The sequence below is a fragment of the Ruegeria sp. AA3 genome, assembly GCF_056542905.1.
On sequence record NZ_JBQGAQ010000008.1, the window covers coordinates 57,672 to 113,676 of the forward strand.

The following is a 56,005-nucleotide window of genomic DNA, read 5'->3' on the forward strand; positions in this document are numbered from 1 at the left end:
CGCCACCCAGGCCTCGCAGGCCCGAGGACAGAACGTCTTCCTGCACTTTCTCCCAGTCACCGCCGTCGCGGAGCTCATTCAGCTTGGCGTAGCCGCCATTAGCTTCATAAGCGGCAAAGGCTTCGTAGTCGGGCAGATGCGCATGCGTGTCTTCGGCCGCAATCGCCGCCTGTACTTTTTCAGGGGTCGCATGATCGATATGATTGTGACCGATCTCAAGAACAGGCGCGGTGTCACAACGGCCCATACAAGGTGCGCGAACAACGCGGACCTCTGCCGGGTCAAGACCATCTTCAAGCGCCTTTTGAAGTTGCTGGGCACCGGCCATTTCACACGAAAGAGAATCACAGACCCGGATCGTCAGCGCGGGCGGAGGCGTCTCGCCTTCCTTCACCACGTCGAAATGCGCATAGAAGGTGGCCGTCTCATAAATCTCAGCCTGCCCGATCCGCATCTCAACCGCCAAGGCGGCAATGTGGTCGGCGCTGATATGGCCGTGTTCGTCCTGAATCAAATGCAGAAATTCGATCAACAGGTCGCGGCGACGCGGGCGGTCACCCAGCAGACGCGTGATTTCAGCCTGCGCCTCATCCGTGAACTGACGGCCTTTAGGCGTGTGTCGCCCTTTGCCTTTACCTGACTTCCAGACGCCCTTGGGTGCGCCTGATGGCTTGGTATCTAATGGTGCCATGATGCCCTCCGATTAAGGCTCCGTGTCTCATCAGACCAGCATATCGTCAAATCGCATATCTCAATCGTACGATAACGACAGATTATCACCGTAAAGACGCCACCACATCACGTAATGCGCCGACCGTGGGCAATTCCGGGTCGCGAGTCAGGGTCGCCAGACAAATCGGCTTGCTGACCACCGGGTCGACCAAAGGCAGCACTTTGGTATCTTTCAAATCCCCCAGCGCCCGCACCAACACGCGCGGGATCACAGTGGCAGCCAGCCCCTCGCGCGCCATAACCATCGAGGCAGTGAACCCACTGGTCTCGGCCACAATATCCGGGTGCAAGCCCTGTTCGGCGAATATCCGGTCCAGAATTCGCCGGTTCTGCATCTGAGGCTCCAACAGGCTGAGCGGGAACTCGGCCACGCGCGCCCATGGGATCGGGCCTGTCTCATCGGTCATATGCGAAGGAACCAACAGGACGTAGGTTTCTTCGTAAAGCGGCTGCACCTGCCGCAAGTCGGTGCCGATGCTGTCGCCATAGGTAATACCCGCGTCCAGGCTGCCTTCGTCCAACCGGTGTTGGATCGCGGTCGCGGACATGGTCTCGATCCGGGTCACGATACGCGGGTGGGCGTCGCGCAACCGCTTGGTCAGACGCCCGGTGAAGGCAATCGCCGTAGGGATCACGCCCAGAATAAGCGTGCCGGTGATCTCACCCTTGGCAGCCAACACCTGCTGTTCCAAAGCCTTGGTGTCATCGAGAATGCGTCGCGCCCGCTGAACGATCATCTCGCCCTCTTCGGTCAGGCCCTGAAACCGATTGGCGCGCCGGACAATAGAGACACCCAATCGATCCTCGAGATTACGGATGCGCATTGAGAACGCAGGCTGGGAAATGCCACACTCCTCAGCCGCTTTTGCGAAATGACGATGCCGCGCCAATGCGCTCAGCAGTTGCAGGTCGCGGATTTCGATCATTTGACACTTTCCTGGACGGCAAGTTGAACCCCACACATATGCGGTTTGCTCAATAGAGAACAGAATTTACGGCGCTCGCACAGGAACTATTAATCGGACTCGCCCCACTCAGCAAAGCTCTATAGCCTCGCTCAAAGGCATTTGAATGAGGTCTTCATGTTTGAAACTTTACTCGTCATTTTCATCGGGCTCGTCGGCGGCATTGCCGTCGGTCTTCAAGCGCAAATAGCCGGCTCAATGGGGGGCCGTATCGGTGGTGCCGCGGGCAGCCTCATCGTTCACTTGGGAGGAGCAATCGCTTCGCTAGCACTGTTGATATTTCGCGGCGGCGAAAACATTAGTGAATGGCGGCATCTGCCTTGGTACATGTTGGGAAGCGGCGTATTGGGCCTAATACTCTATCTGACCCTCAGTCAAACCATACCGAAGCTGGGCGCCACATCAGCGATAACTCTCGTCGTCGTCGGCCAGCTTGCAGTTGGCATGGTCATCGATCATTTTGGTCTATTCGAAGCCGACGTTCGGTCGATTGATTTTCAGCGAATTGGCGCAGTGGCCATGCTTATGGTCGGGGCCTATCTATTGCTTCGCTAATTCGCAATTGTGGCGACAACGATATGAGTGTTTGAGGCGCATCGGCGAAAGATCTGGCTAAGTTTCCTTCCTCTTGGTGATACCACTCCAAAACCGCCTTTAAGTGTTGAACAAGAAGTGCATCACATCGCCGTCCTTGACGATGTAGCCTTTACCTTCGGCTCGCATCTTGCCCGCTTCTTTCGCGCCCTGTTCCCCATTGGCGGCGATATAGTCATCATAAGCGATGGTCTCGGCGCGGATGAAGCCTTTCTCGAAATCGCCGTGGATCACGCCAGCCGCCTGTGGTGCGGCGGTGCCGGTGCGGATGGTCCAGGCGCGGGCCTCTTTCGGGCCTACGGTGAAATAGGTTTCCAGCTTGAGCAGATCGTAACCAGCGCGGATCAGGCGGTCGAGGCCGGGTTCTTCTAGCCCCATTTCCTCAAGGAACATCTGCGCTTCCTCGTCTTCCAGCAGGCTGATCTCTTCTTCGATCTTAGCACTGATGATGACATGAGCATTGCCCTGCGCAGCTGCCATCTCGGCAACCTTGGCGGAATATTCATTGCCCTCAGCGGCTTCTTCCTCGGACACGTTGCAGACATAGAGCACCGGTTTGGTGGTCAGCAGCTGCAGCATCTTCCAGGCTTTGGCGTCTTCGTCCGAGACTTCGACCAATCGCGCGGGCTTGCCGTTTTCCAGCATCAACTGTGCCTCGGCCAGCAGGCGATCCTGCTGCTGCGCCTCTTTGTCGTTCCCCTTCAGCTTGCGCACCAGATTGGCACGGCGCTTTTCAATACTTTCCAGATCGGCCAGCATAAGCTCGGTTTCGATCGTGTCCGCATCCGCCACGGGATCGACACGACCATCCACATGGGTCACATCACCATCCTCAAAACAGCGCAGAACATGAGCAATCGCATCGGTCTCACGGATATTTGCCAGGAATTGGTTGCCAAGTCCTTCGCCCTTTGATGCGCCTTTTACCAGACCGGCGATATCTACAAAGGTCATGCGCGTTGGAATGATCTGTTTAGAACTGGCGATCGCCGCCAATTTGTCCAGGCGATCATCAGGAACAGCAACATCACCCACGTTGGGTTCGATGGTACAGAATGGGAAATTCGCCGCCTGGGCTGCCGCAGTTTTTGTCAGCGCATTGAAGAGGGTCGACTTGCCCACATTCGGCAAACCCACGATTCCCATTTTAAAGCCCATGACGGCCTCCTGATACCATTCGAGCGCCGCTTCTAGGCAGGTCTAGCGCAATGCGCAAGGCGTAGCACTCCCTCCCACCTCCGAGTCTGATCTGCCACATCACGAAATTGGCATGACATTGTGTTCTTGCCCTCATTGAATTCATGCACATACAGTCCCCAATAAAACTAATACCAACGAACGACGGACATAGTAGGTACGATGAAACCCCTTGTTATTCTGGCCTTCGCGATGGCGGCGGCAACTTCTGCGCAGGCACAATCCATCATTTTCGGCGCTGGCTACGCAGATTACTCCCACAGCGACGGAGACGATCAGGCCATTTTTTCGCTTGAGTATCAGCATCGCCCGTTTCACGAGGCAACTCGGTTCAGCGCAACATGGGGTGGGGCTCTCTCGGTTGATACAGACGGCGACACGCATATTGGTGCCGGATTGATCGGAGTATATAGCTTTGCCGACCGATGGTTTATCGAAGGCAGCGTCATGCCCGGCTACTATAGCGAAGGAAGCGACCAGAATGATTTGGGAGGCAGTTTTCAGATTCGCAGCCTGTTGGGTCTTGGTTATACGCTTGAAAGTGGGAACAAACTGTCGGTTGCCATCACGCACAAATCCAATGCTAGTACGCAGGCCGATAACCCCGGTGTGAACTCACTACTGCTGCGGTATCATTACTCGTTCTGATCTCTAGTCCACCAAGCGGGATTGATTTTCAGCGAAAGTTTCTGCACATCAGGTCCAAACCCGAGTGCAAGGACTTCCGATGACCCGTATCGACGCCAAATTCGCCGCTCTGAAAGAACAGGGCAAAAAGGCATTTGTAGCTTATGTCATGGCCGGGGATCCCGACTATGAAACGTCGCTGGAGGTCGTAAAGGGTTTGCCCGGCGCAGGCGTCGATGTGATCGAACTGGGCCTGCCCTTTACCGACCCGATGGCGGATGGCCCCACTATCCAGGCCGCTGGTCAACGGGCGTTGGATGGCGGGATGACATTGCAACGCACGCTGGATTTAGCGCGCGCTTTCCGCGAAACCGATGATACCACGCCGATTGTGCTGATGGGATACTACAACCCGATCTACAGTCGAGGAGTTGAGACCTTTCTGGCGGATGCAAAGTCTGCCGGAATTGACGGGCTGATCGTCGTCGACCTGCCACCTGAAGAAGACGAAGAGCTTTGCCTGCCAGCACAGGCTGCCGGGTTGAACTTTATCAGGCTGGCAACACCGACAACTGACGATAACCGCCTACCTCGCGTGCTGCAGAACACGTCTGGCTTTGTTTATTACGTGTCGATTACCGGCATCACCGGCGCTGCTGAGGCGCAGGCGACCGATGTCGGACCCGAGGTTGCACGGATCAAAGCCGCAACCGATTTACCGGTCATTGTCGGGTTCGGGATCAATACGCCAGAGAAGTCACGCAACATTGCCAGCGTGTCAGATGGCGCCGTTGTCGGGTCCGCGATTGTCAGCCAAATCGGGTCTGGAAAACCAGTGACTGAGGTGTTGGACTTCGTCAAATCACTTGCTGACGGCGCGCACACCGCCTGATAACTCATGATATTTCAAATCGGTATCCACCGCAGCAGGCGTTCAACTTGCTGCGGTATTTTTCGTTTTTAACCACGCGGCAACCAACCGCAGTTGATCGCCATTGCAGGGCGATGGAAAAATTGGTAAAGAAACTTAACCAATCCTGCGGAAGCCAGATCCATGCCGACAATAACCAATATCGAAGATCTCAAACGGATCTATGAACGCCGGGTTCCACGCATGTTTTTTGACTACGCGGAAAGCGGCAGTTGGACGGAACAAACATTCCGCGAGAACACCTCGGATTTCGAAGACATCCGCCTGCGTCAGCGGGTGGCCGTAGATATGACCGGGCGCTCGACCGCGTCGCAGATGATCGGACAGGATGTGTCGATGCCGGTGGCACTGGCTCCGGTAGGTCTCACAGGCATGCAACACGCAGATGGTGAGATCAAAGCGGCCAAAGCTGCCGAGGCCTTTGGCGTGCCCTTCACCCTTTCGACGATGTCAATCAACTCGATCGAAGATGTTGCTGAAAACACGACCGCTCCGTTCTGGTTCCAACTCTATACAATGAAGGATCAAGACTACGTCGGGCGACTGATCCAGCGCGCGAAGGATGCGAAATGCTCAGCCTTGGTGATCACGCTCGACCTGCAAATCCTCGGTCAGCGACACAAGGACTTGAAGAATGGCCTCTCCGCCCCTCCAAAGCTGACCCCCAAAACCATTGCCAACCTGATGACAAAATGGGCCTGGGGTATCGAAATGCTGGGCGCCAAGCGCCGGGAATTCGGTAACATCGTCGGTCATGTCGACAGCATCACCGATACCCGCTCACTGGGAACATGGACTGCTGAACAGTTCGATCCCAGCCTCGACTGGGGCAAGGTTGAGAAGCTGATGGAACAGTGGGGCGGCAAAGTAATCCTCAAGGGTATATTGGACGCCGAAGACGCAAAGATGGCCGCCAAGCTGGGTGCGAACGCCATCGTCGTATCAAATCACGGCGGGCGACAGCTGGACGGTGCGCTCAGTTCAATCCGGGTTCTGCCTGAGATCATGGATGCCGTTGGCAATGATGTCGAAGTGCATCTGGATAGCGGCATTCGTTCGGGGCAAGACGTGCTAAAGGCTCTGGCGCTTGGGGCCAAAGGAACCTTCATAGGCCGCGCCTTTGTTTATGGGCTGGGTGCGATGGGTCAGAAAGGCGTGACGACGGCTTTGGAGGTAATCCAGAAAGAGCTCGATACAACGATGGCACTTTGCGGTGAGCGCAACGTGGCTGATCTGGGGCGCCACAATCTTCTGGTCCCGGAAGACTTCGGCGGCCGCTGGCAGGCCTGATCCTCGAATAAATAAAAAAGAGGGACACTGCCCCCGCCGCCCTTTGGGCGTCTCCCCCGAGATAATTGCAGCCAGATGAAGAAGTGGATCCCATCTTCATCTGGCCCTATATATCCCGGAGCGCGAGGCAGAGCCTCGCAAAATTCCTCAGGCCACAAAAAGCCCTTTCCAAACCAATTGAATCAAGCTAAGGACGCGGCTTCACGCGGGCATACAGCCTTGGAGGATGCCCGCCCTAACATTGGAGAATTATCATGGCTGGAGAGATTCCTGATCTCGTAGCTCTGGAACGGACGGGGACAGGCAAGGGCGCCGCTCGTCAAGCACGCCGCGACGGCATGGTTCCGGGCATTGTGTTTGGTGGCGACAAAGACCCGCTGCCGATCCAAATCCCGTTCAACGTCCTGTTCAAGCGACTGAAAGCAGGCCGGTTCAAGTCGACCCTGTGGAACCTGAAGGTTGAAGGCCACGAAGACGTTCGCGTCATCTGCCGCGACGTTCAGCGTGACGTGGTCAAAGACCTGCCGACCCACCTGGACCTGATGCGCCTGCGTCGGACCACAAAGATCGCGCTGTTCATACCTGTTGAATTCGTCAACGAAGAAGCGGCCCCCGGCATCAAGAAGGGTGGCGTTCTGACGGTTGTGCGCCCGGAAGTTGAACTGTTGTGCACCGCGGGTGACATTCCTGAGAAGATCACCGTTGATCTGACAGGCATGGAAATCAACGACGTTGTCACCATTTCTTCGGTTGATCTGCCTGCTGGCACCAAACCAACCATCGATCGTGACTTCGTGATCGCCAACGTCTCGGCACCCACCGGTCTGTCGACAAGCGACGATGAAGAGGCTGAAGAGGGCGAAGTTGCAGCTGATGAAGTTGAAGTCATCGGCCAGGACGAAGCTGAAGAATAAGTTCGGATCTTATCCGAATAGTGTAACGGGGCTCGTTTGTAGCCCCGTTTTTTTATGCAGATGTTGGGCTGGAAACGAGACGGTAAGATGTGGCATCAACCGCTGAGATTACGCTGTTAAGGACGATGCGATGAAACTGTTTGTCGGCTTAGGAAATCCCGGGCAGAAATACGCCCGTAACCGGCACAATATCGGGTTTATGGCATTGGAGCGGATCGCCGAAGACCATGGCTTTGGCCCGTGGAAATCTAAGTTTCAGGCTGAGATCGCCGAAGGTCGCTTGGGTGGGCAGAAAGTGCTGCTGGTCAAACCTCAGACATTTATGAACCGTTCGGGCCAGTCCGTGGGCGAGGCAATGCGGTTCTACAAACTCGATTCGACCGATGTGACCGTCTTCCATGATGAGCTTGATTTGGCCCCGGGCAAGGTACGTGTGAAAGCTGGCGGCGGACATGCGGGACATAACGGGTTGCGGTCGATCCACGAACATATCAGCCCGGCCTATGATCGCGTGCGGCTGGGCATTGGGCATCCGGGCCGTAAGGAAATGGTCTCACCCTATGTTCTGAGTGATTTTGCCAAAGCCGATGCAGACTGGCTGGATAGCGTCCTGCGCGGGGTTTCGGATGGTGCGGATTATCTTGCCGATGACGAAAGCGGCAAGTTCATGAATGCTGTTGCTTTGCGAACCGCTCCGCCAAGATCGTCGAAGCAGTCTGGCAAACCTGAAAGCCTCCCTAAAACGAGCGCCGAGGCCGCATCTGTGCCAGATGAGCGTTCAGCCATGCAGAAGCTGTTGGACAAATTTAGGTAATGCTTCCGCAACGTAGTAATTGCGTAATGGAACTGACCGGGGTCCACTGTTAGGTGTAATGGGAGACTTCGGATGAGATCTGCTTTTAAGTGGCTGCTACGTCTTGTGTTGGCTCTGGCGTTAGCTGCGTTGGTGGTCGGCTTTTGGAAACGCGAAGAGATTCAACGCCTGATGGCCGTGAACTCTTTGTTTTCAGAAGAAAAGATCGTGTATAATTTTTCGCACATGGACGAGGCGTTTCTGACCACCGATTTGCCGCGCGGTGACGGCCCGACCTGGGAACTGCCTTATGGCCCCGGTTTCGATCTGCCCGATGGAACTGACCAGTGGATCGAAGATCGCGCGGTAACTTCTTTGCTTGTGATGCAAGACGGAGCGATCCGGTTTGAGGAATATTATCTGGGCACCGGACCCGATGACCGGAGGATTTCGTGGTCAGTTGCAAAAAGCTATTTGTCGGCCCTGTTCGGTATTCTGATGGCAGAGGGCGCAATTTCATCGCTGGATGACCCGGTTGTACAATACGCCCCAGATCTCAAGGAAAGCGCATATGAGACTGCGACGATCCGCAATGTGCTGAACATGGCCAGCGGTGTGACCTTCGACGAAGACTATCTGGACTACAATTCTGATATAAACCGAATGGGGCGCGTCGTTGCCTTGGGGGGTGAGTTGGATGATTTTGCAGCCTCATTGCAAGACAGCTTCGTCGCGCCGGGCGAAACTTGGCAATATGTGTCCATAGACACCCATGTAATCGGAATGGTTATCCGGGGCGCGACAGGGCGCAGCGTCGCAGAGCTGCTGACCGAGAAAGTGATCGAGCCGCTCGGGTTGGAGCGGGACGGCTACTACATCACCGATGGCGCAGGCGTTGCATTTGTTTTAGGCGGTCTCAACTTCACAACGCGCGATTTTGCACGGTTCGGGCTGTTGATTTTGCAGGGTGGCGAACGCGATGGCCGGCAGATTGTACCTGCGGATTGGATCGACACATCTACTTGGCCTAGCGCCCCGACAGACCCCGGCGAGATCGGTTATGGCTATCAGTGGTGGATACCTGTTGGGGCGCATGAGGGTGAGTTCATGGCGCGCGGCATCTATGGCCAGTATATCTATTTCGACCAGCCACGCGGGGTCTTGATCGTGACAACTGGCGCTGACCGAAAGTTCCGCGATCCCGGCGTCAACGAGCTGAATGTCGAAATGTTCCGCAAAATTGCGCAAAGCCTGTAAGATGGAGCCATGCAAAAGCTAGACAGCATCAATGTTCTGGGAGGCGTACTCGCCCCTTGCTCTCGCGATCCTCTGACCGGGTTCTTTCGTGACGGCGTGTGCAACACCTGCTCGGAAGACCAGGGCAGCCACACGGTTTGCGCAGTAATGACCGCTGAGTTTTTGGCGTACTCGAAATATGTCGGCAATGACCTGAGCACGCCTCGACCTGAATTCGATTTCCCAGGTCTCAAACCCGGCGATAGCTGGTGCCTATGTGCGTCGCGCTTCTTGCAAGCCTATGACGAGGGCTGTGCACCCTTGGTCCACCTTGAAGCCACCCATCAGAGAGCGTTGGATATCGTTCCCCTGCATATCCTGCAGGCGCAGCGTTCCGAAGACGAGACCTAGATCGCGGTAGCCCGATATCCACGTGACGTGCGCGAAGGAGGCCCGGTAGGAAAGCTGTGTTCAGCTTGCAGGTCCCAACCTGAGCGGGACAACATTTCCACCACCGTCTCTGGCCAGTAGGTCCGGTGCCGCCACTGAAACCAGATGATCGCATTGCACCAATGCGGTTTGCTCACGACCAGCCAGAGCGTCGCACCGGGTTCGGCAAGATCGCGCATTTGGCGCAGAGCCTCAGTAGGGTCGGCGCAATGTTCCAGAACGTGCGCGGCCAGTAGGCAGTCAAATCGGGCCTCTGGTTTAAAATCGTCCAATCGGGATTGAATGAGCGTCGCATCGAATCCGCGGCGCTGCAAAGCTGAATGCGCCAAGTGCAGCATCCGGGCAGAAGGCTCGAGCAGCGCGATGTTACCTTCGGGCCGGATGACTGTGCGTGCTTCGGCGAAAGCACCCGTCCCACACCCGATATCCAGCGCATTACGCCCCAAGTCTGCAAGCGGATCTGACGACAGAAATCCTAGGTAGGCATCAAAATACCCTAGCAGCCGCATCTTATCCGACCAGCCGGGGGCTGCCTGATCGTATTTTTGGTCAAGCCGATTAAGTTCAGCCTTTGAGGACGCGCCGCTCATGATTAGCAAACTGGCACAGTTCCTCAAAGGCGCAAAGCCTGTTTTGGGTGATCAGTCTGCTGTACGGCCTTCGGTGTCGGACATGTCGAAGTTCAGGTAGTTCGCAACCGTCTGCACATCCTTGTCGCCGCGTCCGCACATGTTCATGCAGATCAGGTGATCTTTGGGCAAATCTGGTGCGATCTTCATCACATGCGCCAGCGCATGACTGGGCTCGAGCGCCGGGATGATGCCCTCGGTCGCACAGCACAGCTGAAATGCCTCCAGCGCCTCTTTGTCGGTGATTGAGACATAGTTGGCACGACCGATATCGTTCAGCCAGGAATGCTCAGGCCCGATCCCCGGATAATCCAGACCCGCCGAGATGGAATAGCCTTCCAGTATCTGCCCATCGTCATCCTGCAACAGATAAGTGCGATTACCGTGCAGCACGCCGGGGCGACCGCCGGTCAACGAGGCACAATGTTCCATCTTTTCATTCACGCCCTTGCCGCCTGCTTCGACGCCGATGATGTTGACCTCTTTGTCATCAAGGAACGGATAGAACAGGCCCATCGCATTCGATCCACCGCCAATAGCTGCGATGATGGTGTCGGGTAGACGACCTTCGGCCTCGTGCATCTGCTCTTTGGCTTCCTTACCGATGATCGACTGGAAATCGCGTACCATCGCCGGGTACGGGTGCGGACCGGCCACTGTGCCGATGCAATAGAAGGTGTCGCGCACATTGGTCACCCAGTCGCGCAGCGCGTCGTTCATCGCGTCTTTCAGCGTACCCCGACCGCTTGTCACCGGAATCACCTCAGCCCCAAGCAGGCGCATACGGAATACATTCGGGGCCTGACGCTGTACGTCATGCGCGCCCATATAGACGATGCATTTCAGGCCGAACTTGGCACAGACGGTAGCGGTGGCTACGCCGTGCTGCCCTGCCCCGGTTTCCGCGATGATCCGGGTCTTACCCATGCGGCGCGCAAGAATGATCTGGCCCAGCACGTTATTAATCTTATGCGCACCAGTGTGGTTCAGTTCATCGCGCTTCAGATAGATTTTGGCCCCGCCCAGATGCTCGGTCAGGCGTTCCGCGTAATACAGCGGCGAGGGGCGGCCCACATAGTTGGCCCACAGATCATCCATCTCGGCCCAGAAAGTAGGGTCATCCTTGGCTTTGTTATATTCCTCTTCCAGCGACAGGATCAGCGGCATCAGCGTTTCGCTGACGAACCGTCCACCGAAGATGCCGAAACGGCCCTGCTCATCCGGGCCGGACATGAAGGAATTAAAAAGATCGTTGGCCATGGGTGTCTCCACTCGTCGTACGCGACTTTCATAGGTGGTAGCGGCAGGATTTGCCATGGCAAAACGCATCATTGCTGATCCTGGACGCATTGCGCCCAGACCTTCAAAGCCTGATCCCTGCTAGGGACAGCAATGCAGGGAAAATGGTGGAATTCATAGGTTTTGGCCAAGCGCGAAGCCGCATCCACCACACATCGATGCGGGCCCGATTGGGCAAATGTCAGCATAGCCTCTATGTCTTCCCAAACACTGAGTGAAAAAAACATGCCCTGATGTAAAAAGACCTGTGCTTCCAGGCACAATGGATCGCCGCGCGCTTGAAGCAACGCCTGACGCGCCCGCCAGAACAGCTCCGGCCCATAGTACCATCGTCTTAACGAAACACCGCCAATTGCCGCAAGCATTGTCTCCTCCCCTTTTCCAGAGATACGCAGCAGACAATTGTTCAGATCACCGTGTGGCGGCGATGAATGCGCTGATCAAGGCCTCATCCTTGATACCCGGGGCACTTTCAACACCCGAAGCGACGTCCACTTGCCGGGCTCCCGTGGTACGAATGGCCTCCGCCACGTTGTCGGGAGTTAGACCACCCGCCAACATCCACGGCTTGCGCCAATACTTCCGCCCGGCCAAAAGCCGCCAATCGAACGCCAAGCCATTGCCACCCGGTAGAACCGCATTTTTTGGTGGTTTGGCATCGATCAAAATCTGGTCGGCGACGTCGCTAAACGCATCAATCGCAGCGAGGTCTTCCGCATCGGCCACTCCAATGACCTTCATAACCGGCAACCCATAGCGCGATTTGATTTTCGAAACCCGTTCGACGTTTTCACCACCGTGTAACTGCAGCATATCGAACGGTGCAGTTTCGGTAATCTGATCCAAAACCTCGTTCGACTCATTCACAACCAAAGCCACCTTAGCGACCCCAACAGGCACAGATTGCATCAACTCTGCCGCTTGCACAGCGGATACATAACGCGGCGATTTAGGAAAGAAATTGAAGCCTAGATACCGTGCACCTGCTTCAACTGCCGCACGCACATGATCAGGCGCGGTAACACCGCATATTTTGACACTGATTTCACCGGACATAGTCGGCCTCAGCTAGCCTCATCCAGCAGGGCAAGAACGTCATCTTGGCCTTCATTCTGCTTTTTCTTGAGCTTCTTGACCTCGCGCTCAAGTTTGCGCATTTCGCCTTGCTTTACGGTCGCATTCTTGCGGTGCTTGTGCTCGCGCAGCCACTCCCACAAAAACCCTATGACCAGCCCCGCCACAACGCCGCCAAGAACCACCAGGAACAATGGCAACGAAGCCGAGAAGTTGAACCCAAGCAATTCGGACAATGCATCCGGCATCAGCTTCAGTTCAACCATCTGTCGATTGGCCAAAGAGATCGAAACCAAGACGATCCCTAAAGCCGCAAGAAAGGCATAACGAATGTAGCGCATCATGGGATCACGCTTTACCGTTCAAACGATCCCTTAGCAACTTTCCTGTCTTGAAAAACGGAACACATTTTTCTTCGACCTGAACCGTTTCTCCGGTGCGGGGATTCCGACCGACCCGCGCATCGCGTTTTTTAACCGAAAAAGCGCCAAAGCCACGCAGCTCAACTCGATCTCCGCGCGACATTGCATCGGTCACTTCTTCGAAAACCGTATTTACAATCCGTTCGACGTCGCGCTGATAAAGATGCGGATTTTCGTCGGCGATTTTTTGAATCAGTTCTGAACGGATCATGCGTAATACCCTCCCAGGCGTCCGGTATATCTGGCCTACTGATTTGACAGTATAGGAAAAAACCCGGTTTGGGGGAACGCATACTCTGCATCGATTGGCCTTATTTTGCCACATTCTAACGTGAATTTTAGCGCACAGGCCCGTTTTCCACACCTATTGAGCGAACATGACGGAAAATAACCCGGATAATTGGAACATATTGATTCGCAACAAAAACGGCCCCGCGCGTGCGCACGGGGCCGAAATTCTTGGTCAGGCTTTCGCCCTGAATCAGTCGCCGGACTTCAGCGCTGCACCCAGGATATCGCCCAGCGATGCGCCCGAGTCGGAAGAACCGTATTGTTCGACGGCCTCTTTCTCTTCGGCGATCTCGCGTGCCTTGATCGACAGGCCCAGACGGCGGGTTTTGCTGTCGACGTTGGTGACGCGAACGTCGACCTTGTCACCGACCGAGAACCGCTCGGGGCGCTGTTCGGCGCGGTCACGGGACAGGTCCGAACGGCGGATGAAGGATTTCATGCCTTCGTATTCCACCTCGATGCCGCCATCTTCAATCGCGGTCACTTCGACGGTTACGATCGAGCCACGCTTCACGCCGCCCACGGCTTCGGCGAACTTGTCACCGCCCAGGGCTTTGATCGACAGCGAGATACGCTCTTTCTCAACGTCCACTTCCGAGACAACGGCCGAAACCATGTCGCCTTTGCGGTAGTTCTGGATCGCATCTTCGCCACGCTCGTCCCACGACAGGTCGGACAGGTGAACCATGCCATCGATGTCGCCTTCGAGGCCAATGAACAGACCAAACTCGGTGATGTTCTTGACTTCGCCTTCGACCTCGGTGCCCTCGGGGTGAGTTTCTGCAAACACTTCCCATGGGTTGCGCTGAGTCTGCTTCAGGCCCAGAGACACGCGACGCTTGGCGCCGTCGATTTCCAGAACCATGACGTCGACTTCCTGGCTGGTCGAAACGATCTTGCCTGGGTGAACGTTTTTCTTGGTCCAGGACATCTCGGACACGTGCACCAGACCTTCGACACCAGCTTCCAGCTCGACGAACGCGCCGTAGTCGGTGATGTTGGTGACGCGACCCTGATGGACCGAGCCCAGCGGGTACTTGGCGGCAACCAGATCCCACGGATCTTCCTGCAGCTGCTTCATGCCCAGGCTGATGCGGTGGGTCTCTTTGTTGATCTTGATGACTTGAACCTTGATGGTTTCGCCGATCGTCAGGATCTCGGACGGGTGGTTCACACGGCGCCATGCCATGTCGGTGACGTGCAGCAGGCCGTCAACGCCGCCCAGGTCAACAAATGCACCGTATTCGGTGATGTTCTTGACGACACCCTCGACGGTCTGACCTTCGGACAGGTTGCCGATGACTTCGGCACGCTGTTCGGCACGCGATTCTTCCAGGATTGCGCGGCGCGATACAACGATGTTGCCACGGCGGCGGTCCATTTTCAGAATCTGGAACGGCTGCTTCAGACCCATCAGCGGGCCAGCGTCGCGCACAGGGCGAACATCAACTTGCGAGCCGGGCAGGAACGCAACTGCGCCACCCAGATCGACGGTGAAGCCACCTTTGACGCGACCAAAGATTGCACCTTCGACGCGCTGGTCGTCGGCATATGCTTTTTCCAGACGGTCCCATGCCTCTTCGCGGCGGGCCATCTCGCGCGAGATGACAGCTTCGCCACGAGCGTTTTCTGCAGCGCGCAGGTAAACTTCGACCTCGTCGCCAACAGCGATTTCAGGGGCTTCGCCGGGATTTGCGAATTCTTTCAGATCAACGCGGCCTTCCATTTTGTAGCCTACGTCGATGATGGCTTGGCCGGCTTCGATCGCCAGAACCTTGCCTTTGACAACAGAACCCTCTTCGGGTGTGTCCATTTCGAAGCTTTCATTCAGGAGGGCTTCGAATTCCTCCATGGATGCGTTAGCCATGTGGCGTTGTTTTCCTTTACAGTACGTTTTTGCTGGCCGAGCGGTTGTCTCCGCCGGTCTTGTTTCATGATGTCTTCAGGCGTGATCCGGTGCGCCCCTGAGCAAACAAACACAAAGGGCCGAGGTTACCCGGCCCTGCTCAGAAACGTCATCCGGACGTTGACCGCCCTTGTATCGACAGCGCGCGTATAGGCGGATTCCAATGCTTGCGCAAGTGCAAAGCCAACAAACGCTGGCTTATGCGGCGGGATCAGCGCTTGATTGCTTGCCCGGCGTGCCCCAGATCAACGCATCTTGCTGCAACATGGATCGCTCAATGGCGTCAAGCCGCAGAATAGCGGCCATGGGATTTGCCGAACCCCCAGCTTGGTCCCAGATTTTGAGAGCCGAGGCCGGACTCCATGGCAAACAGGCAGACGCCAGCCACTGCCTAAGGCCTTGCGGCAATGCGTCATAGGCCTGCATCGGCGAGCCCCGCCGCCTACGACGTTTGAGCTGAGTCCGCAAATTACGGCCTGAATTGCCTTTGATCGCCTTACCAGCGGTGGCAGGGACCACACCTCGTTTCACATCGCAACCCGCAGACAAACAGAAACTCCATCTTTAATGTCTACGTTACGATATCATATAACACAAACTTTTTTGCAAGACGGTCTTTGGGCCTTACTGTCGGAAATTAGATTTCCTCGCCCTTTTTTAACAGTTCCTTGAACAGCTCTTGCTGCAACTCACCGCTGTCGCCGCCGCCAAACTGTGCCCCTCCGCTGGAATAGAGGGTGCCATATGTTTGCGCGATGTTCACCGTTTGCGCGATGCCCGAGATCAATTGATCCCTTTGCAGCAGCGATAGCGGATGCAGGAACACCGCCCAAATCCTACCGTTTGCGATCGCATATCGCGCATCCAACGCCGTATCGAAATTGGCCTGCATCATCCGTTGCATGTCGGCACGTGTCAGACCGTCTGCGGTTCGGATCGGAACCATCACGCGCATACGGTCCGCATTGATATCCGTCACAACAAATACACGCGTCTCCGAGATCGTCAGCTCAAAACCGGGCCCGTGTGGTTGCGCCTCGGGATCCAGTGCAAACAGGATTTTACCCAGACGTTCGTAGGTCATCGGGGGTTCATTGATCGGAGACGGGGTTTCTGCTTCCTGAGCAGCGATGCCTGTGGCCGTTAACACCAGAAACAGAACTATTCGGATCATGTGGCCCCTCCTGTAGATACAGAAACGACCATAAGATGTTCAGTTCTGACGAACCAAACAAAGCTCTGTGAACACTTATCACATATCATGCATCGGTTAGGACGATCTGCAATACTTTGCGTTCTAACGGCGATTACGCGTCCGAAAAGCCTTTACTATTTTCAGTCCATCGGCCGACGACAGATGCGGCCAGGAACCAAATGGAAAGGAATAACCAAATGAAACCTCTTGCCCTTACAGCCCTTGCGATGACACTCGCCCTGGCAGCTCCTGCATTTGCTGCAGATGAAATCAACGTCTCAAAGGGTATCTCTGCTGCTGGTGCTCCTTTGGCGGTGCATGGTGTCGATCTGGTGGCATTGGTGAATGACGGCAATCCGGTCGAAGGTTTTGCAACCCATACAGCGACCTATGACGGCGCGTCCTACTATTTCACTAGCGCGGCAAATCTTGAAGCGTTCGAGGCGAACCCGGCGGCATACCTGCCCCAGCACGGCGGATATTGCTCATTCGGCGTTTCGGTCGGAAAGAAATTTGACGGCGACCCGGATCAATATCTGGTCGCAGATGGCAAGCTGTATCTGTTCCTGAACGCCGACACCCGCGCGTCCTTCCTCAAAGACGTTACCGGGACTACAAAAACCGCCGATGACCAGTGGGCCAACATCAAAAGCATCGCAGTTGGCGAGCTGTAAGTAGCTGACATGGCCTGCCCGTGGCGCTTATGCCTCGGGCAGGGCCTTTTCGATGATTTCGATCGCACGGGCCAGCGCTGCATCAACACTCAGGTCCGAGGTATCCAACAGCACCGCATCTTCTGCGGGTTTCATTGGCGCGGTGGTACGTTCGGCATCGCGGGCATCGCGTTCTTTGACATCTGCAAGAACCTGACCGCGCGAGACATCATCGCCTTTAGCTGCAAGCTCCAGATATCGCCGTTCCGCGCGCACTTCGGCGCTGGCCGTGACGAACAGTTTGACCTCGGCGTTCGGGCAAATAACGGTTCCGATATCACGGCCGTCAAGTACTGCACCTCCGACACGCCGCGCAAAGGCACGTTGGAAATCAACCAGCGCGCTGCGAACCTCGGGTATGACAGCCACTTTTGAGGCCGCTTGTGCGATCTCGGCCGTACGAAGGTCACCCTGTTCCAACTCTTCCGCGGTCAGAGATTGCGCCGCCGTAACAGGCTCTTCCCCTTGCAACATGCGCCGTCCAACCGCCCGGTACAGTAATCCGGTATCCAGATGGGCAAACCCAAAATGTGCGGCGACCGCCTTCGAGATCGTGCCCTTACCTGCCGCGGCAGGACCATCGATCGCTACCGTATACCCCTGCTCGAGCATCAGACGGGCCGGTTGTTGCGAAGCAGTTTGGCACCTAAACCCGTCATCAACGGCTCAAAGATCGGGAACGATGTTGCAATCGGACTACCATCATCTACCGAAACCGCCTTTTTCGCGCCCATACCCATCACCATGAAGGACATAGCAATACGGTGATCGAGGAAACTCTCACAAATGCCGCCGCCGGGAACACCACCAATGCCGAGGCCCTCGACTGACCACCAATCGTCACCCTCGTCTACGGTCACGCCATTCGCGCGCAGGCCACGCGCCATGGCATCGATCCGGTCACTTTCCTTGACGCGTAACTCTTTGACGCCACCCATCATCATTGTGCCGGTCGCATTGGCGGCAACAACGGACAGCACGGGGTACTCGTCAATCATCGAGGCAGCGCGTTCTGGCGGTACGGAAATTCCCTTCATATTGGGCGAGTATTTTGCCCGCAGATCTGCAACGGGTTCACCGCCCTCTTCACGCTCGTTCTCATAGGTCAGATCCGCCCCCATCTCGCGTAAGGTTGTAAACAAACCTGCGCGTGTGGGGTTCAGTCCGATGCCTGGTACCAAAACATCCGATCCAGGGGTAATCAGCGCGGCACATACCGGAAACGCTGCGCTGGACGGGTCACGCGGTACTGCAATGACTTGCGGCTTCAATTCTGGACGCCCGGTCAGAGTAATCACTCGCCCCTCGTCGGTATCCTCGACGGTGATTTCTGCGCCGAACCCGGCCAGCATCCGTTCGGAATGATCGCGGGTGGCCTCTTTCTCGATTACCACGGTCTTGCCGGGGGCATTCAGCCCTGCCAGCAGAACAGCGGATTTCACCTGTGCCGACGGCACAGGCACCTCGTAACGAACCGGGATGGGGTCCGCAGCGCCGACGATGGTCATCGGCAGGCGTCCACCGTCACGGCCGACAGATTGCGTGCCAAACAGCGCCAGAGGATCGGTGACCCGGGCCATTGGACGCTTGTTCAGGCTGGCATCCCCGGTAAAGGTCGCCGTTATCGGAGAGGTTGCCATTGCTCCCATAATCAGGCGCACACCGGTGCCCGAGTTCCCGCAATCGATCACCTGATCGGGTTCCGCAAAGCCGCCTACGCCTACGCCGTGCACCGACCATTCGCCGCCCCCGTGATCCGTAACTTCGGCCCCGAAGGCCCGCATGGCCTTGGCCGTGTCCAGCACATCCTCGCCCTCAAGCAGGCCCGAAATCCTGGTTTCGCCAACAGCCATCGCCCCCAGGATCAGGGACCGGTGCGAGATTGATTTGTCGCCAGGCACCTCTGCCGTGCCGGTCAGCGGGCCGCATGGATGCGACGTCATCGGGATGGGCGTGCCGTGTCCGGACATGGGGGCTCCTGTTTTCGCTATCGGTCCTCAGGCCGATTAGCGAATTGGGGCCGGTTGGTCCAGCGGCAATCAGTCTTTGCGTCGGAAGGTCAGATAATGCGGGGTACGCCCCTCGCGTAGGGCTTTTTGTTCGTAGCGGGTGGAAATCCAGTCATCCCAAGGCTCGCGCCAGTCGGCGGGGCGCTCGGCGAGCCACTCAAAACCGGCACGCGGCACCTCTTCAAGAGTCTGGCGCACATAGTCGGGGATATCGGTGGCAACGCGAAAAATCGACCCCGGTTTCAATGCACGCGCCAGAGGCTCCAGATGTTCAGGGGTCACGAACCTGCGCCGATGATGACGTGTTTTCGGCCACGGATCAGGGTAGAGCAGAAAGGCGCGCGAGATGCTGGCCTCGGGCAGCACATCAAACAAATCCCGCGCATCGCCAGGGTGCACGGCAAGGTTTTCGGCACCAGCCTGACGAATTTTGCCCAACAACATTGCGACACCATTGATGTAAGGCTCTGCTCCGATAATGCCGATACCGGGATTGTTTTGCGCCTGATGCACCAAATGCTCGCCACCGCCAAATCCGACTTCGAGCCAGACAGGCTTGCCACCGAACAGGCCCTCTAGGTCCAAAGCGGTGCGTTCTGGGTTGGTTTCCCAATCTACCGCACCTGGAGACAGGGCGGCCAGATCTTCTGACAGATAAGTCTTTTGGCTGGGCTTCAAGGTCTTGCCTTTGAAGCGGCCATAAAAGTTCCTGCGGGGGCGCTGTGGGGTCTGGTTGCTCATGCCCGTGCCCATACTGCTGACTCGTGCCTGAGGCAAGGGTGGAGGTTGGGGGCTGGCCCCCACACCTCCGGCGTATTTTTTGAATAGGTGAACGGCGCTCAGACAGCCTGCTTAAGAGCGTCGGCCAAATCGGTACGCTCCCAGCTGAATCCACCATCTGCATCGGGTTCGCGTCCGAAATGGCCATAGGCTGCAGTACGCTGATATATCGGCTTGTTCAGTTGCAGATGCTCGCGAATGCCGCGTGGTGTCAGGTCCATGACTTGACCGACAGCCTTCTCGATAACCGCGTCAGCGATCTGGCCTGTCCCGTGTGTGTCGGCATAGATCGACAGAGGTTTGGAGACGCCAATCGCATAGCTCAACTGAATGGTGCAGCGTTCCGCCATTCCTGCCGCTACCACGTTCTTGGCCAGGTAGCGTGCGGCATACGCAGCCGAGCGGTCCACCTTGGTCGGGTCTTTGCCAGAGAACGCACCGCCCCCGTGCGGAGCAGCACCGCCGTAGGTGTCCACGATGATCTTGCGCCCGGTCAGACCCGCGTCGCCATCGGGGCCGCCGATCACGAACTTGCCGGTGGGATTCACATGCCACTCGGTCTCGGCGGTCAGCCAGCCATCGGGCAGGGTTTCGCGAATATAGGGTTCGACAATCTGGCGGATATCATCCGAGGTCAGCGCCTCATCCAGATGCTGAGTGGACAGCACGATTGAGCTGACACCAACTGGATTGCCATCCCGGTAGATGACCGACAGCTGCGATTTCGCGTCCGGACCCAGCGCGGGCTCGGTACCGTTTTTGCGAACTTCGGCCAGACGGCGAAGGATTGCATGCGAATACTGGATCGGAGCTGGCATCAGTGCAGGTGTCTCGGTCGTGGCGTACCCGAACATGATGCCCTGATCGCCTGCGCCCTCGTCTTTGTTGTCAGCGGCGTCGACGCCCTGCGCAATATGAGCCGACTGTTCGTGCAGCAGGTTGGTTACCTCGACGGTTTCGTGGTGAAACTTGTCCTGCTCGTATCCGATATCTTTGATGCAGGCGCGCGCAATATCATCGATATGCGCCATGTAATCGTGGAGCTTGTCCTGATCCGACAGCCCCACTTCGCCACCGATGACCACACGGTCCGTTGTGGCAAAAGTTTCGCACGCAACGCGGGCTTCGGGCTCTTCACGCAGGAAGGCGTCTAGCACCGCATCGGAAATACGATCGCAGACCTTATCAGGGTGTCCTTCGGATACGGACTCCGAAGTAAAAGTGTAATTCTGTCGGGACATAAATGTGCTCCACTAAGATTTTCCCATCACGTCAGGAAGCCGTTGTGAAGGGCAATTGACCGAATACGCGCGCAGTCAGGTAGGGTCAATCGGTATTTGACCGTTGAACCTACGGGTATGACGCCAGAGCAACGCCCAAGCTGCCAATAGAAGGAAAAACACAGGTTTGTTCCCGATCCGGGAATATATCGTCGCGGCTTGGGGCTGCGGCAATTCGGCATCGATAAACCCGGCCTGCCCAAGCGCCAACGCGTCAGTAATTCGCCCCAAAGGGTCAATCATCGCAGAAACACCGGTATTGGCCGAGCGCAACATCGGCAGACCCTGCTCGATGGCGCGCATCTGTGCCTGTGCAAGATGCTGATACGGACCGGAGCGAGTCCCGAACCACGCATCGTTAGTGATCTGCAACAGAAAATCTGCCCGGCCCGGCGCGGACAGAACATCTTGTGTGAATACGGCCTCATAACAGATCAGCGGCAGAGCTTGCCCAAGCCCTCCTGCATCCATCAGGGCAGCGCCCGGCCCAGCGCTGAAACCACTTCCCGTGGTTGCCGCCATTCCGTGAATTCCAAACCGCGCCATCAATTCACCAAAGGGCACATACTCTCCGAATGGGGCCAGATGGTGTTTGTCATACAGCCCCGCCTGTTGACCATCTCCATTCAAATAGATCATCGAGTTATAGTTCTGCCGTCCGTCAGCACGCTGGATACCTAGAAAAACAGGCGTACCCTGCGCCGCTTCGCCAATTGCTGAAAGATAAGGCTGCGCACTGCCAAGCCACGCCGGAACCGAAGTTTCTGGCCAGACAATCAGATCTGGCCTGGGCTCGGCTACCGTGAATTCAAGTTGGCGGGCAAAAAACAGGGGTGCATATTCCGGGTCCCACTTTTGGTGCTGTGGAGCATTAGGCTGTATCAGTCGCACGATACGGCCGGAGTATTCAACCGACGGCCGGTTTGCGGCGTAAGCCAGAGCCAATACAGCGCACCCCGCAGCCACAAAGATTGGCATCCCCAAGCCGCGTGGAGTCCGATCGCTGGAGATGGCTGCACCGAGTGGCAAAGTCGCAATCAGCGTCAGCGCGCCCAAGCCATAAGGTCCTATCAGCGAGAGGAGCTGAGCAAAAGGCGTATCCACCCAGATCTGAGCAATACCCGCCCAAGGAAACCCTGTTAGTATGTAACCCCGCGCAAACTCGGCCAGAGAGAGTGTCAAAGCCAGTAGCATACCCTGTACGATTGGCGATCCACCGATGCGTTTTGCAACTCCAAAGGCCAGCGCCCAGAACAATGCCAACCCGCCTGACAAGAAGATTAGTGCAAAGGGTGCCATCCAGGCATGGCGTTCTGCGTCAACCATGAATGGTTCGATGATCCAGTTTAGCGCATGGGCAAAATACCCTGTGGCGAACACCCACCCCAGCAAAGCCGCGCGGCGGGATGTTTCAGAGTTCAAGTACAATGGAGTAAGCAGGATCAGCGCCACCAATGCTGCTGGCCAATAACCCAACGGGGCAAGCCCACAAGCAGCCACGATTCCCAAGGATGCCGCTAGCAGCAACCGCAACCAATAGGGCCACCCCTGGGCAGGATTCATGCAGCGATATCCGGCAACATGACGCGCAACCGCTTTATGCGGCGTGGGTCTGCGTCAAGAACTTCGAATTCAGGCCCTTCGGGGTGGCATACCACCTCACCACGCGCCGGGACGCGCCCGGATAGCATGAAGACCAAACCGCCCAAAGTGTCGATCTCTTCTTCGTCCACATCTTCGTGGCTGGTCAATGAACGACCAATTTCGGCTTCGAAATCTTCAAGCGGAACCCGAGCTTGAACCACGTAGCAGCCAGGTTTTTCTTGTATCCAAAGCTGATCTTCATCGGCGTCATGTTCGTCGGCAATTTCGCCCACAACCTGTTCGATTAGGTCTTCGATGGTCAGCAGGCCGTCGACACCACCGTATTCGTCAATGACCAGCGCCATATGACGACGTTCAGTTTGCATCTTGGTTAAAAGTACGCCAATCGGCATCGAGGGCGGAACGAACAGCAAGGTCCTTAGCATTGACGTCAAATCAAACTCGGACGAGTTGCCATTAAATCCATGGGTCAGCGCGAAATCCTTGAGGTGGACAAAGCCCAGTGGCGTGTCGAGCGTTCCCTCGTACACAGGGATTCGCGACAATCCACTATCGCGAAAAATTTGCGCCAACTCGTCCTTGGGTGTTGTCGAGGGAACCGAGATAATCTCGGCCGTGGGTATCGCGACATCTTCGACCCGCATTCTGCGCAGGTTGATCATACCCCTCGGTTGTGAATCCGTGACCTTAGCCCCGTTCACCTGACTGGCTTCATCGCCCGGAGGTGAAAATGCGTCGAATATCCGGGATAAAAGCCCGCCTTTTTCATCGCTATCCGTGTTGCTGTTCTGTGAATGCGCGCTTTGCGCTGCCCTAGAACTGCCGTCTGTATCGCCCATTATCCTGTTCCAAATGATCGGGCAAAGCTGCCCCTGTCATGCATTATATGGGTTATCTATACCCAGTTTGCCAAGTATTGCGATCTCGACCCGTTCCATCAAAGTGGCGTCCAGGTCACGAATGTGATCGTATCCTAACAAATGTAACGTGCCGTGAATTATCAAGTGGGTCACATGATCTTCTAATGATTTACCCGCTGCGATGGCCTCACGCGCGCAGGTGTCATATGAAATCGCAATGTCTCCCAATGCGATATCCCCAGCGAAATCGGGCTCGGGCAACATTGGTATGCCCCCAGGGTGATCAGGGGACAAATCTTCGGCAGGCCAGCTTAGAACATTTGTCGGCTTCAGTTTTTCCCGGAATTCGGCATTCAGAACTGCGATCCGTTCATCGTTACAACCCAACAAGCTGATTTCGCAGAAATCCGATTTGAGACCGCAATAATTAAGAACTTCAATGAGTGCGCGTTGCGCCAGCGGCTCCAATTCCCGCCAGCGCTCGTCTTCGATCGTTACATCCAGATTCATACCGGCTCTCCAAGGCTCCAAAACCCATCGGAACCTTGGGTTTCACCCCGTTTCGCGGCCCGTGTCGGCCTCATACGCCTCAATAATGGCGGCGACAAGCGGGTGGCGCACGACATCTTTCGACGTGAAATAATTAAAACTGATATTCGGGATCGTCTTCAGCAGTCTTTCCGCATCCGCCAAACCCGATTGCACACCGCGCGGCAAATCGACCTGTGACCGGTCTCCGGTGATCACCATGCGGCTGCCTTCGCCAAGTCTGGTCAGGAACATTTTCATTTGCATGGTGGTGGCATTTTGCGCCTCGTCCAGCACGACAAAGGCATTCGCCAGCGTCCGCCCACGCATAAACGCCAGAGGCGCGATTTCGATCCGCTTTTCTTCGATCAGCTTAGCCAGCTGCTTGCCCGGGAGGAAATCATTCAGCGCATCATAAAGCGGCTGCATGTAGGGATCGACTTTATCCTTCATGTCACCGGGCAGGTAACCCAGCTTTTCGCCGGCCTCTACCGCTGGACGGCTGAGAATGATCCGGTCCACATGGCCTCCGATGAACATCGACACACCCACAGCAACAGCCAGATAAGTTTTACCCGTACCTGCAGGGCCGATTCCAAAGGCCAGCTCATTGTTGAAGAGCGACTGAACATATGCCTTCTGGGCGTCTGTCCGCGGCTCAACCAGCTTCTTACGGGTTTTGATTTCGACCGTTCCGCCTTTGAACATCTCAAGCTGGTCGCCATCCCGCGTGCCGGTTCCGGCCTCGGAATTGCCCATGCGCAACTCTCGGTCGACATCTGCTGCTTCGACATCTCGCCCACCTTCAAGCCGAGTGTAGAGCGCCTGCAGCACTTCAATCGCCTGTTTTTGCGATTCTTCATCACCCAGCACGACCAACTGATTTCCACGCCGCACGATCTGCACCGAAAGCTTTTGTTCGATATCGGTCAGGTTACGGTCATATTCGCCGCACAAATCGATTAGTAGTCTGTTGTCTGGGAACTCAACAAGCGCCTCACGCTGGGGCATATCTTCTTGCGGTGGGGTCAGGGCACCGATGGCCAATCCGTTCTCCTGTCTTGGCGTTTCACCCCGAGCGTAGACAACATCTTGAGGTGGACGCAAGGCGCAGTTTCGTTTTTTGCAAACGGGATGACAAATGCGCCGATCAACGGCGTTGTTGCGCATAAAATATCAGTTTTTGCGAATGGTTCAGAATGTATAATTCAATCCGATCCGCAATCCGCGGTAGCTTGGCGTCGATTTGGTGCTGAAAGAAGGGCCCAGTTCTACGGTTTTTGATTCGAACTGCAGATATTCGAGCTCACCAGTGATCGACCAATCGTCATTCAGTTTATGCTCGGCACCCAGGCTGGCAGAAAAACCCTGACGTCGATCAACGTCTTCAAAGCGGGTAGTCCCACCCATTTCGGTCACAGAAGCCGAGGTTGTGATATCACCACGCACATAGCCCACTGTAACGAAGTAAAGGACACTCTTGCTGCGGTTTGTAAGTCCATTTCGAAGGCGAATCGAGAATACATCGGAAATTGCAGATCTGCCGCTGACGGGTGTTCCGCCGATCTGTCCCGACGTGCTGCCGTCCAGAGTGCCAAAGTCGTAGCCGACTTCCAGACCATAGACATAGTCGCGCCCGCCTCTCGCAGGCAAAATCCCGCGCCAACCCCCGCGAAACCCGGCAAAGTTGCCGTCAGTACTGACCTCTCCGATCCCGAAAACTGAGCCGCCATTGACCTGCAAGCCAAACTCATCGGAACCACCCGTTGCACGACTGGCGCTCACCCCCAGATAAAACGCCCGGATATCGCTGGCATATCGTTCGGACGAAATCACGTCAGGTTCAGTGACTTCCCCGGTCACATCCCCAGCCAAAGTCGGAGCAGCGCAAGATAACATCAATAAGAGGGCCGTCAAAACGCGGGACATCTTCGATTTTGGAAAACATATCCAACTCACTACTCGCACCCTCCGCCATCATGGCTTGCCTCTTCGGGTCAACAGTTTCGTAGGCCGCAAAACCCACACCCGAGAAATCTGGCCTCTCTCGGAGCATAGTTCCAAGTCATAAATCAAGGGTTAAATTTGGTCGGAAGGAACCCTTGCAGCATACGTATATTGGATTAAATCACTTCGCCGCCTAGCGAGTTCGCGCCAGAGGATTTGATCCTTACCTTACGTAAATCTCCACGTGCCACATCTGCATCCGAAACGTGAACCGCGTGAAGATACTCGGATTTTCCAACCATCTGGCCCGGTTGACGCCCAGATTTTTCAAACAGGACACTGACTGTTTTGCCAACCATGGAATCCTGAATCACTCGCTGATGACGTGTAATCAAGGCTTGTAACCGTTGCAGACGCTCGTCTGCCACTTCGGCATCGACCTGTGGCCGTTCTGCCGCAGGCGTACCGGGGCGGGTAGAATACTTGAATGAATACGCGTAGCCGTATTTGACCTCTTCCACCAAATCCAGAGTAGCCTGAAAATCCTCATCTGTCTCTTCGGGGAAGCCTACGATGAAATCGCCGGACATTAGAATATCGGGCCGGGCTTCGCGGATGCGTTCGATTAGCCGCAGATAGCTTTCAGCCGTGTGACTGCGGTTCATGCGTTTCAGGATTTTGTCCGATCCCGACTGCACCGGCAGGTGCAGATAAGGCATCAGTTTTTCGCAGGTCCCATGCGCCTCGATCAGCGCATCGTCCATGTCGTTCGGGTGCGAGGTGGTAAAGCGGATGCGCTCCAGCCCATCGACCTTGTTCAACTCCCAGATCAGACCGGCAAGAGTCATGTCTCCGTCCGGTCCCACCCCGTGATAGGCATTGACGTTCTGCCCCAGCAACGTGATCTCGCGCACGCCGCGCTCGACCAGATCGCGGGCCTCACGCAGGATGCGATCAGCGGGGCGGCTGACCTCGGCTCCGCGTGTATAGGGCACAACGCAGAAGGCGCAGAACTTGTCACAGCCTTCCTGCACAGTCAGGAATGCCGTCGGGCCACGCTTGGCCTTGGGGCGGTTCTTGAGCTTTTCGAATTTGTCTTCTTCGGGGAAATCGGTATCCAGCGCCTTTTCACCCGCGCGCGTCTTCGCCTCCATCTCAGGCAGGCGGTGATAGCTTTGCGGACCCACTACCAGATCGACCAGAGGCTGACGGCGCATAATCTCTTCGCCCTCGGCTTGGGCTACGCAGCCAGCGACACCAATCTTCAAATCCGGCTTGTCTGCTTTCAGACCCTTGAACCGGCCCAGTTCGGAATAGACTTTCTCAGCTGCCTTTTCACGGATGTGGCAAGTATTGAGAAGGATCATATCCGCATCATCGGCCGACTTGGTCTCGACATACCCCTGCCCGCCCAGCGCTTCGGCCATGCGTTCACTGTCATAGACGTTCATCTGACAGCCATAGGTCTTGATAAACAGCTTTTTCGGTTCAGACATGACTTGGCCTTTGCAGTCGCTGGGTCGGCGTCGTCTATACGTATCGAACGCCGCTTGCAATGCTGGCGCAATTACCCGAATTTGGCGGGAATTTCCAGCGAGGCAGAAACAAAGCCAACGATGCAGTACGATTCCCTTGATCACCTTCTGAAATCCGGCGGTGATGCCCTAAACAAGGGCCCTATAGCGCTGATCTTCGCCGAAGATGAAGTCGAATTGGAAAGCACGCTTCATCACCACCTTAAACTGGGGTTCAAATCGGTGATTGCGTTCCTGCCAAGGGAATTTGCGATCGACGATGATCTGAGCGAGAGGGTCTACAGGGTTGTGATGACATGCGCGCCCAGAACAGTCGTTTTTGACGCCGTCAACCGGATCATCCAAGCCACGCAAGGCGTCTGGATATACTACTGCTACAACGCCGAATACCTGTTCTATCCGTTCTGCGAGACCCGCTCGGTTGGCGAGTTGCTCGCCTTCCATTCAGAAGAGCGGCGTCAGGCGATGTTGACCCACGTGATCGATCTGTATGCGAACGATCTAACGGCCTTTCCCAACGGCGTGGCCCCCGATCAAGCAATGCTGGACAAGACCGGATACTACGCCCACACGCGGCATGATGCATCTGGCAAGCCGCTAGAGCGGCAGCTGGATATGTCTGGCGGCCTGCGCTGGCGGTTCGAAGATCATATCCCCTATGAACGGCGCCGCATCGATCGGATTTCGCTGTTTAAAGCAAAACCCGATCTGAAACTTCTGCCGGATCACACGTTCAACGAGGCGGAATACAACACCTACGCCTGCCCTTGGCACAACAACCTGACCGCCGCGATCTGCTCCTTCCGTGCGGCCAAAGCACTAAAAACGAACGCCGGATCGACGTTCGATATCTCTGATTTTCGCTGGAACCATTCAACTCCGTTCGAGTGGGATTCGCGCCAGTTGCTGGATCTGGGCCTGATTGAATCAGGCCAGTGGTTCTAGATCCTAACGCTGCAACAGAACCGGGAACCAGTCCTCGCGTAGCCTTTGCCCCGGCACCATGTCATGCCCCGGAAATGGCGGCGATGTCCGCCCCGGACGTTCAACATAGCGCGCATCATCACCAACCAACCGCAGCGAGAAGGCCCTGCGCCGACTGTCGGAAGTATTGCCACGGGCCCCGTGGAGCGTGCGGTAGTTGAATGCCACGGCGTCGCCTGGCTCCATCTCGAATTCGACAACCTTCATCCCTTCTGCATCCGGGTCGGGGATCGGCATGTACTGCCCCTCATCAGGGAAGAACCCTTCTTCCGAGACCCAGCGAGTAGGCAGCACTTCTTTTTCCCAGCGGTGCGATCCGGCGACGCAACGCAAGGTCGCTTGTTTCACCGGGTCCAACGGTGACCAGAAGCTTATATTTTGTTGGCCATCGACAAAATAGTAGGGCCCATCCTGATGCCACGGAGTCGCCATTGAGGTCCCGGGCTCCTTCACCAGTACATGGTCGTGGAACATCTGCACGGATTGCGATTGCATAAGGTCGGCTGCAACTTCGGCAGCAGGGGATGTTTCGATCACTTCACGAAACTGCGGGATACGAGACCAGTTGCAATAGTCGTCGAAAAAACGGCCGGTCTCACCGTCTTTCTTGTTCTCTGACGCATAGGGTCCCGGTTCATCCATATTTGCCGCAACCCCAGCCCGCAGGGTTTCAATGTGATCGGCGAACAGGCCTTTGACCAACACAACACCGTCCGTCTGGAAGTCGTCAATCATGGCTTGGGAAACAAGAGGGTGAGTCATCGCGGTCTCCTTGGATTTGTCACCCGATCTGCGCATGAATGAGCCCTCTGTTCAAATCATATCTTTCGATTTAGGTATTAACCTAATGTTATACCTTACACTCCGCCAATACGAATATGTCTGCGCCATTGGTCGACATGGCAGCCTGTCTGCGGCAGCACAGCGCCTGAACGTCTCGCAACCCGCCTTGTCCAATGCGCTGACCCGGGTCGAATCACATTTGGGATATCCACTCTTTGCCCGAAGGCAGGGTGCCGCGATGGCATTAACCCCGCAAGGCCGCAAGTTTATCGAAGAAGCCGAAGCCGTGTTGAACCGAGCAGCCCTATTAGAACAGTCAAAACAACCGCTAACCGGCGAGAACCGATTGCGCCTGGGATGCTTCGTCGATCTGGCTCCCTTTCTTCTGGCCCAATCTCTGCACCGTCTGCGAGAGGCCTTGCCCGATGTCGTCCTGACACACGGGGTTGAAACGTTCGAAGGTCTGATTTCCGGCCTGATCGATGGCAGATATGATTTTGCGCTTACGTATGATCTGGGCATGGACGCCGGTTTTTTGTGCAAGAAGCTGTTCGACAGCACGCCACATGCACTGCTTTCACCCGATCATACACTGGCGAGGGCCGAGCAGGTGACCCTAACCGAGCTCGCGGCACATCCATTGATTCTGTCCAAAGAGGGTCTGTCCGCGCAGCATGTGCTCGCGCTCTTCAGACGCAAAGGTCTGAATCCCACAATCTCGCACCGGGCGGAATCACTCGAGCTTTCGCGTAGTCTGGCTGCTCATGGGGAAGGTATCGGGATAAGTTATACCAGCCCTAAAAGCGGCTTCAGCTATGATCAGGTCCGCTTGGTAAGCCTGCCGATCACCGATCCGGACGCAACCGAATCCGTTGTATTGGCTCGGCATGGAACGGGGCCTGCAGATCCACTGATCGCGCAAGCCGAACATGCGTTGGTTTCGTTGTTACGAAAGGATTAGCAGTTATTTCTTCCGCAAGCGTATCACCACATCGACCGATGCGATTTCGACGCCTTCAGGAGCTTCCGGCAATTGCTGAATCACCAATTGATCTGACGGCGCATCGCTTAGGCGGCTTTCGTCTTCCCAATAGAAATGTGGATGGTCGTGCGTATTGGTGTCGAAATAGCTTTTGGATCCGTCCACAGTGATTTCCTGCAGAACCCCGGCATCGCAGAACGCGCGTAATGTGTTGTATACGGTCGCCAGCGAAACCGCGTCACCTTTGGCTTTTGCGGATTCAAACAGGCTTTCTGCGGTCACATGACGATGCAACCCGTCACCCACAAGCAATTCGGCCAAAGCAACCCTTTGGCGCGTGGGGCGCAAACCTGCGTCAACCAACCAATTTGCAGCGATGTCACGGCTCTGAGGTGTCATGAATCCGATACCTGTGTTTTGCTGCCCTTAATATAAGTGCGCCCGACCTGCAATTTCAAATGAAATTCATTCGCAAGAAGTATACGTGTCACGACATGATATGGCGTGCTGGTCTTGCAGGACCTTGCAAACGGGTGCTAGACGAGACCAGATATAACGAACAGACCCAGGCAGGAGAGGCGGCAGAATGGCCCAATTCCCAAGCAGTTTTGACAAGGACGATCTGCTGAAATGCGCCCGCGGCGAGCTTTTTGGCCCTGGCAACGCGCAGTTGCCCGCCCCGCCGATGCTGATGATGGACCGGATCACCGATATCTCGGGCGATGGTGGTGCGCACGGCAAAGGCCATGTACTGGCCGAATTTGATATTAAACCCGACCTTTGGTTCTTTGACTGCCATTTCCCCGGCAACCCGATCATGCCCGGCTGTCTGGGCTTGGACGGTCTGTGGCAACTGACCGGCTTCAACCTCGGTTGGCGCGGATGGCAAGGCCGTGGCATGGCCGTTGGCGTCGGCGAGGTCAAGCTTACCGGGATGGTACGCCCGGACCGGAAGATGCTGACCTATAAAATTGATTTCAAAAAAGCGATCCAAACGCGCCGTCTGACAATGGGTGTGGCAGATGGCATCGTCGAAGCCGATGGCGAATTGATATACGACGTCAAGGACATGAAGGTCGTTCTGTCAGACGCCTGAGCCTGACCGGCCGAAACAAGGAGTACGCACATGCGTCGAGTAGTCGTCACCGGTTTGGGGGTTGTGTCCTCGATCGGGAACAACGCTGAAGAGGTGCTTGCCTCGCTGAAAGCAGGCAAATCTGGCATTGAGGCCAACGAACAGATGGTCGAACATGGCTTTCGCAGCCAGATCGCCGGATCGCTGAAAATCGACGTGGCTGATCACGTGGACAAGCGCACACTGCGGTTCATGGGACCGGGCGCGGCTTATGCCCATATCGCGATGAGCCAGGCCATCGCTGATGCCGGGCTGACCGAAGATCAGGTCGTTAATCCGCGCACCGGTCTGGTCGCGGGTTCGGGCGGACCTTCGACCAGCGCGATGCTGACCGCACACCAAACCGTGCTGAAAACCGGCGCGACCAAACGGATCGGCCCGTTTGCAGTGCCTAAATGCATGTGCTCGACGATTTCAGCGAACCTTGCGACCGCGTTCAAGATCAAGGGCATCAACTATTCGATTACCTCTGCCTGCTCGACGTCGCTGCACTGCATCGGCAACGCGGCTGAACAGATCATGCTGGGCAAGCAGGACGTGATGTTCGCAGGTGGCGGCGAAGAACTGGACTGGACCCTGTCCTGCCTGTTCGACGCGATGGGTGCGATGTCGTCCAAATATAACGACACGCCCGACAAAGCCTCGCGCGCATTCGATCAGAACCGCGACGGGTTCGTAATTTCCGGTGGTGGCGGCATCGTAGTTCTTGAGGAGCTCGAACATGCGCTGGCCCGTGGCGCCAAGATTTATGCCGAAGTCACGGGTTATGCCGCGACATCTGATGGGCACGACATGGTAGCACCCTCTGGCGAAGGCGGCGAACGCGCGATGCGTCTGGCGCTGTCGACCGTGCCCGAAGGCCGCAAGGTCGACTATATCAACGCCCACGGCACCTCGACCCCGGTTGGCGATGTAGGCGAAGTCGAAGCCGTACGCCGTATCTTTGGCGAAGGCAGCGTACCTCCGATTTCATCAACCAAATCGATGACCGGCCACGCGCAGGGCGCGGCTGGCGCGCTTGAGGCGATCTTCTGCCTGTTGATGCTGGAACATGATTTCATTACTCCGTCGATCAATGTCGACACACTTGCCGAAGGCATCCTGCCCGGTGAAATTGCAACTCAAGTAGTTGAAAACGCAGGCCTGGACAGCGTGATGACCAACAGCTTCGGCTTTGGCGGCACCAACGGATCCATGGTTCTGTCGAAGTATAACGGGTGAACAAGATGTCGGATATTCTCAAGGGTAAACGCGGCCTGATCATGGGCGTGGCAAATGACCGCTCGATTGCATGGGGCATCGCCAAAGCCATGCACGAGGCGGGCGCTGAACTGGCTTTCACCTATCAGGGCGAGGCGTTCGGCAAGCGGCTTGAACCTCTGGCCCAGAGCCTTGGCAGCGACTTCATGGTCGATGCGGATGTCACCGATGACGCATCACTAGACCGCGCATTTGGCGAGTTGGGAAAGCGCTGGCAGACCATCGATTTTGTCGTCCACGCTATCGCCTATTCGGACAAGAACGAACTGACGGGCCGTTTCCTGAACACCACACGCGCAAACTTCAAGCATTCAATGGATGTGTCGGCCTATTCGTTTATCGAGGTCGCGCGCCGCGCCTATCCCCTGATGAAGGACAATGGCGGCACGCTTCTGACCCTGACCTATCAGGGCTCGAACAAGGTGGTGCCGAATTACAACGTCATGGGCGTAGCCAAAGCGGCGCTGGAATCTGCGACCCGTTATCTGGCAAACGATCTGGGCCCCGACGGCATCCGCGTCAACGCCATCTCACCCGGCCCTATGAAGACGCTGGCCGGTGCCGCCATCGGCGGAGCGCGCAAGACCTACAAGTTCTGCGACCAGAACGCCCCCATGCGTTCAAATGCAACGCTTGAAGCTGTTGGCGGCACTGCCGTTTATCTGGCTTCAGATGCGGGAAGCTACACCTCGGGTGAGATCATCCGCGTCGATGGCGGGTATCATATTCTGGGTATGCCTCAGCCCGAGGCCATGTGACCATATCTTTCCCTGCGGGTGCCAAGATTTGACCATCTTTGCCCCGCAGGGATTACGATATGAGCAAACTTGAACAAATCCTTGCGAGTAACGCACGCTCGCCAGCGTTGAAACGCAAGTCAGGAAGCGGACGTGCACGTCTGTTCCTGCTAATACTCACATCGCTGCTGATTGCCTTTGTGTTTCTGACCCAACCGCCCGTACGCGATGCGGTTGAGCCTATGTTGTCACATATCCCCGGCCTTTGATCTGAACGGGATCAGTTGATCGAAACTATTTCAATATCAAAGACCAGATCCTGCCCCGCCAATGGATGATTTGCATCCAGGGTCACCGTCGCCTCATCTACTTCGACAACAGTCACTGGCAGCGCCTGACCGTCAGGTGTTTGCATCTGCAATTGCGTGCCGGGTTCCAGCGGAATGTCATCCGGGATGCCTTCACGCGGTATTTGTTGCCGCATACCCGGATTGATCGGACCATAGGCTTCAACGCAATCAATCTCGACACGCTTTTTCTCGCCAATCTCCATCCCCGGCAGGGCAGCATCAAGACCCTTGATGATCTGGCCTGAACCAACCGCAAACTCAAGCGGATCGCGCCCCTCGGAACTGTCGAAGACTTTGCCGTCCAACAGAGTTCCGGTGTAGTGGATGCGAACGGTGTCGCCATCTTTTATTGCGGTCATGGTGGCCTCCGGCCTGAAAGGAATGAACGGCGCAGCCTAGAGGCTGACACGGCATTGTAAACCCTGCCCTCTTTAACCCCGGAACCGGTTGTGGTTACCTGCGCCCGATCAGGGGAGGATCGGATGGCTATCACCACTTGTGTATTCGACGCGTATGGCACTCTGTTTGACGTGGCTGCTGCTGCCCGGCAGGCCGCAGCGGAACCGGGGTTCGAGGCACTGGCGGATAAATGGCCCGAATTGGCCAGTCACTGGCGTCTGAAGCAACTGCAATACACTTGGCTGCGTGCTGTCGCTGATGCGCATTGTGACTTTTGGGACGTCACGCAAGATGGGCTGGATTGGGCGTTGGAAGCGGTTGGCCTGCAAGGGGATAACACCCTTCGGCAGCGCTTACTGGATTTGTATTGGGAGTTGCAGGCCTATACTGAGGTCCCCGAGATGCTTAAAGCACTGAAAGCGGGCGGGATGCAGACGGCCATCCTGTCCAACGGTTCACCTCCTATGTTGGATGGTGCGGTTCAATCTGCTGGGATCGGAGATGTGCTTGATGACGTGTTGTCGGTTGAAAGCGTCGGGGTCTTCAAACCCCATGCCAGCGTCTATGACCTCGTGCAAAACCGGTTTGGCTGCGCGCGTGACGAAGTGCTATTCGTCAGTTCAAACGGCTGGGACGCCGCTGGGGCAAGCGGCTATGGGTTTGTTACCGCTTGGGTGAATCGCGCAGGGGAACCGATGGACCGCCTGCCTTGGAAACCTGCCCATGTGCTGTCTGACCTGACGACGATCCCGCAATTGGCGGGGCTTTGATGGCGTATTTCACCACTTCGGACGGCAGGCGCCTCTATTACGAAGATACAGGTACAGGTCAGCCACTGCTTTGCCTGGCGGGTTTGACCCGAAATTGCCGAGACTTTTCATTTCTTGCACCGCATGTGGCGGATCTTCGAATGATTTCGATGGATTATCGCGGGCGCGGAAAATCCGATTTTGATGCAGATTATACGAACTACAACATTCTACGCGAGGGGCAGGATGCAGTTGAACTGCTGGATCACCTGGGCTTGGGCAAAGTGACACTATTGGGCACCTCGCGCGGCGGCCTGATCACCATGGTGCTGGCCATGAGCCTTCCTGACCGGCTGGCAGGCGTGATCCTGAATGACGTCGGACCGGTGATCGAACTCGGTGGTATTGCCAAGATCATGGACTATGTCGGCAACCGCCCAACCCCAAAAACCTACGACGATGCGGCTCACGCCCTTGGGGTCATGATGGAATCGCAATTCCCAGGTGTCTCTTTGGACATCTGGAGACAGCAGGTTGAGAACCAATACATCCAGACCGATACCGGACTGGAACTGCGCTATGACCCTGCCCTGAGAAACGCTCTGATCGAACAGGCGGCAAACACGCCCGCTCCTGACCTTTGGCCCATGTTCGACGCGTTGCACGATATCCCGACTGGCGTTATCCGGGGTGCGAATTCCGACCTGCTGAGCACTGCCACAGTACAAGAAATGCACGCGCGCCACCCCAAACTGATCTCAACCGAAGTACCGGACCGTGGTCACGTACCGTTCCTGAACGAACTGCAATCCCTCGACCTAATCCACCAAATATTGGATGCCACATGAGCAACATTGACATGATCGAAGCCGCAGCCAACAGGCTGAAAGGGCACGTGCGCGAGACCCCGCTTCTGTCATCACCTTTTCTGGATGAAATCGCGGGTCGCCGCGTATTGGTAAAACCCGAATGCCTGCAACACACCGGTAGTTTCAAGTTTCGCGGCGCGTGGTCCGCAATCTCTGCGTTGGATGACGCGGCGCGCAACCGCGGTGTGATCGCCTATTCCTCGGGCAATCACGCGCAAGGCGTTGCATATGCAGCAGCTCAACACGGGATATCTTCAGTCATCGTCATGCCGTCGGATGCGCCGAAGCTGAAGATTGAAAACACCCGCGCGCTGGGGGGTGAAGTTGTCCTCTACGACCGTGCAACCGAAAGCCGCGAAGACATCGGTGAAGCGTTGGCTACTGAGCGCGGTTTGACGCTGATCCGACCCTATGATGAGCCGCAAGTGATTGCAGGGCAAGGTACGACGGGATTGGAATTAGCGCGTCAAGCGCACGAGCTTGACGTGACCGAAGGCGATGTCCTCGTGTGTTGCGGCGGAGGTGGGTTGACCTCTGGCATTGCACTGGCTCTGGAACATCATGCGCCCGGCCTACGCGCGCGCCCATGTGAGCCCGAGTGTTTTGACGATGTGAAACGCTCTTTGCAAATTGGCGCAATCCAAAGCAACAATGCCTCATCCGGTAACATCTGCGACGCAATCCTGACACCGCAACCGGGGCGAATTACCTTTCCGATTCTTCAACGGCTTTGCGGCCCAGGACTTGCAGTATCTGAACAGGAGGCACTGCACGCCGTGGCCCTCGCCTTTTTGCGCCTCAAGATAGTGTTGGAACCAGGTGGAGCGGTGTCTTTGGCGTCAGCGCTGTTTCGGAAAGATCAGATTGAAGGGGATACCGTGATCGTCGTGGCCTCGGGCGGGAATGTAGATCCGCAGATATTTGAACAAGCGTTGGAATTCCTTACCTGACAATCGGGAGCGATCAGTGCAAAATCTGATCGAGTTTGTTTTATTAGGCACCCTGAACAGACGGGGACCGATTACATGCGTATCGCTGACCTGAAAGACGTAAGTCTACACTATCGAATTGACGGAGATGTCGATGGAGCCCCCATTGTATTCGCCAATTCACTGGGTACCGACATGCGCCTTTGGGACCCGATTATACATTTTCTGCCTAAGGGGTTACGGATCATCAGATTCGATAAACGCGGACACGGATTATCGTCCCAACCAGCCGCCCCCTACTCGATGGGGAGCTTGGTACGAGATGCTGAACAACTACTGGATCATATTGAGGTAAAAGACTGCGTGTTTGTCGGCCTGTCCATCGGCGGTATGATTGCGCAGGGATTGGCGGTAAAACGCATGGACCAAATCCGCGCACTGGTGCTGTCGAATACCGCTGCCAAGATTGGGACGCCTAAGATCTGGCAAGATCGTATGGCAGCCGTTCGCGCCGGTGGCATCGAAGCCCTTGCTGACGCCACAATGGAGCGTTGGTTCTCGAAACACTTCCAGTCCGGCCCTGAGATGCCCTTGTGGCGAAACATGATGGTTCGGCAACCAGTTGAGGGCTATCTGGGGTGTTGTGCCGCAATTTCGGGCACAGATTTCTACACGCCCACCAGCGGCCTGCGGCTGCCCACATTGGGAATTGCCGGCAGCGAGGACGGTTCGACTCCGCCCGATCTAGTACGTGAAACGGTTGATCTGATACCTGGCTCGCGCTTTGCACTGATTCGACGGGCGGGTCATCTGCCATGTGTCGAGCGCCCGCAGGAATATGCCGAATTGCTTGGCAATTTCCTGATCGAGATCGGCCATATCTGAGGGAGAAAGAGTTGGCGGACTTCTTACTAGTCCACGGGTCATGCCACGGTGCCTGGTGCTGGCGTGACCTGATTCCGGAATTGACTACATTCGGGCATTCTGCCCGCGCTATCGATATGCCAAGCCATGGTTCGGACCCAACTCCAATTCAGGATGTGACCCTCGAGTCGTGCCGGGATGCAATTTTGAAAGCCTCAACACCACAATCGATCATCGTGGCACACTCCTGGGGCGGTTATCCCGTCAGCGCCGCTGCCGAGGCTGATCCGGACGCCATGCGGGGTGTAATTTATCTCAGCGCATATGTCCCGCAATCCGGGCTTTCCATGATTGAAATGCGTAAACGCGCGCCTCGCCAGCTGATAGGTGATGCCGTCGAAAAATCTTCTGATGGTCTATCGTATACGGTTGTGCCGGATCGGGTTCATGATCTGTTTTATCATGACTGCCCGCATGAGGTTGTGGCCTACGCGTTTGGTCGCTTATGCCCCCAAGCTATCGCGCCGCAAGCGACACCATTAGATACAGGCAAAAACTTCGCCAGCGTCCCAAAAGGATACATCCGGACGACTGATGACCGTACAGTGCCGACCGAGTATCAAGCCGAAATGGCTGGATGCGCAGACGCCGGTATGCGCCTGACCATCGACAGTTCTCATTCACCGTTCTTCTCGCACCCTGAGCATCTGGCCGGATTGATGCACCAGATCTCGGAACGAATGTGACCGGGGCCCGATGACAAGCGATCGCAATCACCGCGAAGGCGGGGTGCAAAACTGGCCCAGCTATTCGTTCGGCTCTTGTGGAATGCGAGGCGGAAAGATTGATAACAGCCTGCTGCATTTATGAACGCGCGCGCCGCATTGGCATAACAACGACATATACGTGACGGAAACCACCTTGCAGGTTAGGCCAGGACGCGCCACCGTGAGCTCAAACGGGAACGGGGAAAAACATGCAATCCATCAAAGCAGCCGTGTGCCGGGCGTTCGGCGAACCGCTGATCATCGAAGACATTCTGATCGCGCCACCTGGAATGGGTGAGGTAGAAGTTACGCTTGAGGCCGTGGCAATCTGCCATTCGGATATCTCATTCGCCAGCGGGGCATGGGGCGGTCACCTACCTGCCGTCTACGGGCATGAGGCCGCTGGGATAATCTCGGCAGTCGGAGACGGTGCGGGCGATTTTAGGGTTGGTGATCCGGTGGTCGTGACACTGATCCGTGCGTGCGGGTCATGCCCCTCGTGCGCTGGGGGAAAACCCACCATTTGCGAAACGCCCTATGACACGATCAAAGGACCGCTACGAACCGCAGACGGGGGCGCATTGGAACAAGCGATGGCATGCGGTGCATTCGCCGAGAAGGTCGTGGTCAGCCATCGTCAGATCGTCAGAATTCCCGAAACTTTACCAAAGGATCTCGCCAGCCTGCTCTCGTGCGGCGTGATCACCGGGGTCGGTGCAGCCGTAAACGCCGCTGAATTGCGCCCCGGGCAGGATGTTGTAGTGATTGGTGCCGGTGGGGTTGGCCTAAATGCGATTCAAGGCGCACGTATCGCCGGCGCGCGCCGTATCGTTGCCGTCGACATGACCGAAGAAAAGCTTGAGATCGCTAAAGAGTTCGGAGCGACGCATGGCGTTCTGGGCAGCCTCAAGGAACCTTGGAAAGCCGCGTATAAAGCGCTTGGCGGGCGTGGAGCAGACGCGGTTCTGATCACCGTTGGCGCTATCCCAGCCTATGACCAGGCCCCGCGCTATCTGGGCCGCGGTGGCAAAGCGATCATGATCGGGATGCCGCATTCTGGTGACATGTCCAGCTATGAACCCGTCGTTTTGGCAGCGCTTGGGCAAGGCATGGTTGGGTCAAAAATGGGGGACGTTGTGATCCAGCGCGATATTCCATGGATGATTGATCTTTATGAACAGGGGCGGCTGAAACTGGACGAGTTGATCTCGGGTCGCTGGTCCCTTTCACAGATCAACGAAGCCATCGAGGATACCAAGACCGGTGCCGCTAAGCGCAATGTGATCATGTTCGACCGCGACTGAACCCCTGAAAGGAGCGCCTGATGAAACTGCAGGATCTCGATGTCATCGTTACCGCCCCTCCGGCCCCGGGCTGGGGTGGGCGCTATTGGATTCTGGTCAAAGTCTCGACCGATACGGGTGTGGTTGGATGGGGAGAATGCTATGCATCCTCGGTCGGACCCGATGCCATGACCCATGTCATCCGCGATGTGTTCGAACGGCACATGCAAGGGGAGAATCCCGAGAATATCGAATTGATGTTCCGGCGTGCGTACTCCAGCGGATTTACGCAGCGCCCGGATCTGACTGTCATGGGCGCGTTCTCGGGCTTAGAGATCGCATGCTGGGACATTCTTGGCAAAGATCGGGATCGACCGGTCTATGCACTTCTGGGCGGCAGGATGAACGACCGTATCCGGGCCTATACCTATCTCTACCCGCTTCCTCAGCACGATCTGGCTGACTTCTGGACCTCGCCGGAACAGGCCGGTGAAAGTGCGGCGGAAATGGTTCGACGCGGCTACACAGCTATCAAATTCGATCCGGCGGGGCCCTATACGATCCGCGGCGGGCATATGCCTGCTATGTCGGATATCTCAATGTCAGTTGCATTCTGTAAGGCCATCCGCGAGGCCGTCGGAGACAAGGCCGACTTGCTATTCGGCACCCACGGTCAGTTCAACACCGCCGGAGCAATTCGCCTGGGGCAAGCGCTGGAACCCTATTCTCCGTTGTGGTTTGAGGAGCCCACTCCTCCGGACATGATCGAAGATATGGCTCGCGTGGCGCGCAATGTCCGCATACCTGTCGCGACTGGTGAGCGGATGACGACCAAGGCCGAATTCGGCGCGGTATTGCGCGCAGGCGCCGCCGAAATACTGCAACCCGCACTTGGCCGTGCAGGCGGTATCTGGGAGATGAAGAAGGTCGCCGCCATGGCCGAGGTTTTTAACGCGCAGATGGCACCGCATCTATATGCGGGCCCGATTGAATGGGCTGCCAACATTCATCTGGCCGCATCGATTCCAAACCTTTTGCTTCTGGAAAGTATCGAAACGCCGTTTCACGACCAACTGATCAAAGGAAGCATCCGCGTCAACGAGGGCTTTGTCACTCCTCCCACCAAGCCCGGGCTTGGTATTGACGTTGACGAGGACCTTGCGCGCGCACACCCCTACATAGGTGATGGTCTGCACTTAGAGATGCAGGAAGCGCCCTGCGACTATGTAAATGGAAATGCATTTCAGGGCGGCGCTCCTGTGGTCGAGGGGTGACAATCGGACGGCAAGTAAGGCATATTGATCCGACCCAGAAGTAGATCTTAGGTTGTTGCGTGAGACCTCAGGATAACGACACTCAAATTTTGTCGGGGGAAACCCCAGCAGATATGAAAGAAAGTGCGGCACGGGCAGCGGTATTCCTCAAGGCCCTGGCACATGAAGGTCGCCTGATGATCCTGTGCCATCTGGGAGACGGCGAGCGTTCTGTAGGAGAGTTGGAGGATTTGCTGGAGCTTCGGCAGGCAGCGGTCAGCCAAATGCTTGCACGCTTACGCGACGAAGGACTGGTAAAAACCCGACGCGATGGCAAAACGATCTATTACGCACTGAATGATGGCAAAGCTGCGCAGATGATCGAACTTCTCTATAGCCTGTTTTGTGAGCCAGATGCCTAGGCCGATCAGTTCGAGACATATCCTGCGATAACCTGCAGCAGCTTGAAGGCTGTGGCAGCATCATTTTCGACCACGGCCAGGAATTCTTCTTCACCAATTCGCAGACAGGACAGGTCCGTTTCTGCCACCATGCTCAAGGCCCGTGGCTCTTTACGGATCAATCCGAGCTCACCAACCAAAGCACCCGCGCCAACGGTTATGATAAGTTGGTCGTCCTCGCCCGAACGCGGCAGATAAAGACCCGCTTCGCCCTCGAGGACGACATAGGCCCCATCGGTTGGCTGGTCGTCCTTTAGGAACACCACCTGGCCAGCCTTGGCCTCGAACCAACGCGCACCAAAGGCCAGCAGGCGGAGCTGACGGCGGTCAAGACCCGAGAACAACGGTGTTTGTTCCAGCGCTCGCAATTTGCGACTCAGGTCGGCAGATGCAGCGCTGTCACCCTCGACGTCGGTTGGGCCTTCGCCAGTCACGACCCGACCCTGACGAATTTCGACATGCATGTCGAAAACATCTGGATTTTCGAACGTATCATTCAGGTAGATTACCGTAGTTTCGGGCAAAAGTTCACGCAGATTTTTGTAAACCGCGACCTGCGTTTCCATGTCATAGCTGGCCAACGCAGTTTCCAGGATCAAAATGTCCGGCTTTTTGATCGTTGCGCGCGTAAAGGCCAAGGGTTCAGCAAACACCGCCGGCAAGTTCTGACCACCAAGTGAAACCGGCACATCATAGATCAGTTCAACCACCAACGGACGCGCGCCATTTTCAGCCAACGCATCGACGATCAGCTTGCGTGCCTCATCGGTTCGCGCACCACCAATCTGGCTGACCTTACCGAATAACACATTTTCCATGACAGTCAGGCCGGGTGCAAAGGCGTTCTCATTCAAAGGCACAAAAACATCGTGCAGAGGTTCCAGCAATTTTTCCGAGTGGCTGTGGCGAAGCTCGAGGATGCGATTTTTTAGCTCGTCCGAAAACGCAGGACCGATCTGTTCCGCCGAGATCACAAACGGCACCGACAACAAGCTGGCCAATTGCTCGTCGTCCAAGCCCTGTGCGCCTTCTTTGCGGGTTTGCTCAACCAATTCGACCGCAGCCTCGTAGGTTTGAGCCTCAAGCCCGAGTTTGCGGAACAATGGGTGGTCGGTTCCATCCAGTCCGAAGATCTGGCGCAGCATTTCAATCACGTCACGGGTCAGACTGACCAGAGTTTCATCCAGCCCCAGTTCACGCAACTGACCCAGAAACACGGTTTGGCGCGCCAGAAGTTGTTGATTGACTGGCACGCAGGGCGTCGCGAACAAGAGGTTTTCAGCAACCGGTAATGCGGGGTTATAAGTGGACCGGTCAAAAACCAAAGCTTGCTCGGCCAGACCAGCCTCGCGCACTGCCTGTTGTACCAATGGCCGCAGCTCAATCAGTTTGGCCGCCAACTCCGGATGTTCATTGGGATCAAAGGCCTGTTCTGCTCCGCGCTGAAACAGAGCGGCACCTGAACCCATGCCGTCTATCAACTGCAGCCACCATTCACGCAACTGATCGGTATCGTCAAAACCGGCCAATCCCGGATCAAACCATTTGGTATCTATTGGATCCGCGCTGTTACCCGCGCGCAGCGTTTCCGCGAAATTCGGATCATCAGATGAAGTGGACAATGGGCGGGGGCGCATCGGCATAATCACGTTCTCGCCCAACGTACCCTGAAACATCACCGGCCGAGAGGTAGCCAGACCGATCCGCGCTGCCACAACGCTCTGATGCAGGCTTGCCAAATTGATGCCGCCGATTTCGATCCGTCCAGAGGTCGGTGCAATCTCTCGGATCAGCAATTCGGTCAGTGCATCACGATCTTCTTCGCTGGTTGCCGAGATACCAATGGTCTTACCCGCCGGAAAAGTCAGGTTCAGATCGTCAAGCACCTGATTGCCATCAATATCGCGAACCGAGACCCGGTCCAGCACGATATCACCATTCAAATGGGGGCGTTCAGAAGGCTCGCCTTCGAACAGCGCCTCGTCAATCATACCTTCCGGTGCGAATCGCTCGATCACAACATCCCATCGCAGCGACATGTCCTGCGTTTGGTTGTAGTAAGTCAGCAGTTCCTTCCAGGGAGAGCTCAGGTCTTTGTAGGCGGCCAGCGCGGCCACCAATGCGCCCAAAGAAACCGATCCCTGCAATACCAGCAGGCCTCCGACGAGATAAAACATGAAGGGAGTCAGCTGCGAGATGAAGTTGTTGATGAACTTCATAAAGAACTTTTTCTGATAGATATCAAAGCGGATGGCGAACAACCGCCCCAACTGGTCCGAGATCATCGCACGACGATACCGCCAGCCCCCATTGGCACGCAAAGTCGATGCACCGGCGGCATTCTCACCGATCTGGGCGGCCAGTACGCGGACCTCCTGGATGCGCTTCTTGTTCAGCAAATTGATTTGACGCTGCAGTTTGGGGATCAACCAGGCCTGTAAAGGAATCAAGGCGACGGCAGCCAGACCGAACCAGACGCTTTGCAGAAACAGAAAGGACAGAATCGTGATCATCTGACCCGCCTGCAGCACAGGCTGACTGATCGCATCCCCCATCAAGCCTCCCATGGGTTCGCTTTCAGCGGTGACCATCGACACCATTTCGCCCTGGCTCACACGCTCAAAATAGGGCTGCGGAAATCTAAGCGCGCGATTGATCAACTGATACCGAAATCGACGCAGCATCCGTTCGCTCAAAACACCCTTCATGGTGTTGATGCGCATTTTCATCAGACCATGCGCCAGCACCGCAGCCAGAAAGGCAAAGCAGAGAATCGTCAGGAATGCAGTTTGTGTCAGGCTATATCCCCAAACGTCGACGATCTGACTGGTCGCGCCGATTGCATCATTGATGATGCGTTTGGGGAGCTCCAAGGTGAGATAGAGTAATGGAAATAGCGTCGCCGTCACGGCCAGTAGAATCAGCTGATCGCGTTTGGAGTATTTCCAGATGAACCGAAAGATCGTTCGCTCGATTGAACCCGCCCCTACTAATGACCCACCGCTCAAATCACTGATTTTGGTGTGAATACAACGGCACGAATTTACCGCAATCGTATCCTCAGACGCAAATGAAAATCCGATTTGCGCTTATTTCGCGTTGTGTGAACAAGTTCATTTGCGCGGCAGGCCATTACCCCCTAATCTTCTGATTCAGGACGATATCGGGAGGATTCATTTGCCTGCCAACTTTGGCGCTGTGTTTCTGTTGCTCTGCCTGCTTCAGATCAAGCACATGTTCGCCGATTATTATTTACAGACGCCCAAAATGCTTTCCGGGCGTGGCACGTATTTCCACATGGGACGCGCGCAACATGCAGCTGTGCATGTTGTGGGATCGGTTATTATCTTTGCGCTCTTTCGTGCGCCGATAGAATTTATTCTGATCATTGCTGCATTGGAATGGATCGTGCATTTCCACATAGATTTCGCAAAAGCCAATTACTCAGATCGCAAACAGCTACAACCCAATCAGGCAGCTTTCTGGCGCGCTGCTGGTCTGGATCAATTGCTTCATAACCTGACCTATATCGGGATGGCCTGGGCTTGGGTGGTCTTCGCAGCCTGAAGCTTAAGGCACGATCGGTTGATTTCTTTTGATTGTACGCAACACCACATTGGTCTGCGCACTGGCAACGGCTGGCAGTCGAAACAGGAAGTCCTCCAGAAACGTATTGTAAGCCGCCAGATCTCGGCAAAGGACACGCAAGTGGTAGTCCGCCTGCCCCGTAGTTGCATAGCATTCCTGGATTTCGGGGCTTAGTTCCACCGCTCGGATGAAGTCGACGATTTTGTCCGGATCGTGTCGCGTCAGATGCACATGTACGATTGCTTCGAACGTCAATCCCATCGCCGGTGGATTCACCAAGGCACCATAGCGTTCGATTATCCCTGCGTCTTCAAGAGCGCGCACTCTGCGCCAAAGCGCCGAGGCCGACATCCCCACTGTGTCGGCTAAATCTGCATTCGAAATTCGACTGTCATTCTGCAGCAGCGTCAGAATTCGGCGGTCTCGGTCATCTAGAGTAATCATATTGGATGTTCTAATCTGCATTTTGATCTATTGTGAGTTTTTTTTCCAAAATATCGTATCTCGGCACACAAAATGGAACGGTTAACCATTCGAACTGGGTTAAAATTTCCTCAACCAAAGGCATAATCCCATGGACCCGATGCAATGAGCCACCTCGACCGAAATATTCGCACCTATCAACTCGACGATCGCTATTCCCTAACTCAAGGCCGGGTCTTTTTGACGGGCACTCAGGCCCTCGCGCGGATCATGATGGATCAGGCGCGGCGCGATCGGCAGGCAGGTTTGAATACATCAGGTTTTGTCTCTGGCTATCGCGGATCGCCACTGGGCGGGTTGGACCTAGAGCTGTGGCGCGCCAAAGAGCGATTAATAGCTGACAGAATCACCTTCATGCCCGCTGTGAACGAGGACCTGGGCGCAACAGCCGTACTGGGTGCTCAGCAGGCCACGTTGGACCCACATTGCGAAGTCGAGGGCATCTTTTCGATGTGGTACGGCAAAGGCCCTGGCGTCGACCGTTCAGGCGATGCGTTAAAACATGGCAATGCTTATGGTTCCGCCCCGAAAGGCGGCGTGCTTGTGGTGGCGGGTGACGACCACGGTTGCGTCAGTTCGTCGATGCCGCACCAATCGGACGTGGCCTTCATGGCGTGGTTTATGCCCACATTGAACCCGGCCTCGGTCGAGGAATATCTGGAATTCGGCGAATACGGATTCGCTCTTTCCCGCTTTTCGGGCACATGGGTCGGGTTCAAGGCGATCTCGGAAACAGTAGAAAGCGCGCGTTCGGTCGACCTGCGCCCGGACCGCAGTTTCACCCCGCCCCGGATCGATCTGCCAGAACGCGGCTTGCATGTGCGGACGGCCGACCTGCCCTCGCCTGAAATCGAGACCCGCATACAACACAAACTGCGTGCCGTCCGGGCATTTGCCGAAGAAAACCCCATCGACCGACGCATCTATGACATCGACAACGCCAAATTCGGATTTGTGACCACCGGCAAAGGTCACCTTGATTTGATGGAGGCGCTGCGTTTGTTGGGCCTTGATCAAGCCGCTTGCCGTCGCTTGGGGATCGACATCTACAAGGTCGGGATGGTCTGGCCGCTGGCCCGCCGCAACGCGTTGCGCTTTGTGAAAGGCAAGGCCGAGGTTCTGGTCGTCGAGGAAAAGCGCGGCATCATCGAAAGCCAGTTCAAAGAGTATTTCTATGACTGGCCCGGCGACAAACCCCACAAGATGGTGGGCAAATATGACAGCCATGGTGAACCGCTGATCCCGTGGACCGGGGAACTCAGCCCGTTGATGCTAGCCCCCATCGTAGCCGCCCGCCTTGACACGTTCTTTCCAGAAGAAAACCTGCCTGCTAAAGCGCGCGCGCTGACCGAGACGGAAGCGCCCGTGATCAACGTCCCGGGTGCAACGCGAACGCCCTATTTCTGCTCGGGTTGCCCGCACAACACCTCGACTAAAGTACCCGAAGGCTCCACTGCTGCCAGCGGCATCGGGTGCCATGTCATGGCATCATGGATGGATCGCGAAACCGTCGGCTACGCTCAGATGGGCGGAGAAGGCGTGCCTCACGTGGTGGCCTCACAATTCAATGGCGGCAAGCATATCTTTCAGAATCTGGGCGAAGGGACGTGGTACCATTCGGGATCCCTCGCGATCCGACAGGCGGTCGCGGCAGGAACGAACATCACCTATAAAATCCTCTACAATGATGCGGTCGCAATGACCGGAGGGCAGCCGGTGGACGGGCCAGTCAGCGTGGCAGGCATCGCGCAAACCTGCCGCGCCGAGGGGGTCGAGCGGATCGCACTGGTCTCGGATGACATCACCAAGTTCGGCCGTGCCGAATTCCCTGCGGGAACTACATTTCATGACCGGGCAGAAATGGACAGCCTGCAACGCGAGCTGCGCGACATACCCGGTGTTACCGTTCTGATCTACGAACAGACTTGCGCGACCGAAAAGCGACGCCGCCGCAAGCGCGGCATGATGGAAGACCCACAGAAATTTGTTTGGATCAATGATCTCGTCTGCGAAGGCTGTGGCGATTGCTCCGTCGCGTCGAACTGCCTAAGCGTTGAGCCGCGTGAAACGCCGCTGGGCCGCAAGCGCAAGATTAATCTGAGCTCCTGCAACAAGGATTTCTCGTGCCTGAACGGGTTCTGCCCCAGTTTCGTCACCATTGAGGGCGCAACTCGGCGCAAGCAGAGCGTTGATATGGATCTTGATGCGCTTGAGGCGGGACTGCCCCTGCCCTCAGCCGCATCTTTGGAGTCCCCCTTTGATCTGCTGGTGACAGGCGTCGGAGGCACCGGAGTGGTTACAGTCGGGGCCTTGATCACCATGGCGGCGCATCTAGAAGGTAAGGGTGCTTCGGTTCTGGATTTCACCGGATTTGCACAAAAATTCGGAACCGTACTGAGCTACATCCGCCTCGGTAAAGAACCTTATACGCTCAACCAGGTGCGCATTGATCAGGGCGCTGCAGATGCTGTGATCGGATGCGATGTGGTCGTAAGCTCGGCCCCCAAAGCATCGGCTCACTTTGCGCCGGGGACGCGCGTCGTTCTGAACCGGGCCGAGATGCCTACCGGAGATCTTGTGCTGCGTCGTGATGCCGAACTACGGGTTGATGCGCGGGAGCAGGCGATTGCAGACGTAGTGGGTGCGGAAAATATAATCAGCCTTGACGCAAACGCGATGGCCGAGGCGCTGTTAGGCGATACGGTTTTCGCCAATGTCATTATGTTGGGCTATGCTTGGCAAAAGGCGCTGGTGCCTGTGTCACATACCGCTCTGTCTCAGGCCATCCTCCTCAACGGAGTTGCGGTTGAGAAGAACCGGTTGGCTTTTGCTCTTGGGCGATGCTTAGTCGTCGACCCCGATCGGGTTCAGGGATTGACGCAGCCGATCCAGGCAGAAGAAACACTGGACCAAATGATCGCGCGCCGGGTTGCATATTTGACTAACTATCAGGACGCCGAATATGCCAACCAATACGCGCAGCGGATTAAGGCAATCCGATCGTCAAACTCAGACATCCCGGACGGACTTGCTGAGACGATTGCCCGAAATCTGTTCCGTTTCATGGCCTATAAGGACGAATTTGAGGTCGCCCGACTGCAGACATCCCCGGACTTTTCCGCGGAACTCTCACAGCAGTTCGAAGGAGATTACAAAACCAAATACCATTTTGCCCCGCCACTGCTGAGTTGGCGCAAGGATGAGCGCGGGCGACCGGTCAAGTTTGCGGTGGGCGTATGGATGCGCCCGGTTCTGCGTGGGCTTTCGAGGCTGCGCAGATTGCGCGGATCACCTCTGAACCCGTTCGGATATCACGCCGAAGCGCGGCTGCACCGTAATATCCTGAATTGGTTTGAAGGGCTTCTGGACATGTATCAGACCAATCCGACAGCACGATCAGAAGCAGAGTGGTTGCGCGCGTTCTCGGCGGCGGACCAGATACGAGGGTTCGGACCGGTACGCGAAGAGAGCTTCGAAACAGCGCGCGCAGAGGTGTCTTAACCGAGAACCGAAAAGCTGCTTTCGGTATTGATGGGCCGTTTGCGGGAATAAAATCCGGTGTCGATTGTCCGGCCTAAATAGGGCAACTCGAACCGCAACGGATTGGCATCATGATCTGCACCGCCTTCGACATAGCCGATCAAAGCGGTCATCATCTTGCCCGCGATCGGAGCATTTTTGTATTGGTTCCCGCTGGTGCCGCAGGCCATATAGAAACCCGGAAGGCTGGATTTATCATAGATCGGAATCCAATCTGTCGATGCATCGTACAAATCCACGACGCCCCGGGTGCGTGAAGGTATCCCCAGGCTGGGAACGCGCTGCGCGTATCGCATGGCTTGCGTTGTCCACTGGTCTGTAAATTCGTGGTTATAATTCACGTCATCTTCGCACCACTGATGCGGATCGCACGCCGGATCTTCCGAGCCGATCAGAATGTGGTTGCCATGCTCAGGGCGGCAATAAAGGGCGATGTCGCTATCTGAGACAATTGTTCCTTGTGTCTCAAAATCAAACCCTTCGGGTGCCGGGACATGCACGACTTCCTGCCGCAGCGGGCGAGTCTGGATGGTCATGTCACCCAGAACCCCAGCCATTTCGTTAACAATTGCCGACCCGGGCCCAGCGACGTTTACAACCACTTTGGCATGGATCTCTTCACCCGAGGCAAGTTTGACGCCCGCAACGCGGCCCTCGCTGGTCAGTATTTCACGCACCTCAGCACCGGTGCGAACGTCGGCACCATGCAACTTTGCCGCATCCATCAGGTTTTGGGCCGACAACGCCGGATCTGTCACATATCCCGCGTTCGGCCAGAAAACCGCGCCTTGAACATGTGCCCCGTTCGATTGCCCAAACTCTGGATCATCCATGCGCCGCGCCGGAGCGAAGCTGTCTAACGTGTAAATCGGCATACGTTCAGTGATCTTCTCCGGTGTCCATTCTTCAAAAGGACAATCCAGTTCGGTACTATACTTCTTATGGTTTTCAAGAAATCCATTGGCCTCCGTCTTCATGACCATACAGCCGGTTTCACGGAACTGTGCCAGATTGGCATCATCGGACAATCCCAGATAATCTGCCCAATCACGCCAATAATGGTATCCCTCCCAGGCGAAGGCCGTGCCATCAAAAGTCGAATAATGCATCCGGACGATGGCGCATGAACCGGCGGTCGATCCATGCCCAACTTGCGTATTGCGGTCCAGTGACAGAGTCTTCCAACCCGCCTTTGCCATCTCGAAGGCGATGGCGGCCCCAATTACGCCGGTTCCGATAATGATTGCATCAGGTTGGCTCATGTCCTGTCCTCTCCCAAAGGCGTTTCGCATAGTCGCTGAAATCGGATACTTCTTCGGGTCGCGGCTCAACCCCAGTGAAGACGTAAAGATAGTGTGCCACCATCGATAGCCTGGTCGCCATCGGCTCATTCAACTGTGCTAGATCATACCCGATCTGCATATAGTACAGTACGCGTGCACGAGTCTCGGCTTCGATCTCATCATAGTTGAAACGGATGAACATCGTGCGCAGCGCTGCCAGACGTCTCGCGTCGGATTGATCCAACATGCGTCGCACCTTTCCCGATCGTCGCGCCCAATCTCGAACGGCAAAATCAAGCGCCGTATCAAAAAGCTCTGAGTTCACGACACAACGCTGAACATTGCAAACAGCCGCCGTTATCGTCTCTGCAGGCAGTTCGGATTGTGCTATCAATGCTGCCGTGTTGGTTGCCTGCCATCGCGCCAGCAACGCATCCAACAACTCCTGCCTAGACTTGAAGTACCAGTAGAACGAGGAGCGCGAGACCGCCATACGTTCCGCCAGGTTCATGACCTTCACCTGCTCGACCCCATCCGAGATCAAGACGTCCATGGCGACGTTCAACCAGTCATCACGTGTGACCTTGATATTGCCGGTCAAGGGTTCAGCTTCCGGATCGTCCCGGTGGAGGATTGGTTTTGTGCTCATTCAACTCTCCGGCGGTGCACCGCCTGCTTCCGTGCGACGTGCGACGAAATCATGCAACGCGCCAAGGCGGCTCACATCCTGGGCTGGGGCTTCGAAATTCGCTAGAATTTCTTTCCAAACGCCTGTCGCCCGGTGATTTGCGTCGACCGAACCACGCTCGGTCCAAGTCCCGAAATTGGCGTAGTCATGAATATGTGGCTCGTAAAATGCAGTGTTGTAGCGTTCCATCGTCTGGCTGGTCGCGAAGAAATGCCCGCTGGGTTCAACTTCGCACAGCGCGGAATCGAAACCTATCTCTGAATTCCCTGCCTGCGCTCCGGCGCAAAGTTCGGCCACCATGTTCAGGACTTCTGCATCACAGATCATCTTTTCGAAGGACACCGTCAGGCCACCTTCAAGCCAACCGGCTGAGTGAATGATCACTGTCGCTCCGGCCATCAGACATCCCCAGAGACCGAACTGGTTCTCGTTGGCTGCCTGTACGTCATTGAGGTTCGAAGCCGACCCTGCCGCCGATCGCCAAGGCAGGCCTAAGTGTCGCGCGAGTTGCCCCGCGGCCAGTGAAGCCTGAAAATGCGATGGTGTTCCAAACGCAGGCGCACCGGATTTCATATCAACGTTGCTGGTGAAGGTCCCATAGCACACTGGCGCGCCGGGATTTGTCAACTGCGTCAGTGTCAAAGCCGCGAGCGCCTCGGCATGCGACAGGGTGATGGCCCCCGCAACTGTGATTGGCGCCATCGCGCCCATCAGGGTAAATGGAGTGATGATCGACATCTGCCCGTGGCGCGCAAAATCAATCAGCCCCTGCGCCATCGGAATATCCAGCGTGCGCGGGCTATTGGTGTTGATGATCGTGTAACAATGCGGATTGCCACGGAACTCATCATCGCTAAACCCGCGCGCGATAGACAGCATCTCAAAACAGTCCATCACCTGAGGCGTTCCGCGCGAGAAGAAGAAGGGGAACTTGTCCGTCAATTCCATTTGCGCTTGGGTGGTGAAATAGTGCCTGACGTTGGTGGGTACGTCCTGCGGTTCGACCTGAGGCGAGATCATCTGGAAGACATCGAAATAATGCGTGAGCTTGAGGAACTCCAGATAGTCTTGCCCGTTTGCAGGCCTGCGCCCGCGCTCCAGGTCAGTCGCATTCGGAGCACCAGCCCCGGGTTGGAACACCAAAGAACCTAGCTCCAGCGTGAAATCCCTGCGCCGCGCCCCGGCGCGGCAGGCAATGGATTTAGGGGCCGACGCCACCGCAGCCTCGACCATGTCGCGCCCGATGAAGACCATCTCATTATCTTCATTCACGCGCGCACCACCCTGCGCATAAATCCGGCGCGCCTCGGGCAGCAGGACCTTCACACCCAATTCTTCCAGCGTGCGCAAGGCCGTCTCGTGCATCTCAGCAATCTGATCCGCCGGAAATACTTCCATCTGCGGAAACGGATTGCGCAGCTGACGATAGTTCACGTCACGACTGGGTTGCGGGACCGCCTCGGCCCCACGCCCTCGGCGACGGCGTCTTCCGGCCTCTGCTTCCATGATCAACCTCGCATCGCTTTGCCCTGCGGGTCGTACGGCGACGGCTCAACCACGCGGGCTGGGCGTTCAACGCCAACCACATGCACCGACAGCTCTGTCCCTGGGTTAGCCTTGTCGCGATCTACCAGAGCCATGGCCAGGGACTTGCCTGTGTAGTGCCCAAAGCCTCCCGACGTCACAAAACCCACACGTTCGCCGCCTGCCCAAATGGGTTCATACCCGCTGGCATCCGCGTCCAACGCGTCGACCTCAAGCGTCACCTGTACCTGCGCTGGTCCGTTGCCATCGCGCTCGGCCAGCGCCGCATCTTTGCCGACAAAATCCTTGTCCCAGTCGATCCAGCGATCCATCCCGGTCATGCCGGGTGTATAGAGCTGGGTGAATTCTGCAGACCAGATACCAAAGCTCTTCTCAAGCCGCGTCGACAGCATCGCGTTGAAACCGCATTCGCGGATTTCCTCATCGGCCCCGGCCTCCAACAGCATACGGCGTAGCTTGATATGGTCGCCATAGCGGCAGTTGATCTCATATCCCTTCTCGCCCGTCACTGACATCCGGGCAACGCGGGCGCGGACCAGTCCGATATCGAAGTCACCACAACCCATGAATTTCAGGCCCGAGATGTCCTGCTCTGCCAATCTCTCGACCACCGCCTGCGACTTCGGTCCAACCACGGCAAAACCGCAATACTCCTCACCCAGATCGCGGATGTTCAAACCGTCCATCATGTGATCATCGAACCAGCGCATATGCCAGGCACGCAGATAGTAGCTGCCCATGATCCACCAGGTCCCGTCGCCCCAGTTCAGCACGGTTAGATCACCCTTGAGCCGTCCGTTCTCACCCAGCATTGGAGCCAGTTTAGCCCGACCCGGCGCGGGGAGTTTTGAGGCCATGACTTTATCGAGCCACGCCTCGGCATTCGGACCTGAGACCTCAAACCGCGAGAAACCCGAGATATCAAGCAGGCCCACACCTTCGCGGATCGCCTTGCACTCCTCAGCCACGATGTCATGCGCGTTGGACCGCTTGAGCGTCGGCGTCTCCTCGAACCCATTCGGCGCGAAATAAAGCGGCACTTCAAGGTCCCAGCTAACACCCCATTTACAGCCTGCCTCGGTCATCGCGTCATGGGCTGGAGCCATTTTCAGCGGGCGGCCTGCGGGCAGCTGCTCGTTCGGGTAGGTCATCACGAAACGACGGGAATAGAACTGACCAGTTGTTTCGCGGATGTAGCGTTTGTTCTGAGCGAAATCGCCATAACGTGCCACGTCCATCGGCCAAGCGTCGGCTTCGGGCTCGCCATGGATCATCCATTCGGCCAGTGTCTTGCCAACGCCACCACCCTGCAGGAACCCAGCCATCACCGCACAGGCTGACCAATAACCGCGCTTGCCCGGGACCGGACCGACCAACGGGTTGCCATCAGGCGAGAAGGTAAACGCGCCATTCACCCATGTCTTGATGCCGACATTCTGGATCGACGGATAGCGTTCAAAGCCCAGCGTCAATTCGTTCTCGATCCGGTCAAGCTGTTCCTGAAACAGCTCTTCGCCGTAATTCCAAGGCGCACCGTCCATGGCCCAGTGTTCATGATCGACTTCGTAGATGCCAACCAGAACACCCTTCTGGTCCTGCCGCATATAGGTAAAACCTTCGAGGTCGACAGTCATCGGCATCTCAAAATCAGCCTCGGCGACCTCAGGCACTGTATCAGTGATCAGATAGTGGTGTTTGAGTGGCGACACCGGCAGTTCCACCCCTGCCATACGGCCCACCTGCTTGGCCCAAAGACCTGCGGCATTGACCACATGCTCACACGTGATGGTGCCCTTGTCGGTCACAACTTCCCAACCATCCGCGGTCTGCGTCAGGCGTTCGACCTTGGTTTCCTCATAGTACTCGGCTCCGCGCTTTTTAGCCGCCGTGGCATAGGCCTGAACTGTTCCAGTGGTGTCGATATAGCCTTCGCGGTCCGCCCACATTGCGCCTAGCACGCCGTCGGTTGACATGATCGGGCAGCGTTTCTGCGCCTCCTCCGGCGACAGCAACTCACAATCGTCAATGCCGATGGACTGGAAGATGCGGTAGTTGGCCTGCAGCCACTCCCAACGTTCGGGCGTGCCTGCCAGCGTCAGGCCACCGGTCATGTGTAGGCCGATATTCTGGCCCGATTCCTTTTCAATCTCGCTGAGCAAATCGATAGTATAGGCCTGAAGCGACGCCATGTTGGGATCGGCGTTCAGCGCATGGATGCCACCCGCCGCATGCCAGGACGAGCCCGAGGCCAGGCGCCGACGCTCCAACATCACCACATCCGACCAGCCGAACTTGGCAAGGTGATACAGAACCGAAGCGCCCACAACGCCGCCGCCAATTACCACTACGCGATACTGCGATTTCATCCCAACCTCCCTGGATGACTCGCTGGGGACGCTAGACTCACTGTTCACTTCTGTCTAGACATTTCTGTACAGTTCTGTGCCTTGTATAAAAACGCGCGTTAAATCCGGGCACTTGGTCGCGCGCGGATGGAATCAAACCAAGCTTGTGTGGCTGTGTTGTCGTCAGGAATGCGCATCTTGATGACACGTGCAAAATCGACAAATACAAATGTGGTGATGTCAGCGAGCGTGAATGCGCCCCCTGATACGAAATCATTTTCGCGCAGACGGGCCTCTAGTAAATCAAAAAACGCGCCCACCCGTGCAGTTCCGCGCTGCGCCAGTTCGGGAATCTGCGCATAGTTCGCGGGGCCTGTAATGGCGCGGTCTTTGAACGAGGGATGGGTATTGCGCAACGTCTCGGCAATCGGCGCACCGCATTGCTGCTCGGCAATGGCGTTCCACATCAGAACTTTGCCCTTTTCATCCGCTGTTCGGCCCATCAACGCAGGCTCAGGAAAACGCGCTTCGAGATAGGCCGCAATGCCGAGATTTTCGGTGAGCACAGAACCTTCATCCGTGATCAGCACCGGGATCGTCGCGCCGGGGTTCACCGCCCGAAAGGCATCACTCAGATGCTCGCCATTTGCGATCGAGATTTCGCGCGTCTCAATCTCCAACCCTTTTTCTGCAATGAACATCCGGGCTCGCCGTGGGCTGGGCGCGGTCGAGCAATCATAGAACAGCATTTGACGATCCCCTCTGAGGCTTCACACCCCAAACGTTAGACCGCCCCAGTGCAACAGCGCGAGTCCGATCACAAAGTGACCCTACGGCAGATCAGCGTTGATAGATGAAGCAGCGACCCTCAACCGCACCACTCGGCAGCGGCAGCTCGGTCAAATCCTCGAAATACATGCGATCAC

At 56.3% G+C, this 56,005-nt stretch carries 58 protein-coding genes and 1 riboswitch (2 of these 59 only partly in view); of the genes, 25 read left to right on the forward strand and 33 right to left on the reverse strand.

The genetic code is table 11. The annotated features are described in order from the left end of the window. Both ACR0JR_RS14785 and ACR0JR_RS14790 read right to left on the reverse strand, forming a co-directional pair. On the reverse strand, positions 1-691 hold the 5' end (the start) of the coding sequence (locus ACR0JR_RS14785; protein WP_480456785.1) for an NAD(P)H-dependent oxidoreductase subunit E. The gene continues 1,013 nt to the left of window position 1, outside the view; only the first 691 of its 1,704 coding nucleotides appear in the window; its start codon is at positions 689-691; its stop codon lies off the left edge, out of view. A gap of 85 nt (positions 692-776) precedes the next feature. Beyond that, on the reverse strand, positions 777-1,658 hold the full coding sequence (locus tag ACR0JR_RS14790) for a LysR family transcriptional regulator (protein WP_010438067.1): 882 nt from the start codon (positions 1,656-1,658) through the stop codon (positions 777-779). Between the two features lie 156 nt (positions 1,659-1,814). On the opposite strand from ACR0JR_RS14790, the gene ACR0JR_RS14795 reads away from it, so the two are divergent. Further along, a complete protein-coding gene (locus ACR0JR_RS14795; RefSeq protein ID WP_480456786.1) occupies positions 1,815-2,252 on the forward strand; it encodes a DMT family transporter in 438 nt (145 codons plus the stop codon). 99 nt (positions 2,253-2,351) lie between these two features. On the opposite strand, the gene ychF is transcribed toward ACR0JR_RS14795, so the two are convergent. Further along, a complete protein-coding gene (ychF, locus tag ACR0JR_RS14800; protein ID WP_480456787.1) occupies positions 2,352-3,449 on the reverse strand; it encodes a redox-regulated ATPase YchF in 1,098 nt (365 codons plus the stop codon). A 201-nt stretch (positions 3,450-3,650) separates the two neighbouring features. Between ychF and ACR0JR_RS14805 the strand changes: the two genes are divergently transcribed. The 7 genes from ACR0JR_RS14805 (at position 3,651) to ACR0JR_RS14835 (ending at position 9,690) form a co-directional block, all read left to right on the forward strand. Beyond that, positions 3,651-4,136, forward strand: coding sequence for an acyloxyacyl hydrolase (locus tag ACR0JR_RS14805; RefSeq protein WP_480456788.1), 486 nt, complete (start codon positions 3,651-3,653; stop codon positions 4,134-4,136). A gap of 79 nt (positions 4,137-4,215) precedes the next feature. Continuing rightward, positions 4,216-5,007, forward strand: a complete 792-nt coding sequence (gene trpA, locus ACR0JR_RS14810; RefSeq protein ID WP_480456790.1) for a tryptophan synthase subunit alpha — start codon at positions 4,216-4,218, stop codon at positions 5,005-5,007. Positions 5,008-5,169: 162 nt separating this feature from the next. Beyond that, positions 5,170-6,336 (forward strand): alpha-hydroxy acid oxidase, encoded by a 1,167-nt coding sequence (locus ACR0JR_RS14815; protein WP_480456791.1) that lies wholly within the window; start codon positions 5,170-5,172, stop codon positions 6,334-6,336. A 254-nt stretch (positions 6,337-6,590) separates the two neighbouring features. Then, complete coding sequence (locus ACR0JR_RS14820; RefSeq protein WP_480456792.1) at positions 6,591-7,250, forward strand: 50S ribosomal protein L25/general stress protein Ctc; 660 nt, start codon at positions 6,591-6,593, stop codon at positions 7,248-7,250. Between the two features lie 130 nt (positions 7,251-7,380). Beyond that, the gene (pth, locus tag ACR0JR_RS14825) at positions 7,381-8,064 is read left to right on the forward strand and encodes an aminoacyl-tRNA hydrolase (RefSeq protein ID WP_480456794.1); all 684 of its coding nucleotides are present in this window, start codon (positions 7,381-7,383) and stop codon (positions 8,062-8,064) included. 72 nt (positions 8,065-8,136) lie between these two features. Next, positions 8,137-9,300 (forward strand): serine hydrolase domain-containing protein, encoded by a 1,164-nt coding sequence (locus ACR0JR_RS14830; protein ID WP_480456796.1) that lies wholly within the window; start codon positions 8,137-8,139, stop codon positions 9,298-9,300. 9 nt (positions 9,301-9,309) lie between these two features. Next, positions 9,310-9,690 (forward strand): DUF2237 family protein, encoded by a 381-nt coding sequence (locus tag ACR0JR_RS14835; protein ID WP_480456798.1) that lies wholly within the window; start codon positions 9,310-9,312, stop codon positions 9,688-9,690. Here ACR0JR_RS14835 and ACR0JR_RS14840 read toward each other — a convergent pair. The 9 genes from ACR0JR_RS14840 to ACR0JR_RS14880 form a co-directional block, all read right to left on the reverse strand. Next, positions 9,687-10,319 (reverse strand): class I SAM-dependent methyltransferase, encoded by a 633-nt coding sequence (locus tag ACR0JR_RS14840; RefSeq protein WP_480456800.1) that lies wholly within the window; start codon positions 10,317-10,319, stop codon positions 9,687-9,689. The two genes, ACR0JR_RS14835 and ACR0JR_RS14840, sit on opposite strands and share 4 nt — an antisense overlap. A 51-nt stretch (positions 10,320-10,370) precedes the next feature. Then, positions 10,371-11,618 carry a tryptophan synthase subunit beta gene (gene trpB / locus ACR0JR_RS14845; RefSeq protein WP_480456801.1) on the reverse strand — a complete coding sequence of 416 codons (1,248 nt, stop codon included), beginning with the start codon at positions 11,616-11,618 and terminating at the stop codon, positions 10,371-10,373. Positions 11,619-11,686: 68 nt separating this feature from the next. Beyond that, positions 11,687-12,022: a hypothetical protein gene (locus ACR0JR_RS14850; RefSeq protein ID WP_170774910.1), complete on the reverse strand. Its 336-nt coding sequence runs from the start codon at positions 12,020-12,022 to the stop codon at positions 11,687-11,689. A gap of 46 nt (positions 12,023-12,068) precedes the next feature. Continuing rightward, on the reverse strand, positions 12,069-12,713 hold the full coding sequence (locus ACR0JR_RS14855; protein ID WP_480456802.1) for a phosphoribosylanthranilate isomerase: 645 nt from the start codon (positions 12,711-12,713) through the stop codon (positions 12,069-12,071). 8 nt (positions 12,714-12,721) lie between these two features. After that, positions 12,722-13,072 carry a LapA family protein gene (locus tag ACR0JR_RS14860; protein WP_480456914.1) on the reverse strand — a complete coding sequence of 117 codons (351 nt, stop codon included), beginning with the start codon at positions 13,070-13,072 and terminating at the stop codon, positions 12,722-12,724. 7 nt (positions 13,073-13,079) lie between these two features. Further along, positions 13,080-13,364 carry an integration host factor subunit beta gene (ihfB, locus tag ACR0JR_RS14865; protein ID WP_008758048.1) on the reverse strand — a complete coding sequence of 95 codons (285 nt, stop codon included), beginning with the start codon at positions 13,362-13,364 and terminating at the stop codon, positions 13,080-13,082. A gap of 270 nt (positions 13,365-13,634) precedes the next feature. Further along, positions 13,635-15,311: a 30S ribosomal protein S1 gene (gene rpsA / locus ACR0JR_RS14870; protein ID WP_010438032.1), complete on the reverse strand. Its 1,677-nt coding sequence runs from the start codon at positions 15,309-15,311 to the stop codon at positions 13,635-13,637. Between the two features lie 237 nt (positions 15,312-15,548). Further along, a complete protein-coding gene (locus ACR0JR_RS14875; RefSeq protein ID WP_480456915.1) occupies positions 15,549-15,881 on the reverse strand; it encodes a DUF6525 family protein in 333 nt (110 codons plus the stop codon). A gap of 106 nt (positions 15,882-15,987) precedes the next feature. Further along, positions 15,988-16,524, reverse strand: coding sequence for a hypothetical protein (locus ACR0JR_RS14880; protein WP_480456804.1), 537 nt, complete (start codon positions 16,522-16,524; stop codon positions 15,988-15,990). A 218-nt stretch (positions 16,525-16,742) separates the two neighbouring features. Between ACR0JR_RS14880 and ACR0JR_RS14885 the strand changes: the two genes are divergently transcribed. Then, on the forward strand, positions 16,743-17,219 hold the full coding sequence (locus ACR0JR_RS14885; protein ID WP_480456805.1) for a YHS domain-containing (seleno)protein: 477 nt from the start codon (positions 16,743-16,745) through the stop codon (positions 17,217-17,219). 27 nt (positions 17,220-17,246) lie between these two features. Here the strand turns inward: ACR0JR_RS14885 and cmk are convergent, their stop codons facing one another. The 10 genes from cmk to miaB form a co-directional block, all read right to left on the reverse strand. After that, positions 17,247-17,870: a (d)CMP kinase gene (gene cmk / locus ACR0JR_RS14890; RefSeq protein WP_480456806.1), complete on the reverse strand. Its 624-nt coding sequence runs from the start codon at positions 17,868-17,870 to the stop codon at positions 17,247-17,249. Further along, positions 17,870-19,228 (reverse strand): 3-phosphoshikimate 1-carboxyvinyltransferase, encoded by a 1,359-nt coding sequence (gene aroA / locus ACR0JR_RS14895; RefSeq protein WP_480456808.1) that lies wholly within the window; start codon positions 19,226-19,228, stop codon positions 17,870-17,872. Before aroA ends, cmk begins: the two co-directional genes overlap by 1 nt. Before the next feature lie 69 nt (positions 19,229-19,297). Next, on the reverse strand, positions 19,298-20,008 hold the full coding sequence (trmB, locus tag ACR0JR_RS14900) for a tRNA (guanine(46)-N(7))-methyltransferase TrmB (protein WP_480456810.1): 711 nt from the start codon (positions 20,006-20,008) through the stop codon (positions 19,298-19,300). A gap of 98 nt (positions 20,009-20,106) precedes the next feature. Beyond that, a complete protein-coding gene (gene metK / locus ACR0JR_RS14905) occupies positions 20,107-21,288 on the reverse strand; it encodes a methionine adenosyltransferase (RefSeq protein WP_010438011.1) in 1,182 nt (393 codons plus the stop codon). Between the two features lie 5 nt (positions 21,289-21,293). Then, positions 21,294-21,342, reverse strand: a riboswitch (SAM-SAH riboswitch). A gap of 21 nt (positions 21,343-21,363) precedes the next feature. Continuing rightward, on the reverse strand, positions 21,364-22,890 hold the full coding sequence (gene lnt, locus ACR0JR_RS14910) for an apolipoprotein N-acyltransferase (protein ID WP_480456812.1): 1,527 nt from the start codon (positions 22,888-22,890) through the stop codon (positions 21,364-21,366). Then, the gene (locus ACR0JR_RS14915; RefSeq protein ID WP_170781534.1) at positions 22,887-23,771 is read right to left on the reverse strand and encodes a hemolysin family protein; all 885 of its coding nucleotides are present in this window, start codon (positions 23,769-23,771) and stop codon (positions 22,887-22,889) included. The genes lnt and ACR0JR_RS14915 overlap by 4 nt, the downstream gene beginning before the upstream one ends. Before the next feature lie 36 nt (positions 23,772-23,807). Then, a complete protein-coding gene (ybeY, locus tag ACR0JR_RS14920) occupies positions 23,808-24,302 on the reverse strand; it encodes an rRNA maturation RNase YbeY (RefSeq protein WP_480456814.1) in 495 nt (164 codons plus the stop codon). Between the two features lie 42 nt (positions 24,303-24,344). Next, a complete protein-coding gene (locus tag ACR0JR_RS14925; protein ID WP_170477770.1) occupies positions 24,345-25,367 on the reverse strand; it encodes a PhoH family protein in 1,023 nt (340 codons plus the stop codon). 147 nt (positions 25,368-25,514) lie between these two features. After that, positions 25,515-26,249 (reverse strand): outer membrane protein, encoded by a 735-nt coding sequence (locus ACR0JR_RS14930; protein ID WP_480456815.1) that lies wholly within the window; start codon positions 26,247-26,249, stop codon positions 25,515-25,517. Positions 26,250-26,443: 194 nt separating this feature from the next. Then, positions 26,444-27,763, reverse strand: coding sequence for a tRNA (N6-isopentenyl adenosine(37)-C2)-methylthiotransferase MiaB (gene miaB / locus ACR0JR_RS14935; protein WP_480456816.1), 1,320 nt, complete (start codon positions 27,761-27,763; stop codon positions 26,444-26,446). A 120-nt stretch (positions 27,764-27,883) separates the two neighbouring features. On the opposite strand from miaB, the gene ACR0JR_RS14940 reads away from it, so the two are divergent. Then, a complete protein-coding gene (locus ACR0JR_RS14940) occupies positions 27,884-28,747 on the forward strand; it encodes a hypothetical protein (protein ID WP_170781539.1) in 864 nt (287 codons plus the stop codon). Between the two features lie 3 nt (positions 28,748-28,750). Here ACR0JR_RS14940 and ACR0JR_RS14945 read toward each other — a convergent pair whose 3' ends face one another. Further along, positions 28,751-29,548: a phytanoyl-CoA dioxygenase family protein gene (locus ACR0JR_RS14945; RefSeq protein WP_029621670.1), complete on the reverse strand. Its 798-nt coding sequence runs from the start codon at positions 29,546-29,548 to the stop codon at positions 28,751-28,753. An 85-nt stretch (positions 29,549-29,633) separates the two neighbouring features. Between ACR0JR_RS14945 and ACR0JR_RS14950 the strand changes: the two genes are divergently transcribed. Next, positions 29,634-30,530, forward strand: coding sequence for a LysR family transcriptional regulator (locus ACR0JR_RS14950; RefSeq protein ID WP_480456817.1), 897 nt, complete (start codon positions 29,634-29,636; stop codon positions 30,528-30,530). Positions 30,531-30,533: 3 nt separating this feature from the next. Here the strand turns inward: ACR0JR_RS14950 and irrA are convergent, their stop codons facing one another. Continuing rightward, a complete protein-coding gene (gene irrA, locus ACR0JR_RS14955; RefSeq protein ID WP_170477572.1) occupies positions 30,534-30,950 on the reverse strand; it encodes an iron response transcriptional regulator IrrA in 417 nt (138 codons plus the stop codon). Between the two features lie 187 nt (positions 30,951-31,137). On the opposite strand from irrA, the gene fabA reads away from it, so the two are divergent. From fabA to ACR0JR_RS14975, 4 genes are read left to right on the forward strand one after another with little or no spacing between them, the layout of a single operon-like run. Continuing rightward, on the forward strand, positions 31,138-31,647 hold the full coding sequence (fabA, locus tag ACR0JR_RS14960; protein ID WP_170477575.1) for a bifunctional 3-hydroxydecanoyl-ACP dehydratase/trans-2-decenoyl-ACP isomerase: 510 nt from the start codon (positions 31,138-31,140) through the stop codon (positions 31,645-31,647). Positions 31,648-31,677: 30 nt separating this feature from the next. Continuing rightward, complete coding sequence (gene fabB / locus ACR0JR_RS14965; protein WP_480456818.1) at positions 31,678-32,907, forward strand: beta-ketoacyl-ACP synthase I; 1,230 nt, start codon at positions 31,678-31,680, stop codon at positions 32,905-32,907. Between the two features lie 5 nt (positions 32,908-32,912). Next, complete coding sequence (locus ACR0JR_RS14970) at positions 32,913-33,704, forward strand: enoyl-ACP reductase FabI (RefSeq protein ID WP_170477581.1); 792 nt, start codon at positions 32,913-32,915, stop codon at positions 33,702-33,704. Between the two features lie 59 nt (positions 33,705-33,763). After that, complete coding sequence (locus tag ACR0JR_RS14975) at positions 33,764-33,952, forward strand: hypothetical protein (protein ID WP_170477585.1); 189 nt, start codon at positions 33,764-33,766, stop codon at positions 33,950-33,952. A gap of 11 nt (positions 33,953-33,963) precedes the next feature. Here the strand turns inward: ACR0JR_RS14975 and ACR0JR_RS14980 are convergent, their stop codons facing one another. Next, on the reverse strand, positions 33,964-34,392 hold the full coding sequence (locus ACR0JR_RS14980) for an FKBP-type peptidyl-prolyl cis-trans isomerase (protein WP_480456820.1): 429 nt from the start codon (positions 34,390-34,392) through the stop codon (positions 33,964-33,966). A 123-nt stretch (positions 34,393-34,515) separates the two neighbouring features. Between ACR0JR_RS14980 and ACR0JR_RS14985 the strand changes: the two genes are divergently transcribed. The 8 genes from ACR0JR_RS14985 (at position 34,516) to ACR0JR_RS15020 (ending at position 41,568) form a co-directional block, all read left to right on the forward strand. Continuing rightward, positions 34,516-35,202, forward strand: a complete 687-nt coding sequence (locus tag ACR0JR_RS14985) for a haloacid dehalogenase type II (RefSeq protein ID WP_480456821.1) — start codon at positions 34,516-34,518, stop codon at positions 35,200-35,202. Then, positions 35,202-36,029 (forward strand): alpha/beta fold hydrolase, encoded by an 828-nt coding sequence (locus ACR0JR_RS14990; RefSeq protein ID WP_480456823.1) that lies wholly within the window; start codon positions 35,202-35,204, stop codon positions 36,027-36,029. Before ACR0JR_RS14985 ends, ACR0JR_RS14990 begins: the two co-directional genes overlap by 1 nt. Further along, positions 36,026-37,000 carry a threonine ammonia-lyase gene (locus tag ACR0JR_RS14995; protein ID WP_480456825.1) on the forward strand — a complete coding sequence of 325 codons (975 nt, stop codon included), beginning with the start codon at positions 36,026-36,028 and terminating at the stop codon, positions 36,998-37,000. The genes ACR0JR_RS14990 and ACR0JR_RS14995 overlap by 4 nt, the downstream gene beginning before the upstream one ends. A gap of 75 nt (positions 37,001-37,075) precedes the next feature. Further along, positions 37,076-37,864 (forward strand): 3-oxoadipate enol-lactonase, encoded by a 789-nt coding sequence (gene pcaD, locus ACR0JR_RS15000; RefSeq protein ID WP_480456827.1) that lies wholly within the window; start codon positions 37,076-37,078, stop codon positions 37,862-37,864. A gap of 11 nt (positions 37,865-37,875) precedes the next feature. Further along, on the forward strand, positions 37,876-38,589 hold the full coding sequence (locus ACR0JR_RS15005) for an alpha/beta fold hydrolase (RefSeq protein ID WP_480456829.1): 714 nt from the start codon (positions 37,876-37,878) through the stop codon (positions 38,587-38,589). 230 nt (positions 38,590-38,819) lie between these two features. Beyond that, complete coding sequence (locus tag ACR0JR_RS15010; protein ID WP_480456831.1) at positions 38,820-39,914, forward strand: Zn-dependent alcohol dehydrogenase; 1,095 nt, start codon at positions 38,820-38,822, stop codon at positions 39,912-39,914. A gap of 20 nt (positions 39,915-39,934) precedes the next feature. After that, complete coding sequence (locus ACR0JR_RS15015; protein WP_480456833.1) at positions 39,935-41,167, forward strand: mandelate racemase/muconate lactonizing enzyme family protein; 1,233 nt, start codon at positions 39,935-39,937, stop codon at positions 41,165-41,167. A gap of 113 nt (positions 41,168-41,280) precedes the next feature. Next, positions 41,281-41,568, forward strand: a complete 288-nt coding sequence (locus ACR0JR_RS15020) for an ArsR/SmtB family transcription factor (protein WP_170477613.1) — start codon at positions 41,281-41,283, stop codon at positions 41,566-41,568. A 5-nt stretch (positions 41,569-41,573) separates the two neighbouring features. Here ACR0JR_RS15020 and ACR0JR_RS15025 read toward each other — a convergent pair whose 3' ends face one another. After that, entirely contained in the window at positions 41,574-44,615 is a 3,042-nt protein-coding gene (locus ACR0JR_RS15025) for an ABC transporter transmembrane domain-containing protein (protein WP_480456835.1), read from the reverse strand. Positions 44,616-44,784: 169 nt separating this feature from the next. Here ACR0JR_RS15025 and ACR0JR_RS15030 point away from each other — a divergent pair, with 169 nt between their 5' ends. After that, the gene (locus ACR0JR_RS15030) at positions 44,785-45,174 is read left to right on the forward strand and encodes a DUF3307 domain-containing protein (RefSeq protein ID WP_010437966.1); all 390 of its coding nucleotides are present in this window, start codon (positions 44,785-44,787) and stop codon (positions 45,172-45,174) included. 3 nt (positions 45,175-45,177) lie between these two features. Here ACR0JR_RS15030 and ACR0JR_RS15035 read toward each other — a convergent pair whose 3' ends face one another. Next, a complete protein-coding gene (locus ACR0JR_RS15035; protein WP_010437964.1) occupies positions 45,178-45,639 on the reverse strand; it encodes an Lrp/AsnC family transcriptional regulator in 462 nt (153 codons plus the stop codon). A 144-nt stretch (positions 45,640-45,783) separates the two neighbouring features. Between ACR0JR_RS15035 and ACR0JR_RS15040 the strand changes: the two genes are divergently transcribed. Then, positions 45,784-49,179: an indolepyruvate ferredoxin oxidoreductase family protein gene (locus ACR0JR_RS15040; protein WP_480456837.1), complete on the forward strand. Its 3,396-nt coding sequence runs from the start codon at positions 45,784-45,786 to the stop codon at positions 49,177-49,179. Here the strand turns inward: ACR0JR_RS15040 and ACR0JR_RS15045 are convergent. The 6 genes from ACR0JR_RS15045 to ACR0JR_RS15070 form a co-directional block, all read right to left on the reverse strand. Then, positions 49,176-50,480 carry an NAD(P)/FAD-dependent oxidoreductase gene (locus tag ACR0JR_RS15045; RefSeq protein ID WP_480456838.1) on the reverse strand — a complete coding sequence of 435 codons (1,305 nt, stop codon included), beginning with the start codon at positions 50,478-50,480 and terminating at the stop codon, positions 49,176-49,178. The two genes, ACR0JR_RS15040 and ACR0JR_RS15045, sit on opposite strands and share 4 nt — an antisense overlap. Continuing rightward, positions 50,467-51,150, reverse strand: coding sequence for a TetR/AcrR family transcriptional regulator (locus ACR0JR_RS15050; protein ID WP_480456839.1), 684 nt, complete (start codon positions 51,148-51,150; stop codon positions 50,467-50,469). The genes ACR0JR_RS15045 and ACR0JR_RS15050 overlap by 14 nt, the downstream gene beginning before the upstream one ends. Then, positions 51,151-52,695 carry a trimethylamine methyltransferase family protein gene (locus ACR0JR_RS15055; RefSeq protein ID WP_480456841.1) on the reverse strand — a complete coding sequence of 515 codons (1,545 nt, stop codon included), beginning with the start codon at positions 52,693-52,695 and terminating at the stop codon, positions 51,151-51,153. 2 nt (positions 52,696-52,697) lie between these two features. Continuing rightward, entirely contained in the window at positions 52,698-55,100 is a 2,403-nt protein-coding gene (locus tag ACR0JR_RS15060; protein ID WP_480456843.1) for a GcvT family protein, read from the reverse strand. A 98-nt stretch (positions 55,101-55,198) separates the two neighbouring features. Next, on the reverse strand, positions 55,199-55,828 hold the full coding sequence (locus tag ACR0JR_RS15065) for a glutathione S-transferase family protein (protein ID WP_480456845.1): 630 nt from the start codon (positions 55,826-55,828) through the stop codon (positions 55,199-55,201). A 91-nt stretch (positions 55,829-55,919) separates the two neighbouring features. Beyond that, positions 55,920-56,005: the 3' end of a class I SAM-dependent methyltransferase gene (locus ACR0JR_RS15070; RefSeq protein WP_029621662.1), read on the reverse strand. Its footprint extends 412 nt past the window's final position; 86 of the gene's 498 nt are visible here — the last part of the coding sequence; its start codon lies off the right edge, out of view; its stop codon occupies positions 55,920-55,922.

Excerpts from the sequence above, each read along its gene's own strand:
- ACR0JR_RS14835 (WP_480456798.1), top strand. The coding sequence starts at position 9,310 with ATGCAAAAGCTAGACAGCATCAATGTTCTGGGAGGCGTACTCGCCCCT.
- ihfB (WP_008758048.1), bottom strand. The coding sequence starts at position 13,364 with ATGATCCGTTCAGAACTGATTCAAAAAATCGCCGACGAAAATCCGCAT.
- ACR0JR_RS14885 (WP_480456805.1), top strand. The coding sequence starts at position 16,743 with ATGAAACCTCTTGCCCTTACAGCCCTTGCGATGACACTCGCCCTGGCA.
- ACR0JR_RS14880 (WP_480456804.1), bottom strand. The coding sequence starts at position 16,524 with ATGATCCGAATAGTTCTGTTTCTGGTGTTAACGGCCACAGGCATCGCT.
- lnt (WP_480456812.1), bottom strand. The coding sequence starts at position 22,890 with ATGAATCCTGCCCAGGGGTGGCCCTATTGGTTGCGGTTGCTGCTAGCG.
- trpB (WP_480456801.1), bottom strand. The coding sequence starts at position 11,618 with ATGGCCAACGATCTTTTTAATTCCTTCATGTCCGGCCCGGATGAGCAG.
- ACR0JR_RS14795 (WP_480456786.1), top strand. The coding sequence starts at position 1,815 with ATGTTTGAAACTTTACTCGTCATTTTCATCGGGCTCGTCGGCGGCATT.
- ACR0JR_RS14945 (WP_029621670.1), bottom strand. The coding sequence starts at position 29,548 with ATGACTCACCCTCTTGTTTCCCAAGCCATGATTGACGACTTCCAGACG.
- metK (WP_010438011.1), bottom strand. The coding sequence starts at position 21,288 with ATGTCCCGACAGAATTACACTTTTACTTCGGAGTCCGTATCCGAAGGA.
- ACR0JR_RS14940 (WP_170781539.1), top strand. The coding sequence starts at position 27,884 with ATGCAGTACGATTCCCTTGATCACCTTCTGAAATCCGGCGGTGATGCC.
- ACR0JR_RS14815 (WP_480456791.1), top strand. The coding sequence starts at position 5,170 with ATGCCGACAATAACCAATATCGAAGATCTCAAACGGATCTATGAACGC.
- ACR0JR_RS14840 (WP_480456800.1), bottom strand. The coding sequence starts at position 10,319 with ATGAGCGGCGCGTCCTCAAAGGCTGAACTTAATCGGCTTGACCAAAAA.
- ACR0JR_RS15010 (WP_480456831.1), top strand. The coding sequence starts at position 38,820 with ATGCAATCCATCAAAGCAGCCGTGTGCCGGGCGTTCGGCGAACCGCTG.
- ACR0JR_RS14820 (WP_480456792.1), top strand. The coding sequence starts at position 6,591 with ATGGCTGGAGAGATTCCTGATCTCGTAGCTCTGGAACGGACGGGGACA.
- rpsA (WP_010438032.1), bottom strand. The coding sequence starts at position 15,311 with ATGGCTAACGCATCCATGGAGGAATTCGAAGCCCTCCTGAATGAAAGC.
- ychF (WP_480456787.1), bottom strand. The coding sequence starts at position 3,449 with ATGGGCTTTAAAATGGGAATCGTGGGTTTGCCGAATGTGGGCAAGTCG.
- trpA (WP_480456790.1), top strand. The coding sequence starts at position 4,216 with ATGACCCGTATCGACGCCAAATTCGCCGCTCTGAAAGAACAGGGCAAA.
- ACR0JR_RS15035 (WP_010437964.1), bottom strand. The coding sequence starts at position 45,639 with ATGATTACTCTAGATGACCGAGACCGCCGAATTCTGACGCTGCTGCAG.
- irrA (WP_170477572.1), bottom strand. The coding sequence starts at position 30,950 with ATGACACCTCAGAGCCGTGACATCGCTGCAAATTGGTTGGTTGACGCA.
- pcaD (WP_480456827.1), top strand. The coding sequence starts at position 37,076 with ATGCGTATCGCTGACCTGAAAGACGTAAGTCTACACTATCGAATTGAC.
- ACR0JR_RS14790 (WP_010438067.1), bottom strand. The coding sequence starts at position 1,658 with ATGATCGAAATCCGCGACCTGCAACTGCTGAGCGCATTGGCGCGGCAT.
- ACR0JR_RS14990 (WP_480456823.1), top strand. The coding sequence starts at position 35,202 with ATGGCGTATTTCACCACTTCGGACGGCAGGCGCCTCTATTACGAAGAT.
- fabA (WP_170477575.1), top strand. The coding sequence starts at position 31,138 with ATGGCCCAATTCCCAAGCAGTTTTGACAAGGACGATCTGCTGAAATGC.
- miaB (WP_480456816.1), bottom strand. The coding sequence starts at position 27,763 with ATGTCTGAACCGAAAAAGCTGTTTATCAAGACCTATGGCTGTCAGATG.
- ACR0JR_RS14915 (WP_170781534.1), bottom strand. The coding sequence starts at position 23,771 with ATGGGCGATACAGACGGCAGTTCTAGGGCAGCGCAAAGCGCGCATTCA.
- ACR0JR_RS14995 (WP_480456825.1), top strand. The coding sequence starts at position 36,026 with ATGAGCAACATTGACATGATCGAAGCCGCAGCCAACAGGCTGAAAGGG.
- aroA (WP_480456808.1), bottom strand. The coding sequence starts at position 19,228 with ATGTCCGGACACGGCACGCCCATCCCGATGACGTCGCATCCATGCGGC.
- pth (WP_480456794.1), top strand. The coding sequence starts at position 7,381 with ATGAAACTGTTTGTCGGCTTAGGAAATCCCGGGCAGAAATACGCCCGT.
- ACR0JR_RS14850 (WP_170774910.1), bottom strand. The coding sequence starts at position 12,022 with ATGCTTGCGGCAATTGGCGGTGTTTCGTTAAGACGATGGTACTATGGG.
- ACR0JR_RS15060 (WP_480456843.1), bottom strand. The coding sequence starts at position 55,100 with ATGAAATCGCAGTATCGCGTAGTGGTAATTGGCGGCGGCGTTGTGGGC.
- ACR0JR_RS14855 (WP_480456802.1), bottom strand. The coding sequence starts at position 12,713 with ATGTCCGGTGAAATCAGTGTCAAAATATGCGGTGTTACCGCGCCTGAT.
- ACR0JR_RS14975 (WP_170477585.1), top strand. The coding sequence starts at position 33,764 with ATGAGCAAACTTGAACAAATCCTTGCGAGTAACGCACGCTCGCCAGCG.
- cmk (WP_480456806.1), bottom strand. The coding sequence starts at position 17,870 with ATGCTCGAGCAGGGGTATACGGTAGCGATCGATGGTCCTGCCGCGGCA.
- ACR0JR_RS15050 (WP_480456839.1), bottom strand. The coding sequence starts at position 51,150 with ATGAGCACAAAACCAATCCTCCACCGGGACGATCCGGAAGCTGAACCC.
- ACR0JR_RS14830 (WP_480456796.1), top strand. The coding sequence starts at position 8,137 with ATGAGATCTGCTTTTAAGTGGCTGCTACGTCTTGTGTTGGCTCTGGCG.
- ACR0JR_RS15015 (WP_480456833.1), top strand. The coding sequence starts at position 39,935 with ATGAAACTGCAGGATCTCGATGTCATCGTTACCGCCCCTCCGGCCCCG.
- ACR0JR_RS15065 (WP_480456845.1), bottom strand. The coding sequence starts at position 55,828 with ATGCTGTTCTATGATTGCTCGACCGCGCCCAGCCCACGGCGAGCCCGG.
- trmB (WP_480456810.1), bottom strand. The coding sequence starts at position 20,008 with ATGAGCAACCAGACCCCACAGCGCCCCCGCAGGAACTTTTATGGCCGC.
- ACR0JR_RS15045 (WP_480456838.1), bottom strand. The coding sequence starts at position 50,480 with ATGAGCCAACCTGATGCAATCATTATCGGAACCGGCGTAATTGGGGCC.
- ACR0JR_RS14950 (WP_480456817.1), top strand. The coding sequence starts at position 29,634 with ATGTTATACCTTACACTCCGCCAATACGAATATGTCTGCGCCATTGGT.
- ACR0JR_RS14805 (WP_480456788.1), top strand. The coding sequence starts at position 3,651 with ATGAAACCCCTTGTTATTCTGGCCTTCGCGATGGCGGCGGCAACTTCT.
- ybeY (WP_480456814.1), bottom strand. The coding sequence starts at position 24,302 with ATGAATCTGGATGTAACGATCGAAGACGAGCGCTGGCGGGAATTGGAG.
- ACR0JR_RS14970 (WP_170477581.1), top strand. The coding sequence starts at position 32,913 with ATGTCGGATATTCTCAAGGGTAAACGCGGCCTGATCATGGGCGTGGCA.
- fabB (WP_480456818.1), top strand. The coding sequence starts at position 31,678 with ATGCGTCGAGTAGTCGTCACCGGTTTGGGGGTTGTGTCCTCGATCGGG.
- ACR0JR_RS14985 (WP_480456821.1), top strand. The coding sequence starts at position 34,516 with ATGGCTATCACCACTTGTGTATTCGACGCGTATGGCACTCTGTTTGAC.
- ACR0JR_RS14860 (WP_480456914.1), bottom strand. The coding sequence starts at position 13,072 with ATGCGCTACATTCGTTATGCCTTTCTTGCGGCTTTAGGGATCGTCTTG.
- ACR0JR_RS14980 (WP_480456820.1), bottom strand. The coding sequence starts at position 34,392 with ATGACCGCAATAAAAGATGGCGACACCGTTCGCATCCACTACACCGGA.
- ACR0JR_RS15055 (WP_480456841.1), bottom strand. The coding sequence starts at position 52,695 with ATGGAAGCAGAGGCCGGAAGACGCCGTCGCCGAGGGCGTGGGGCCGAG.
- ACR0JR_RS15020 (WP_170477613.1), top strand. The coding sequence starts at position 41,281 with ATGAAAGAAAGTGCGGCACGGGCAGCGGTATTCCTCAAGGCCCTGGCA.
- ACR0JR_RS14930 (WP_480456815.1), bottom strand. The coding sequence starts at position 26,249 with ATGTCCCGCGTTTTGACGGCCCTCTTATTGATGTTATCTTGCGCTGCT.
- ACR0JR_RS15040 (WP_480456837.1), top strand. The coding sequence starts at position 45,784 with ATGAGCCACCTCGACCGAAATATTCGCACCTATCAACTCGACGATCGC.